This window comes from Brevibacterium jeotgali, assembly GCF_900169175.1.
Lineage (GTDB): Bacteria > Actinomycetota > Actinomycetes > Actinomycetales > Brevibacteriaceae > Brevibacterium > Brevibacterium jeotgali.
The window spans coordinates 172,184-229,194 of sequence record NZ_FXZM01000003.1 but is presented as its reverse complement, the minus strand read 5'-3'; the positions used below and the strand labels follow the sequence as shown (position 1 = coordinate 229,194).

Below are 57,011 nucleotides of genomic sequence, written 5' to 3'. Positions count from 1 at the left end.
TGAGCCCGGGAATCGACCTGGTCGACGGTCATGACGAACATGCTCCCAGTGAAGCGCAGATCACAGCTCGTGTCAATCTTTTTCGGTTGCATCGTAAAATGCAACTACATTAAGTTGCTTCCAGCCTCAGCGGGCGGCGTACTCAGGCAGGGAAGACGACTCTGGACTTGAACGAATCGTCGCGCCGATCGAGCACGGCCACCAGTTCGCCATGCTCCCCTCTCTCTGCACCGCTGATCGCGGCGTACGGCTCCGGAGCCGCGGGAGCGCTGAGCGCGGACTGTGCGAGGAAGCGACCCTGCCGCAGCTGCACGGCCTGCTCGGCGGACACCTCGATGGTCGGCAGCAGTGCGGCCGCGGCGGCGGCCGGCGTGATGAGCTCCGGAACCGGAGCATGCGCGTCGAAGTCGGGGACGGTGAGCGCCTCGTCGATCGGGAAGTCGCCGACGCGCGTGCGACGGAGCGCAGTGAGGTGGCCGAAGGCGCCGAGCGCATCGCCGAGGTCCCGCGCCAGCGCGCGGACATAGGTCCCGGATGAGCAGTCGACGACGACGTCGACGTCCACGACACCGTGCTCAGCCCCGTCCTCGGCAACGGCAGTCGAGCTGCGGAGAGCGGAGACGACGTCGAAACGGGAGACCGTCACGGGGCGGGCGTCGAGCTCGACGTCTTCGCCGGCCCGCACACGGGCGTAGGCCCTGCGGCCGTCCACCTTGATGGCCGACACGGCGCTGGGCCGCTGCAGGATGTCTCCGCGCAGGGACCCGAGGGCGCCCTCGATCCGCTCCAGATCCAGTGCTGCCAGGCGGTCGGCCTGGGCGAAGCGGTCCGGGGCGGAATCGGCGTCGTCGGTGGGCGTCGACGCGCCCAGCCGGATGGTGGCGGTGTAGGTCTTGCCGAGGCCCACGGCGAATGTGAGAAGCCGGGTGGAGGGCCCGACCCCGACGACCAGGACGCCCGTGGCCATCGGGTCGAGCGTGCCCGCATGCCCGACCTTGCGCGTCCCCAGCCACTTCCTGACGCGGGAGACGACACGGTGGCTCGACCATCCGGCGGGCTTGTCGAGCAGCAGGAACCCGTTCGGCGCAGCGGCCACGGCAGGCCGGATCAGTTCACCGAGACGTGGACGTGGTCGTAGTGGTTGGCGGTGACCGAACCGCGGTCCTCCATCGCACGACCGGACCAGCCCGTGTAGGAGGCGTAGATCTTCTGCTCCCAGATCACGTACTTGACGTTGAGCTTGTCCTTGTTCTGGATCAGGTAGTCCTTGATGGAGTCGCCCGTCGAACCGGAGATCATGATGTCGACGGCGTTGCCGCTGTTGTGATCCGAGCCCGGATCGGCACGGCGCCCGCCGTACGAAGAGACCTCGGGGAATTCGGCGCATACCGCGCGGTACGCCGCGGTGCCGCCAGGAGTGAGACCGGATTCGATCTCCGACGATACGGAGCAGGGCGCCTCGGACACTCCGCCCCCGGAGCCTCCGGACCCGGAGGAATCAGACTCGGAGGATTCGGACCCAGAACCCGATTCTGCGTCTTCACCGGCACTGCCGGCCGCCGAGCTCACGCTGCGGTCAGCCGACGGCGAGCTCGGGGTCGGCGTGGGTGTCGGGACGGCGGTCATGCTCGAATCGCCGCCACCGCCGTACCGGTCGTCGTCCTTGAGGGACTCGGCGTAGTCCTCGCGCTCGCGATCGAGCTCCTCCTGCTGCTCCTCCTCAGAGGGAGCCGAGGCCTCCGCGTCGGCCGACTGCGTGTCGACGTCGCTCACCTGCGCGGTGTCCTCAGCAGTGACGGTCCCGCCGGACTCCGCCTGACCCATGGCGAAGGTCGAGGCGACGATGCCGACGGTCGCGGCGGCGGGAAGGGCGATCGCGGCGACCATGGGACGCTGGCGAACCGTGTGGAGGACACCCGTTGCGGTCATCTCCCGGTCCTGTGCGGGGCCGCCGTGCCTGCCCTGGGGCTTGCGGTGCAGCGTTGCCACCGCGCCCGCGAAATCGCGTGCGGTCGTGACCCAGGACTGCTGAGGTGTCGAGTGCTTACCCAATCGGATGTTCCTTCACAGATTCGTGATCGTTCCGTTACCTCGAGCAAGTGTACTCATCTCACGGGCGAGCACAAGTCTTCCCGTGATACGCCTGGTCACACGCGTGGAGGGCGGCCTCTGCGGCCGCCCTCCACGGGTGTGATCTTCTGTAACGTGACCGTGACAGTCACGGTCGAACCATCAGTTCGAGTCAGTCATGAGACCGATCCTGCGCACCGGAGTCGGCACCGGACTCCGCGTCCGATGCCTCCTCGTCCGGACCGCGACGATACGGGTCGGGGTCCCCCACGGGGTCAGCATCACGCGCCAGTTCCGCGATCTCCGCGTCACGGGCCTTCGCCCGTGCCAGGAGCTCATCGAGCTCTGCCGCAGCGGCGGGGACCGCGTCAGCCACAAACTCGATCGTCGGAGTCAGACGGATCGTCAGGCCCTTGCCGACCTCAGAGCGGATGAGCCCGCGGGCCGATTCGAGTGCGGCGCGGGTCGCCTCGAGGTCCGTGTCCGTCCCGAACACCGTGTAGAAGACGGTGGCGTTCTGGAGATCACCCGTCAGTCGGACGTCGGTCACCGTCACGAAGCCGAGCCGCGGGTCCTTGACCCGCTTCTCGAGCGTACTGGCAACGATCACCTTGATCCGGTCGGCGACCTTCCGTGCTCGTGTCGAATCTGCCATGGGGGCTCCCTGTCATGGATGGATGTGTGCGAGGACGCCCGCGGGCGGCTGCGATGACGCGGTCTGCGCCACCGCAGCCGCCCCCGGACGGTCATGCGAGTCAGTCGCGCGGCTTCTCGCGCATCTCGAATGTCTCGATGAGGTCGCCCTCGCGGACGTTGTTGAAGCTGCCCAGGCCGATACCGCATTCGAAGCCCTCGCGGACCTCGGTGGCATCGTCCTTGAACCGTCGCAGCGATTCGATCGTGAGGTTGTCGCCCACGACCACGCCATCGCGCGTGAGACGCGCCTTGGCGTTCCGCTTGATGGTCCCGTCCCTGACGATGGAACCGGCGATATTGCCCCACTTGGACGAGCGGAAGACCTCGCGGATCTCCGCGGAGCCCGTGTGGGCCTCCTCGAACTCCGGCTTGAGCATGCCCTTGAGCGAGCCCTCGATGTCGTCGATCGCGTCGTAGATCACCGAGTAGTACCGGACGTCGACGCCCTCGGCCTCTGCCAGGTCGCGCGCCTTCGCCTCCGGGCGGACGTTGAAGCCGACGACGATCGCGTTGTCGACCGTCGCGAGGTTGATGTCGTTCTCCGTGATCGCACCGACACCGCGGTGGATGATCCGGATGTCGACATCGTCGCCCACGTCGATCTTGAGGAGCGAGTCCTCGAGTGCTTCGACCGCACCGGACACATCGCCCTTGAGGATGAGGTTGAGCATGTCGACCTTGCCCTCTTCGAGCGCCTGCGTGAACGATTCGAGGCTGATCCGATTCCGGCTGCGTGCCTGCTGAGCGTTCCGCTCGATCGCATCGCGCTTCTCCGCGATCTGTCGAGCAGTCCGGTCATCGCCAGTCGCGAGGAACGTATCGCCGGCGCGCGGCACGGACGACAGGCCGAGCACCTGCACGGGGCGGGAGGGACCCGCCTCCTCGACCAGGTTGCCGTTCTCGTCGAACATCGCACGGACGCGTCCGTGCGCGGTGCCGCAGACGATGGCATCGCCCTGACGCAGAGTGCCGGAGTCGACGAGCACGGTCGCGACGGCGCCGCGGCCCTTATCCAGCTTGGCCTCGATCGCGATGCCGCGGGCCGAACGATTCGGGTTCGCCTCCAGCACGAGCGCGGCATCCGTCGTGAGGAGCACGGATTCGAGCAGCTTGTCGATGCCCTCGCGCTTGAGTGCGGAGATCGGGACGAACATCGTCTCGCCGCCGTACTCCTCCGCCACGAGGTTGTACTCGGTCAGCTGCTGCATGACCTTCTGCGGATTGGCGCCTTCCTTGTCGACCTTGTTCACTGCGACCACGATCGGCACATTCGCCGCCTGCGCATGGTTCAGCGCCTCAATCGTCTGCGGCATGACGCCGTCGTCCGCAGCCACCACGAGGATCGCGACGTCGGTCGACTTCGCACCACGGGCGCGCATCGCGGTGAACGCTTCGTGACCGGGGGTGTCGAGGAACGTGATCGCACGTTCCGTGCCATCATGCTCGACGTTCACCTGGTACGCACCGATGTGCTGCGTGATGCCGCCGGCTTCTCCACCTGCCACGTTGGCAGACCGCACCGCGTCGAGCGTCTTGGTCTTGCCGTGGTCGACGTGACCCATGACCGTGACCACTGGCGGGCGCGGACGCATGTCCTCCGCGTCACCGCCGTCCGTCAGGTCGATGTCGAAGGTCTCGAGCAGCTCTCGGTCCTCGTCCTCAGGGGACACCATCTCGATCTTGTAGCCGAGTTCGTCGGCGAGCACGCCGAACGTCGCCTCGTCGAGCGATGCGGTGATCGTCGCCATCTCACCGAGGTGGAAGAGGATCGTGACGAGGTTCGTCGGATCGGTGTTGATCTTGTCCGCGAAGTCCGCGAGCGATGCACCGCGACGCAGACGCAGCGGCGTGGTGCCGTCCCCGCGAGGGACCGAGACACCGCCGACGGACGGAGCCTGCATCTGTTCGAGCTCTGCGCGCTTCGCCCGCTTCGACTTGCGCCCGCGTGCCGGACGACCGCCGCCGCGACCGAATGCGCCCTGTGTGTTGCCACGACCGCGGCCGGAACCGCGACCGGGAGGACCGCCGCCGGGACGGCCGCGACCTGCCGGTGCTCCGGGAGCACCGCCGGGGGCGCCGGGAGCACCTCCGGGACGTCCCCGACCTCCGGTGCCCGGCTTGGCGAGCGCAGAGTTCTTGAGCATCCCGGGATTGGGACGCGGAACACCGGGGCGGGCCCCACCGCCGGCCGCGGGCTTCGGCGCTGCACCGGGACGAGGTCCCGCGGCACCGGCGCCGGGCTTGGGACCCGGCTTCGCACCGGGCTTGGGCATGCCCTGTGCCGAAGCGAACGGATTGTTGCCGGGACGGCCACCGCCACCGCCCCGCGGAGCACGAGGTCCCGGCTTGGGCCCCGGCTTCGCGCCGGACTTGGGCATGCCCTGCGCCGGAGCGAACGGATTATTGCCGGGACGGCCGCTGCCCTGCGTCGGCGACGCGGCGTCCGGCTTGGCCGCCGGTGCCTCGGGCGCGGGCTTGGGACCCGGCTTCACAGCGGGACCCGGCTTCGCGGCGGGAGCAGGATCGGCGGCCGGAGCCGACGTCTCTGCAGGAGCCGCGGGCTCGTCGGCCGGTGCGGGCTTCTCAGCAGGCGCGGGCTTGGCTGCCGGCGCAGATTTGGCGGCCGGTGCAGGCTTGGCGGCGCCGGGCTTCGGAGCAGCGCCGGGCTTCGGAGCCGGGGGCTGGGGGCCGGGCTTCGCGGCACCGGGCTTCGGAGCTGCACCCGGCTTGGGGGCTGCGGCCTTGGCCTCCGGCTTCGCGGAATCGGTGGTCTTGCCCCGCGCTTCGTACGCCTCCGTCAGGCGGCGGACGATCGGGGCTTCGACGGTGGAGGATGCGGAGCGGACGTATTCGCCCATCTCCTGAAGTGTACTGAGCACTTCCTTGCTTGTTGTGCCGAGCTGCTTTGCCAGCTCGTGGACACGGGGCTTTGCCACTTTTCTCCTGTCCGGGTCCTCCCGGGCAGGAAGGACCTCATCAGGGCCGTGCAGTCCTCATCTCACTGCTCACGACCATAGTTTCGAGTCATCATCGGGCGACACTCATCTACACGGAATCCATTCGAGATACCTGCTTCCTGTGGTCCCATCCCTCGTCACACGGCAGGTCCGGACCGGATGCACCGGGTGACCTGAGCGCCGCGGTAAAGGCTCTCTTCGCGCGTGCTCGCTTCCAGCACGCGGCCGAATCGTGGATCCATGCGCCCCGTCCGGGGAGCATACGATCTGGGTCGACGACGATTCGGGGTTCGTCCGTCCTGCGCACGACCATCCGCAGAAGGTGCGTCTGGGGGGCACGACGGCGGCAGGCGATACACATCCGGGTCGGTACCCGGTGGGACTGCACTGCCATCGACACCGGACCAGTCTACAGCACCCGCGCTGAGGCCTCCGCGCCGCTCTCGCACGTGTGTCGTGTCCACGGGCGGCTGCGCCGGATGGCGCTGTGCGTCAGTCCGCGACGATGTCGATCTTCCAGTTGGTCAGGCGAGCGGCCAGTCGAGCGTTCTGGCCCTCCTTGCCGATCGCGAGTGACAGCTGGTCCGCAGGGACCGTCGCCCGAGCGGACCGCATCGCGGCGTCGAGCACCTCGACGCTCTTCACCTTCGCCGGCGAGAGCGCCTGGGCGATGAATGCCCCGGGATCCTGAGACCAGTCGACGATGTCGATCTTCTCCTGGCCGAGCTCGGCCATGACCGAGCGGACGCGCGATCCGAGTTCGCCGATGCACGCGCCCTTGGCGTTGACGCCGGCCGCGGTGGCGTGGACTGCCATCTTCGTGCGGTGCCCGGCCTCCCGTGCGAGCGCTGTGATCTCCACAGTCCCGTCCGCGATCTCCGGCGCCTCGTGGGCGAAGAGCCGACGGACGAGGTCGGGGTGGGTGCGCGATACGGTGATCGCCGGGCCCCGTGTCCCCTTCCGCACGTCGGTGATGAGCACACGGATGCGCTCCCCGTGCTCGTAGGCCTCTCCCGGCACCTGCTCATGGGGCGGCAGGACGCCCTCGACGTCGCCCAGATCCACCTGCACCATCTGAGGGTCGCGTCCCTGCTGGATGCGACCGGAGACGAGCTGCCCCTCGCGATCCTTGAAGGATCCGAGCACCGAATCATCCGCGACATCGCGCAGACGCTGGTGGATGACGTTGCGCGCGGTCATCGCCGCGATGCGACCGAAGTCCTCAGGAGTGTCGTCGAACTCGCCGACCGGGATGTCGTCGTTGTCGAACTCCACCGCCCAGATGGTCGCTGAGCCGGTCTTCGGATCGATCTGGGCACGGGCGTCCTGCCAAGCTCCCGGCGTGCGCTGATATGCCAGCAGCAGCGCCTGTTCGATGAGCTCGACGAGGGTATCGAACGGGATCTCCTTGTCCGTTTCGATCATCCTCAGGGCGCTGAGGTCGATGTCCATCTCTTCCCGTCCTTCTCGGTGGTGCGCTCAGTGGTGCTGCGCGGCGCGGCGTGTCCCGGGATGCCGGCCCGCACTGATGGGGGCCGTCCCGGGCTCACTACTATAGGCGAACGTTCGCCCCGGTCAGCGCAGGGAGACGACGACCTGCGCCGTGGCGACCTCGGAGAAGAGGATCCGGTCGCCGTCCCGCACTCCTTCCAGCACGATCCCCTCATCGTCCACATCCGTGAGGACGCCCTCGACGGTCCCACCGTCGCTCGGCGCACCCTCGTCGGCCCCGAGTTCCGCACGGACGCGCCGTCCACGGGCACGGCGGAAGTGACGCGGCTCCGTCAGGGGGCGCTCTGCTCCCGGGGTGGTGACCTCGAGTGTGTACGGATGCTCGCCCCACACCTCGATCCCATCGAGGACCTCGGAGACCATGCGGCTCGCCTCCGTGACCGTGTCGAAGGGCACGGGATCCGAGTGATCCGCATCGAGGTCGATGACGACGGTGAGCGTCCGATGCCGACCGGCGGCATGGGCGCGGATCTCCTCGACGGTCAGCCCGGCCTCGGCGAGTGGACCTGCGAGTTCGTCGCGGATCCTGTCTGTGTGAAGTGCCATGTATCCCTTTCGCGTGCGGTCGGGCGGCCCGTCGGACGCCTCCACGGAAGCCTAACGACCTGCGGCTACGATTGTCCCCATGCGCAGGCAAGGGAGTGTACGAGGACCCGTTCGCCGGACGGTGCTCGCCGCGGCCTTCGGCCTCGTCACCGCCGGAGCCGCCGGCTGCGGGATCCGCCTCGACCGGGACCCGCAGATGCCCGACCTCTCCCCGGTGGACACGCTCCGTGACGCGGTGGCGCGCACGCTCGCGGCCACGACGGCAGACGAGGGGACCGCGGACGCGATCTCTGCATTCGCCGCGGCGGTCGGTCCCCCGTGGAACCCGCCGGAAGGCCTCGCCGAGCCGGTCGCGCCGCCCAACCCGGATCCCGCACCGTTCGCTGCGGCCGAAGGGCTCGCAGACGCAGCTCGACGGTTCGTCGCCGCCGCCCCCGCCCTGGGCCGCCGCACCGGCCTCACCGCCGTCGTCCTCGCAGACGTGGCTGCCGGTGCTCTGCTGCACCTCAGTGACCTGGACCCCGAAGCCGCGGGATCGATCCGCGGTGAGCTCGCCGATGCGGTGCGGACCGCGCTCGACGTGGGCCTCACCGACCAGGCCGGATCCGGTGCACCAGTCGACCCCGGCGCGCACCCGTCCCCTGCCGAGCGCGACGAAGCACACCCGCTCGCCGCCCTCATCACCGCGTCGCACATCGCTGAGTACGTGTATGAGCGGGCGTCGGTGCACCTGGCCGCAGACTCTCCTGCTCGGCGGGAGTCTCACGCCAGGATCGCCGGACTCAGGGGGATCATGGCGATCGCTCCGACGCTCGCTGACGACGTGACGGTTCCCTCCAGCGCTCCCGCGTGGAAGCTCGGGGAACGGCCCGACGACGGCCCGACCGCCCTCGCGGCGATCCGCGGCGCGGAAGATGCCCTGGTCGAGCGGCTCTGGAGTGCCCGCAGCGCCGTTCCTCCCGCAGTCTTCCTGTCGTGGCTGGACGACAGCGCCCGCGCTCGCCGTCGCGCCGACGGCTTCCAGGACCTCCGCTTCGAGGTCGCCCAGCGGAGTCCGGAGGAGGACGGATGAGAGTGCCGAACGTGCTGTACGAGACGGCGCGGGAGATCAACGGCGAGCACCACACCCATGCGTGGACCCGAGCGCTCGACTTCATGGCCGTCGAACTCATCGATCGCTGGAGTCTCACCCTCGATCCACAGCCCACGAGCCCGTGGGCCGGGTGCGAATCGCTCGTCCTCCCCGTCCTCACCCAGGAGCGTCGCCCTGCGATCATCCGCTTCGCGGCGCCGAATGTGGACAATCCCCGCGTCCATGCGCAGATCCTCGACGCGCTGCGCGCCTGGAACGGCCGCGGTGCTGTGCAGGTGCTGGCGGATGACGCGAGCTTCAGGGCGACGCTCCAGGAGCGGCTGCGGACGGAGACGAACCTCTCAGCCCTCCCCCTCGACCAGGTGCCGGCGACGTGGGGGCAGCTCGCCCAGGCGCTGCGCGTCCCGGGGGTGCCCGGTCTGGTCCGCGTCCAGGACATCGCCTCCGGGTGGCTCGACCGATTCGAGACCGACTCCGCCCTGCTCCGCGAGTTCCCCGACTTCACCCCGGCGGACTGGTCGGTCGTGAACGCCGCACGGATGTGGATCGAACGCCTCGCCCGCTCAGAGGACTCGTGGCTGCTCCACGCGGACCTCCACTACTACAACATCCTCGCCGGACACCCCGACGCCTCCGGCATCGCGACGTGGAAGGCCATCGATCCCCAGCCCCTCAACGGACCCGCCGAATACATGATCGCGCCGCTCCTCTGGAACCGGATGACGGAGATCCCCGCGGTCGACCCCGAAGGGCAGGCCGCCTGGCTGCGCGAGTTCGCGTCGGAACTGTGCAGGTGCGCCGCCGTCGACCCCGCTCTGGGGGTGGGTGCGGCCGTCGCACGCGAGGTGGAGAACATGTTCTGGTACCTGCGTTCAGCTCTGGGCGGCACGCCGAAGGCATGGGGCGACGCGGCCCGATCGCTGTGGGTCGCCCGGGCACTCTCGCGCGTCAGCGTGCACGGCATGAACGCCCACCGTCTCAAGCTGCTCGGCTGATCCTCAGCGTCCGAGGGCGCCGGCGAGCATGGACCACCCCATGCTCAGCACCATCGCTCCCACGACCACGATGAAGACGATGCGGACGAATCCGCTGCCCAGCCGGATCGCAGTCCGCGCTCCGATGTAGCCGCCCGTCAGGTTGCCCAGGGCCATTGCGAGCCCCAGGGACCACACGACATGGCCCGCGGGGACGAAGAACAGCAGCGCACCGAGGTTGGTGGCCCAGTTGACGACCTTGCTCGAGGCGGACGCCTGCAGGAAGCTGAAGCCGATCAGTGCGACGAATCCGATGACGAGGAATGAGCCGGTCCCGGGTCCGAGCGCACCGTCGTAGACGCCGACGACGAAGCCCAGCGCCCATGCCGTGGTGTGGTGTGCCGCCGAATCGGGCGGGAACCGCAGGCGAGCCTCGGCACCCAGGCTGGGCTTCATGAGTGTGAAGACCGCCACCGCGACGAGCACGGCGAGGATCGCCGGACGCAGGACCCCTTCGGGCATGAGCGCGGCGAGCATCGCGCCCACCACCGCACCGACGAGTGCGAGGCCCGCGGCGGGGAACGTCGCGGACCGGTCAGGGGTGACGCGTCGCAGATACGTCAGCGACGAGACCGTCGTCCCTGCGATCGACCCCACCTTGTTGGTCGCGAGCGCCTGGACGGCGGTGATCCCGGGCACCAGCAGCAGTGCCGGGAGCTGGACGAGCCCGCCTCCGCCCACCACCGCATCGATCCACCCGGCGAACACACCGACGGCGAACAGGAGCAGGATGAGCCCCAGCGTCACCTCGATGGCGGAGCCTGCCGCGGGGGTCACACGAGGTAGGTGGTGCGGGAGTCGCCGACGAGTGCGTACCCCGCGTCGACCTGGTCCACGACGGCTTCGGCCGCAGCCGCGACAGGGACATCCGCAGACGTGCCGTCCGTGCGGTTGCGCAGTTCGACGTTCCCGTCCTTGAGCCCACGACCCACCACGAGGACCGTGGGGATCCCGAGGAGCTCCGCATCGCCGAACTTCACGCCCGGGCTCGTCTTGGGCCTGTCGTCGAACAGCACGCGGACTCCGCGGGACTCGAGGTCCGCGGTCAGCGCCTCTGCCGTGTCGAAGACCGCAGCGTCCTTGCCGGTGGCGACGATGTGGACATCCGCGGGTGCGAGGTGCTGCGGCCAGATGAGACCCCGGTCGTCGTGGTACTCCTCCGCGATGCACGCCATCACGCGGGACACGCCCACGCCGTAGGAGCCCATCGTCACGACGCGGGACTTGCCGTTCTCATCGAGCACCGTCAGCCCCAGGGCCTCTGCGTACTTGCGGCCCAGCTTGAAGACCTGACCGATCTCCACACCGCGCGCGAGCTCGAGCGGGCCGGAACCGTCCGGAGCCTCATCGCCCGGACGGACCTCGGATGCCTCGATCGTGCCGTCCGCGACGAAGTCACGGCCGTAGACGAGGTCGTAGACGTGGTGGCCGTGCTGGTTCGCGCCGGTGATCCAACGGCTGCCGTCCGCGATCCGCGGATCGACGAGGTAGCGCAGGCCGGACGCGCCCTCGAGTCCGAGGAAGGGGTCCGTCAGGGAGACGCCGGGGCCGATGTAGCCCTTGACCAGCTGGGGCAGCCCCGCGAGGTCGGCCTCCGTCGCCGCCTCCACGGCGATCTCGCCCTCGCCCAGCCGGCCGGTGCCCTCGGCGCGGTCCAGGTCGACGTCGCGGTCGCCGGGCAGCCCGATGACCACGATCTCGCGCTCACCGTTCGCGTGGGTGACCGCGACGACGACGTTCTTCAGCGTGTCTGCGGCCGTCCATTCCCGGTCCTGGCGCGGCTGCTGTGCGTTGGAGGCATCGACGAGCGTCGCGATCGTCGGCGTATCCGGGGTCGGCTCGATGTGCGCCTGCGGACTGTCGGCCCATTCGACCGGCTCCGGAGCGACTGTCGTCACGGCTTCGACGTTCGCCGCATATCCGCCCGCGGTGCGCACGTAGGTGTCCTCGCCGACGACCGACGGGTAGAGGAACTCCTCTGTACCGGCACCGCCCATGGCCCCCGGGGTCGCCTCGACGATCACGTAGGGCAGACGCAGCCGGTCGTAGATGCGGACGTAGGCGTCGCGCATCGCCTGGTAGGACGCGTCGAGGCCCTCATCATCGAGGTCGAACGAGTATGCGTCCTTCATGATGAACTCGCGACCGCGCAGCAGGCCGGCACGCGGGCGGGCCTCGTCACGGTACTTCGTCTGGATCTGGTAGAGACTGAGCGGCAGATCCTTGTAGGAGCCGTAGAGGTCCTTGACGAGGAGGGTGAACACCTCTTCGTGAGTGGGCGCGAGCAGGTAGTCGCCGTCCCGGCGGTCCTTGAGTTCGAAGAGGAGGTCGCCGAACGCCTCCCAGCGGCCGGATGCCTTGTACGGCTCTGCCGGCAGCAGCGCGGGGAAGTGCACCTCCTGCGAGCCCGCCCGTTCGATCTCCTGCCGCACGACCGTCTCGATGCGCCGCAGCACGGCGAGGCCCAGCGGCAGCCACGTGTAGATGCCCGGGGCGGAGCGGCGGATGTATCCCGCGCGGTGGAGGAGCTTGTGGCTCGCGACCTCGGCGTCGACCGGGTCCTCCTTGAGAGAACGCACAAACAGACTGGACATGCGCAGTGGCACGGGCACTCCTCGGAGAACGGTCGACGACGGGACGGACGCTGGAACTCTATCACCGGGGCGCCGCCCCGATCCGCTGACCGAGGACCGGATGCGCGGACCGGGCCCGTGGTCCGCTCCGACGTCTGATCGCATCACAGGACGCCCAGCTCCTCGGGCGACACCGGCACCTCTGCGTCTCGGCGCGCGCACGCCCGGCACCCTGCGCAGGGTGCCGGGCGTGCGCGCGTCGCGTGGACGGTGCCGAGGAGACTGCTCCGTCAGCGGCTCACCTTGCCGAACATGTTGGCGACGGGGGTGAGGAAGACCGGCCGCGCCAGGAACCAGGCCGCGACCATGACCACGATCGAGATCGCGAACATGATGAAGGCGAACCACGGCGCATCCGGGGATGCCGCGTACATGTGCTGCAGGTTGCCGAAGATCCCGTGGCCGCCGACGACCGCACCGACGAACACGAGGAACACGTGGATCGCGATGAAGACGAGGAAGAACACCATCGTCGGGAAGTGCAGAGCGCGCGCGACGGGGGCCGGGAAGACCTTGTTGATCCCCGAGTCCTCGGGCCAGACGTTCGACATCCGCAGACCGGTGACGAGCGAGATCGGCGCGGCGATGAAGATGACCGTGAAGTATGCGATCAGCTGGAGCGCGTTGTAGTTCGTCCAGCCCATCTCCGCCGGCCAGTCCATGGACGCGTACTGCAGCGCCGAGGAGATCGCATGCGGGAAGATGTCCCAGCTGAGCGGGACCACGCGCTTCCACTGATCCGTCGCGAAGAGCAGCACGAAGAACACGACGCCGTTGAGGGCCCAGAGCGCGTCGAACATGTAGTGGATCCACAGGTTCATCGTGATCTTCTCGGGAGCCTTCTTCGTCTTGATCAGGCCCTTGTTGTTGCGGGTCCAGTGGCCCTTGGGCCGCTCTGTGATCCGCACCAGGATGCCGGTGCGGATGATGAGGAGCATGAAGAAGGCGTTGAGGAAGTGCTGCCAGCCGAGCCAGGCGGGCAGACCGGACTCGACCTCATTCACCGGGTCCTGCCCGGGGTACTTGTCGATGAAGGCCTCAACAGACGGGATCGTGCGCAGCCAGATCGCGAGGAGGACGATGACCCCGAGCGCGACGATCGAGCCGCCGGCGATGAGGGCGGGCTTGATGAAGGGCTGGACGTCGAAGCCGCCCTTCTTCTTGTTCTTGGAGGACGTGTTCACGCGCGCCTTCCTGGTCCAGCGGCGGGAGCACGGACGCCCGCCGAGGGCGGTTCCCGACTCCACACCGGAAATGGGATGCAGATGTTCGTGACTGAGCATAGCGTGAGAGTTCTAACGACCGTTAAGTGGCTCGCTGTAGTCTGCACGCATGCCGGAACCGGATGTCACTCCAGGAGCCTCGATGCGGGTCGATGTGTGGCTGTGGGCCGTGCGCATGTTCCGCGCCCGCTCCGCCGCCACCGCCGCGGCGAAGGGCGGTCACGTCCACGTGGACGGCGCCCGCGCCAAGCCCGCCCAGAAGATCACGGCCGGGCAGACGATCCGCGTGCGCACTCCGGGCGGAGAGCGCATCCTCGTCGTGCGGGCGATGCTGTCCACGCGTGCAGGAGCCCCGATCGCACAGCAGTGCTATGAGGACCGCACGCCTCCCCCGGATCCGGCACTGCGCGCCCCGGTGCCCCGCCGCGACAAGGGGATGGGACGTCCCACGAAGAAGGACAGGCGGGACCTCGATCGGCTGCGGGGACGATCGTCCCGGTGACCGGGTCGGCGGCCGCTCCCCGCGACCAGGGCCGACGCTGCACCCTGACCACGCAGCAGTCGCTCGTCAGGACATGCGCATCAAGACACGCGCGTCAGTACATGACGGTGGCGAAGGTGCCGCGCTGGACGTAGCCGGCCTTCTCATACGCGCGCAGCGCAGGAGCGTTGTAGGAGTTCGCGTAGAGGCTCGCCGTCGGCGCGACGTGCTGCATGGCATGTGCGGAGACGGCCACCATCGCTGCACTCGCGATCCCGCGCCCGCGGAAGTCCGGGTGGGTCCACACCCCCTGCACCTGGACTGCGGACGCGGATCGGATCCCCAGATCCGCTTTGAAGATCACCTGCTGCCAGCTGCCCGGCGCGGGCCATTCGCGGATCGGCCCGCCATCGGGGCCTCGCTCCGACATGACGAGCAGGGTGCTGCGGTGATCGAGCAGACTGCGCACACGGGCGCGGTACTCGCGCTGCCCCTCCTCGATCGGAGAGAAGCCGACCTCTTCCGTGAACATCTCCACCGACGCGGCGAAGACCGGCCCGAAGTCCGCGGCGACGCCCAGTCGCACGCCGGGGTGCGCGAACACCTCCGGCTCCTGCTCGCAGACGAGGAGCGGCTGCGCGGGCCGCACGCCACGCGGGTCGCCCCAGTTCAGCTGATCCGTGAGGTCGAGGACCCACGAGGAATCGCCGATGAATGACGTCGACCATCGTCCTCTCGCGTTGAGCAGAGTGGCGATCGGCCTGTTGGTCTCCGGCGTCGCGTCGACGGCGACGACGCTCCCGCCCAGCCAGTAGGCGGCGATCGGGCCGAAATCGTCGAACACTCCGTAGAGCGTGCCGGTGGGACCGGAGATGTCCGCCGACCCCCGCGCGTTCACGAGCGCCAGCAGATAGCAGTTCCGCGCCGGGTCCGCCTGCAGGACGTGCATGAGCCACTCGGTGTACCGGTGCGTGAGCGGGAGGATCCTCACCGGACGTGCGGGGTCATCCGACGACGACCTCGGCATCGCCCTGTGCCAGGCCGTTCTCGTCTGCGATCCGCATGGCCTCTTCGATGAGCGTCTCGACGATCGCGGATTCCGGGACCGTCTTGATGACCTCGCCCTTCACGAAGATCTGTCCCTTGCCGTTGCCGCTCGCGACTCCCAGGTCGGCTTCCCGCGCTTCGCCGGGTCCGTTGACGATGCAGCCCATCACGGCGACGCGCAGCGGCACCTCGAGTCCTTCGAGCCCGGCAGTCACTCGGTCCGCGAGCGAGTACACGTCGACCTGGGCACGGCCGCAGGACGGGCAGGACACGATCTCCAGCTTGCGCGGACGCAGATTCAGCGACTCGAGGATCTGATTGCCGACCTTGATCTCCTCGACCGGGGGTGCGGACAGGGACACCCGGATGGTGTCACCGATCCCCTGGCTGAGCAGCGTGCCGAAAGCGGTGGCGGACTTGATGGTGCCCTGGAAAGCAGGCCCTGCCTCCGTCACTCCCAGGTGCAGCGGCCAGTCGCCGCGCTCCGCGAGCAGTTCGTACGCGCGGACCATGATGACGGGGTCGTTGTGCTTCACGGAGATCTTGAAGTCGTTGAAGCCGTGCTCCTCGAAGAGGGAGGCCTCCCAGACTGCGGATTCGACGAGCGCCTCCGGCGTCGCCTTGCCGTACTTGTCCATGATGCGCTTGTCGAGCGAACCGGCATTCACACCGATGCGGATGGAGACGCCGGCGTCAGCCGCCTCCTTCGAGATCTGCTTGACCTGATCGTCGAACTTGCGGATGTTGCCCGGGTTCACGCGGACAGCCGCACAGCCGGCCTCGATCGCCTTGTAGACGTACTTGGGCTGGAAGTGGATGTCCGCGATGACGGGGATCTGCGACTTACTAGCGATCGCCGGAAGCGATTCAGCGTCCTCGGTCGCGGGACAGGCCACACGCACGATGTCGCAGCCGGCCGCAGTGAGCTCTGCGATCTGCTGCAGGGTGCCGTTGATGTCCGTGGTCTTCGTCGTCGTCATGGACTGGACGGAGACCTGGTGGTCGGACCCGACGCCCACCGTGCCGACCTGGATCTGCCGCGTCTTCCTGCGCGGTGAGAGGACGGGAGGAGGAGGCGCGGGCATACCCAGGTTCACTGCGGTCACAGAGGTGGTTCCCTTCGAACAGGTCGGGTCCGGACGTTGTCAGCCATCGTACTCCGCGGCCCCGGGAACACTCTGGACGCCCGGGGTGAGGCGGCGCACGCTCCTAGGAGCCGAACAGTCGCACGGGTTTGACGATGTCGACGTAGAGGAGGAGCACCGTCATCATCAGGAAGCACGCGACGACGACGTACGTCAGCGGCAGCAGCCGCGCGGTGTCGAACGGGCCGACGACCCCCCGCCCCCGCCACCTGCTGATCCTCCTGCGGGCACCTTCATAGAGCGCGACGGCGATGTGCCCGCCGTCCAGGGGCAGGAGCGGCACCATGTTGAAGGCGAAGAGGAAGAGGTTGAGGGAGGCGAAGAGGCCGACCCCCGTCTGCGCCTTGTCGACCATGTCGAGCGTGATGACCTCGCCGCTGGCGGTCTCCACCTCGTCCGTCGACGCGATCTCGCCGGCGACACGGCCCACGCCCACCATGCCCATCGGGCCTTCGGGGTCACGCGGCTCATCCGAGAAGGCGACGTGCGCGATCTCCACGAGCTTCTGCGGCAGGGTGGCGAGCGCGTGGAAGGTGCCGCCGATCGCGCTGCCCGCCTCCGCGGGGAACTCGGCCACCGGGATCGGCTGGTACTCCTGTGTGGGCCCCACGCCCAGGAATCCCGCGGGCACCGTCCTCGTGGTGCCGTCGTCGTCCTCGACCGGCTCACCGTCGTCGTCGAGCACCGGACGCTCCGTCTCGATGATCGGCACGTCGAGGGTCCGCTCCTCGTCCGCTCGTTCGATCGTGACGGGCACGGTCCGCCCGGCCGCGTCGCGGATGAGGCCGGTCATCGTGCTCCAGTCCGTCGCGGGCTCGCCGTCGACGGCCAGGATCGTGTCGCCCGGATCGATGCCGAGCTCCCATGCGGGAGTGAGCTGGTCGCCCGGCTGGCACTCCGCCTGTTCCTCCGCGGTCCGCTCTGCTGCGACCTCGGCGGGCACGGCGCATTCGACGACGGTCTGCACCGTGGTCGTGGGTGCGGGCATCCCGATGCCCAGGAGGCTCACGGCGAGCGCGAGGATCCCCAGGACCAGGTTGACGAACGGTCCGCCGAACATGACGGCGAGCCGCTTCGGCACGCTCAGCGCGTAGAACGCACGGTGCTCCTCCCCCGGTTCCAGTTCTTCGTTCGAGAACGCGCGTGCATCCTCCACCGCCCCGGCGAACAGTCGGGGCCTCCTGCGGCGGGCGCGGCGACGACTGCCGCCCAGGCGTGTGTTCGACTCGTCCTCCGGCGGGTACATGCCTGGCATCGCGATGAAGCCGCCCAGCGGCAGCGCCTTGACGCCGTAGACGGTCTCGCCGCGGCGCTTCGCCCACAAGGTGGGTCCGAACCCGATCATGTACCGGGTGACCTTCACCCCGAACCGCTTGGCCGGAACGAGGTGTCCGAGTTCGTGCAGCGCGATGGAGGCGGAGATGCCGACGAGGAAGAGGACGACGCCGATCGTGTAGAGCAGCGCGGTCATGCGGTGGCGGCTCCTTCGCCTGCGTGCCGGGCGACCCAGCTGTGGGCGAACGAGCGCGCGCTGCCGTCCGCCGCGAGCACCGCGTCACGGGTGAGCGGCGCGACTGCACCGGCCGCGCTGCCGGTCTGGACGGCCGCGGGTCCGTCCGCCGCCCCACGGCTGCTGTGGTCGGCGAGTGCTGCGGCGATCCCGTCGGCGATCCCGGTGAAGGGGATGCGGCGGTCGTGGAAGGCGTCGACGAACACTTCGTTCGCCGCGTTGTACACCGCGGGGAAGGTGCCGCCCCGACGTCCTGCTTCCACTGCCAGTCCCAGCGCGGGGAACGCCTCGTCGTCGACGGGTTCGAACGTCCACGTCGAGGCCCGCGTCCAGTCGTTGGCGGGGGCACCGGAGCCGATCCGCTCCCCCGCTCCCAGTGCGTACGCGATGGGCAGCCGCATGTCCGGGGGCGACACCTGCGCGATGGTCGACCCGTCCGCGAACTCGACCATCGAGTGCACCTGCGACTGCGGGTGGACGACGACGTCGATCCTGTCGTACGGGATGCCGAACAGCAGATGGGCCTCGATGACCTCGAGGCCCTTGTTCACGAGGCCGGCGGAATTGGTCGTGACGACGCGTCCCATGTCCCAGGTGGGGTGGGCGAGGGCCTGCTCCGGGGTGACCGTCTCCAGCTGCTCGCGGTCGAACCCGCGGAAGGGGCCGCCGGATGCGGTGACGATGAGCTTCGACACCTCCTCCGCCCGGCCCGCCCGCAGCGCCTGTGCGATCGCCGAGTGCTCGCTGTCGACCGGGATGAGCTCCGCTCCCGAGGCCGCGGCGGCACCCAGCACCACGTCACCGCCGATGATGAGGGACTCCTTGTTCGCGAGCGCGACATCGGTGCCGGCCTCCAGCGCCGCAAGAGTCGCGTCGAGGCCCGCAGCACCGGTCACGGCGTTGAGCACGACGTCGGTGGCCAGCGCGGCGATCCTGGCGGGGGCCTCGGGACCGGTCTCGATGACCTCGACGGGGTCCGGCAGATGCTGGCGGGCGGCTTCGGAGGCGAGCGCGGAGCGGATGGCGGCCCGGGCATCGGCGGCGGGAGGGTGCGCCAGGCCGATCGCGGGGACGGAGAACTCCACGGCCTGGGCCGCGAGCTCCGTCAGGTTCCCACCGGCTGCGAGCCCCGTCACGCGGAAGCGCTCCCGGTGCAGGCGGAGCACGTCACGGGTCTGGGTGCCGATCGAGCCCGTGGCTCCGATTACACTGAGTCGTCGTACAGTCACAGTCCCTGATCATCGCATCGTTCCTGAAGAATTCGCTGATCGAGGGGGACCTCACTGCGGCGCCGCGAGGTCCCGCAGTGATCGAGAGGAAGGACGCCCACATGGCCGTCACCAAGGGGAAGACCAAGACACCGGACGAGATCCTGCAGGTCGATGAGATCTTCGAGAAGGAGGATCTGGAGTGGGCGGGGGTGGTCCGCAGCTGGCTGAACGAGCACGTCCGGGACAACATCGGTGACTGGTACCTCGACGGCACCATCCCCGCACGGGAACTGGCAGAGGGCCTCGGCGAGCTGGGTGTGCTCGGCATGCACCTCGAGGGGTACGAGTGCGCCGGCTCCACCGCGACGCAGTACGGTCTGGCCTGCCGTGAGCTCGAAGCCGTGGACTCCGGCCTGCGCTCGCTCGTCAGCGTCCAGGGCTCGCTCGCGATGTTCTCGATCCATCACTGGGGGTCGGAGGAGCAGAAGCAGGAATGGCTGCCGCAGATGGCCGCCGGCCGGGCGATCGGCTGCTTCGGCCTCACGGAGCCGGACGTCGGATCCGATCCTGCGGGCATGAAGACCCGCGCGACGAAGGACGGCTCCGACTGGATCCTCAACGGCGCGAAGATGTGGATCACGAACTCGCCCGTCTCCGACGTCATGGTCGTCTGGGCCAAGACGGACGAGGTCGATGAGAAGACGGGCGAGAAGGGCGTGGTCCGCGGATTCGTCGTGCCCACCGACACCCCCGGTGTGGAGACGCCGGAGGTGCAGCGGAAGCTGTCGCTGCGCGCGTCGATCACCGGAGAGATCGTGCTCGACAACGTGCGCCTGCCGGAATCCGCCATGCTGCCGAAGGCGTCCGGCCTCAAGGGGCCGCTGTCGGCACTGTCCGAGGCGCGCTACGGCATCGTCTTCGGCGTGACCGGCGCCGCGCGCGACTCCCTGGAGGAGGCACTGCGCTACACCGACACGCGCATCCAGTTCGACCGCCCGCTGTCGTCCTTCCAGATCTCGCAGCAGAAGCTCGCCAAGGCGTTCGGGGAGTACTCGGCGATCACGCTCACGGCCGCACACATCGGGCGGCTCAAGGACTCCGCCGCCGGCGTGCGTCCCGAGCAGATCAGCCTGGGCAAGATGGTCAACGTCGACACCGCCATGAACATCGCCCGCGACCTGCGCGCACTGTTCGGCGGGTCGGGCATCACCAGCGAGTACTCGCCGCTGCGGCACGCGATCAACCTCGAGACCGTCCTCACCTACGAGGGCACCCACGAGGTCCACCAGCTCACGCTGGGTCGTGCGATGACCGGTATCAACGCCTTCGCGAACTGACGCGGACTCCCCTCCCGCCCCACTCAGCGCGTGGGTGCGGACCGGCCCTGAACCATATGGTTCGGGGCCGGTCCGCACCCATGCGGCTCTGTTCAGTGGGAACCGTTCAGCTGGAACCGTTCAGCTGGAACGGAGGGCGTCTCCCCGGCCGTGGTGAGAACGTCCGGTCGCCCTCGACGGTGGGAGTCCTGGCGGTGAGGACCCGCGCATCGTGAAGGCCCGGGCGAGCGCGAGGCGAGCGGGTGTGCCGAGCATGCCTCGGAGCAGGACTTCCCGCGCGGCTGCGGCCGGCATGCCCATCGGCCGACCGAGCATCGTGTTGAGCTCGGCCTGTCGCGCCGCCCTCCGTGCGCTGCGCAGGCGGTCCTGCTCGAACTCCTCGATTCCCCGGGACCGGTCGAGAGGCCCCCCGTGGGTGAGTGCCCTCAGGATCAGCGGGGCCAGCTGGGCCGTGTCCAACCAGCCCAGCGTCATCCCCTGTCCCCCGATCGGACTGAGCTCGTGGGCGGCGTCGCCGATGAGGACACTCCTGCCGCGGACCATGCGCTCGGCGATCCTCCGTCGCACCGAGAACGCGCTGGCCATGGTCGCCGAGGCCGGATCCAGGTGCTCACCCGTCCGGTCGCCGACGATGCGGGAGAGGAGCGCAGCTGACGGCTCCACCAGTCGCGTTCCCGTGTGGGCGACCCACCGACGGCTGCCGCCGGGGAGGGGGAACGCTTCGACCACCCCACCCGGCTCCAGATGCACGACGGCCGTGCTGGAGGCTGCGGCATCCGAGGGCGGAGAGGGGCCCGTGAGGGCGGGGAAGTCACCCATGAGGTACGTATCGGGCATCTCCCGTGTCCGTGTGCCGATCCCCCCGTGCCGGCGGACCGTGCTGCGCGGCCCGTCGGCACCCACGAGGACGCGGGCCCGCCAGGCTCGTGACGGCTTCGGTCCCGGTGCCGGGTGCCGATCGGGGGATGCGATGGCGGCGGCCGTCACCCCGTCGTCCTCTTCGGTGAGGTCGGTAATCTCCCACCCGAGCCGGAGGGCTTCCGGCGCCACCTGCGCCAACCGCCCCCTCAGCAGGGCTTCCGTGCGGTTCTGCGGCAGTGTGAGCACGAAGGGCCTCTCCGGCCACGCCTTCTCGAAGCTGAGACTGCCCAGCGTGCGACCACGACTGCGGGCGACGCCCGAGCGGACGTGCAGTCCTTCTGCTCGGACGGCTCCCTCGAGTCCGATCAGCTCCAGCACGGCCAGCGCCGGCGGATGCAGGCCGATGGCCCGTGAGTACCCCCGCGGCTGGCTGCGCCTGTCGACGACGGCCACGTCCACTCCCTCCTGCGCCAGCAGGCAGGCGAGCACCAGCCCCGACGGGCCCGCCCCGACGATGAGCACCTCGCAGTCCGTCACATCGCTCACACTCCGACGGCATCCGCTGCATCGTGGATCAGCAGGTTCCGCCAGGGAGCCTGGCGCTGGACACGCCAGCCGGGAGGAGCCGCTGCCCGCAGCTCACGCGCGGTATGGCTGCGCCGGATCGAGACCAGGCCGTCGGCGCGGATGAACGACCGGCGGAAGACGGGACGGGTCCCGTTCGAGAAGACGACGTAGGCGGCACGGCTGCGGTGGATGTCACTGTGGACGGCACGGAGTCGGGCGAGCTTCTCCGAGTCGTCGAGTACCGATCTGAACTGCTCGTCATCGAGATGGTGCAGCAGATGGTTCGAGATCACCAGGTCGAAGGTCCGCCCCTCTGCGACGAGGTCGGAGCTGAACGCCTGGCGGAACTCCAGACCGGGCGACGGCTGACGTCCGAGCGCCCAGGCATGGGCACGCTCATCAGGATCCGCCGCCGTGACGTCGAGAGCGAGGCCGTCGCGTCGAGCCCAGCCGGCGATCGAGCGTGCGACGTCTCCCCCGCCGGATCCGATGTCGAGCAGGGTATTCACCCGGCCTCGGCTGAGGAGAGGCCGCAGGTGCTGACGGTAGGACCGCTTCCAGCCCGCGACGAGTGCGTTCACGACACCGAACTGCGCGTACGTGCGATCGAGCATCGCCGGGTCGCAGTGAGGGTCGTCCATCGACTCGCGCACGGCAGTGTCACGGGTGCGAAGATCCGGCAGGATCACTGCAGCTCGCCGACGGCCGTGGTCTCGCCGATGGTCGTGAACAGCGCCGATTCCACAGTCAGCCCCGGACCGAAGGCCATCCCGCAGATGCGTTCGCCCGCCGACGCAGCCGGATCATCCAGAATCTCCTTGAGCACGAACATCACGGTCGCGCTGCTCATGTTCCCGTAGTCGCGCAGCACGCGCCGGGACGGCGAGAGCTGCTCGGGCCGCAGTCGGAGCCTCTTCTCCACCCGGTCGAGGATGCTGCGCCCGCCGGGGTGTATCGCCCAGTGCTCGATCTCGCTGCAGTCCCGACCGGCCACGAGCGCATCGTGGGCCAGGAGCGGTGCCAGGGCGTCGACGATGTGGGCGTCGATGATCTTCGGCACGTACGTCCCCAGCACCATCTCGAAGCCGTTGTCGCCGATGTTCCAGGCCATCGCCTCTTCTCCGACGGGTGTGAGCACCGTCTCGAAGTGGTCGAGCTGCAGGGCCCGGCCCGGCCCCGGCCCCCGGCCGGTGACGACTGCCGCAGCCGCGCCGTCGCCGAACAGCGACGACCCGAGGATGGTGTCCGGGTCGTCGGAGACCCGGACGTGGATGCTGCACAGCTCTGCGCTCACGACGAGGACGACGGCATCCGGGTCCGCTTCGCAGATGGTCGTCGCCTGGCGCAGAGCGGGGAAGGCCGCGTAGCAGCCCATGAAGCCCAGGTGGCATCGCTTCACCGCGGGATCCAGGCCGACCTCCCTCACGATGCGGTAGTCCGGGCCCGGTGAGAAGAATCCTGTGCAGGAGACCGTGATGACGTGAGTGACGTCGGAGCGTTCCAGGCCGTCGCACGCGTCGACGGCTGCGGTCGCCGCCTCGACGAAGAGCTCTGTGGCCCCGCGGACGTAGACCTCGTTGCGGGCTCCGGTCGAAGGATTCAGGATGCGACCCGTGTCCCGTTCGAAGAACTGCGGCGAGTCGACGGGCGTGGAGAAGTCCATCTCCGTCACCGCGCTGCGGCGGCGCTCGATCCCCGAGGAGTTGAATGCCGCACTCACCAGACGCTTGGCAAGGTCGCTCACGTCCGGCTGCGACGCGAACACGTCACGCACCTCGTCCTGGATCAGGACGGTGTCGGGGACTGCTGTCTCCAGAGATCTCAGCACGACTGCCATGGCTCATTCTCTCGACAAGGCATATTGATCCGCAAGGCTGCTGCGGCAGCGGGAGGGTCACGCGACTCCCGCGCAGACCGGCTCGTGCAGGCGGAGACACGGAGCGACCCCGCACCACGCAGACGGATTAGGATGCCTGCGAGGATGCAGCACGATGCCGCGGTCGCGCGGCACCCCCGACGAGAGGACGCCATGGAGACCTGGAAGACCGAACTGACTCCGCTCACCTTCCTTGCGAGGTCGGCAGCCGTGTACCCGGACAAGCAGGCCGTGGCGTACGGCGACGACACCTGGACCTTCGCCCAGCTGCACGAAGCCGTCGAGCAGCGCGCACGTGCGCTGCGCGCCGCCGGGATCCAGCCCGGCGACCGGGTCGCCTACATGATGCCGAACCTGCCGGAGATGCTCATCGCACAGTTCGCGGTGCCGCTCATCGACGCGGTGCTGGTATCGATCAATACGCGCCTCGCCCCCGAAGAGGTCCGCTATATCTGCGACCACTCCGGCGCGAAGGCGCTCGTCCTGGACACCGTCTACTGGCCGGATATCACGCAGGTCGCCCCCGAGCTCGAGTCGGTCCTCTCCATCGTCCTGGCCGAGGACACTCAGCACGCGGATCAGCCTCTGAACCGTGCGAACCCCGCGGGCACCCGCGTCCTGGCGCTCGACGACTTCCTGGCGGGTGCCGATCAGGACGAGACCGACCTCGTCTGGACCGTCGCGGATGAGGACCAGACCCTCTCGATCAACTACACCTCGGGCACCACCGGTCGGCCCAAGGGCGTCATGTACTCCCACCGCGGTGCGTACCTCAACGCCCTGTCCGAGATCATCCATTCCGGCTTCGGCAAGGACTCCGTCTACCTGTGGACGCTGCCGATGTTCCACTGCAGCGGCTGGTGCACAGGATGGGCGCTCGCAGCCGCCGGCGGTCTCCAGGTCTGCCTGCGCGACGTCCGCGGACCCGTCATCTGGGACCTCATCGACACCCACGGGATCACCCACCTCAACGGCGCCCCCACCGTCGTGTCCACGATCATGGACGCGGACGAGGCCCACGACCTCGACCACCGCCTCGTCATCACGACGGCTGCGGCACCGCCCAGCCCGTCCATGCTGTCCCGCATGGCAGACATGGGCTTCGAGATCGTCCACGTCTACGGACTCACGGAGACCTACGGGCCCTATACGGTGTGCGAGTGGCAGGAATCGTGGAGGGAACTGGACGGCGAGACCCGCTCCGCGAAGCTCGCACGCCAGGGTGTCGGCATGCTCACCGCGGACCGCGTGCGTGTGATCCGGACCGACGTCGACGGCGACGAACTGATCGACGTGCCTGCTGATGCCACGACGATGGGCGAGGTCGTCATGCGCGGCAACAACGTCATGAAGGGCTACTACGACGACGAGGCCGCCACGGCCGCCGCGTTCGCCGGCGGCTGGTTCCACTCCGGCGATCTGGGCGTCATGCACGCTGACGGCTACGTCGAGCTGCGCGACCGGGCCAAGGACGTCGTCGTGTCCGGTGGCGAGAACATCTCCACCATCGAGGTCGAGCAGGCGATCGCCGCGCACCCGGACGTCGAGGACGTCGCGGTCGTGGGCATCCCCGACGACAGGTGGGGAGAGCGCCCCAAGGCCTTCGTCGTCCTCAGGGAGGGCTCCGCCGCCACGGACGAGGTCATGTCCGACTTCCTCCGTGACCGCCTGGCACGCTACAAGACGCCCAGGGTGTTCGAGTTCCTCCCGGCTCTGCCCAAGACGTCCACGGGCAAGATCCAGAAGTACACGCTGCGTGAGAAGGAGTGGGAGGGGCACGGGTCCCGCATCAAGGGCTGAGACGCCGTCTGGTGCGGACGATGCCGGAGTAGGGTGAGCGGCATGCCCACCGACCTCGCCTACGACCTCCCCGGACTCCGCGTCCGCGAGGTCGCGCTCGACCTCCCCCTCGACCGCTCACGCCCGCAGCGCGGCACGATCGAGGTGTTCGCCCGCGTCGTCACCGCCCACGGCGGCGAGGACCGGCCCTTCGCGGTCTATCTGCAGGGCGGGCCCGGAGTCGAGGCGCCGCGTCCCTCGCTCGAGCCCGCGTCGCCCTCCTGGCTGCCGCGGGTCCTCGAGGACTACCGCCTCATCCTGCTCGACCAGCGCGGCACCGGGCGCTCCACGCCGCTGGGCCTCGACACGCCCGCCCCGGGACTGCAGCCGGAGGCCACCGGATCCGCCGCCGAGCTGCGGGCCGGGTCCACGCCGGCCGGCATCGCGGCGGCGGGATCGTCACACGCGACCCTGCGCACAGCCGATCCCGCGGCGGCGGCGGAGTACCTCACGCATTTCCGCGCGGACGCCATCGTCGAAGACTCGCTCGACGTGCTCGCTCATCTGGGCGGTGGGACCGTCACGCCCATCGGGCAGTCGTTCGGCGGCTTCACGACGCTGCACTGGATGTCCACCCGACCCGAGACGCTCTCCGGCGCGATCATCACCGGCGGCCTGCCTGCGGTGGGACGGACTCCCGATGAGGTGTATTCGACGACGTGGGAGATCATGCGCCGCAAATCGCTCGCGTTCTACCGCCGCTTCCCCGGCGACCGGGAACGCATGGAGCAGCTTGCGGACCTCGCCGATGACGGGGCGATCCGCCTGCCGAACGGCGACGCGGTGTCCCCCGCACGACTGCGCTCCGTGGGCCATCGACTGGGTGCGACCGGCGGTGCGGAGCAGCTGCACTGGCTGCTGGGGCTGGACCACCGCGGCCCCGCCTTCCGGCACGACCTCGCCGCGGCACTGCCGTACGGAGGCCGCAATCCGCTCTATGCCGTGATCCACGAATCGTCGATGGCCGACGGCCACGCCACCCGGTGGGCCGCCGAACGGACCATGCCCGACGACATCCGAGCGGATCCGACGCTGCTGGGCGGGGAGCACGTCCATCCGGGTCTCTTCGACGAGGACACGGAGCTCGCCGGATGGAAGGACATCGCCCACTGCGTCGCCGAGCACACGTGGCCGTCGCTGTACGACCCGCAGAGCCTCGCCGAGGTCCGGGTCCCGTCCGCCGCGATCGTCTACTTCGACGATGCGTACGTGCCCACCCGGTTCTCGCTGGAGACCGCGGCGCTCGTCCCGGCTCTCACCCCCTGGGTGACGAACGAGTGGGAGCACAACGGGATCCGCGCGTCCGGCACGGAGGTCATCGACCGGCTGATCGGCCTGGTGCGGGGCACGCGTCTGCCCTGATCCTCGTGTGACGCCTCCTGTGACTCCTCGTGTGACGCTGCCGGTCCCCGTGCGGCGTCGCGTGTCGCATCGCGTCGTTCTGTGAGCCCATCGCCTCGTGCTGCGCTGCAGTCCTCGTACCGTCCAGGACATCACCTCGACGACAGGGAGCTCATCATGACAGCCGCACAGGCCACCTCACGGACCACCGACCAGCCAGAGCCCGCGCCGGCCGCAGACGCGAGCCGCGGTCTGGACTCGCACGGACCCGGCACCACGACGACTGCGCGCCTGCTCGCGCACTTCGCCGAGGCGTTCGCACGGATCCGCGAGGACGCTGTCAGCCGCGACCGCACGCGCTCGCTGCCCCGCTCCCACGTCGCGGACCTCGCACGACTGGGCTTCGGACGGCTGCGTCTGCCGCAGGCGGCCGGCGGCTTCGGCGCCGACCTACCGCAGACGGCAGCGGTGCTCACGGAGCTCGCGGCGGCCGACTCCAACCTCGCCCAGATCTGGCGGGGACACATCGCCTTCGTCGAGGACGTTCTCACCACGGTCGACCCCGTGTTCCGGAACAGGTGGACCCGCCGCCTCGCGGACGGGGCGGTGATCGGCAATGCGTGGTCCGAGATCGGCGACGTCACGAGGGGCGTGACCGCCACGACGATCAGCAGCGACGACGGTTCGCCCGACGCGATCGTCGACGGGCGGAAGTTCTACACGACGGGGTCGATCTTCGCCGACTACTCCGACACCACCGCCGCGGGGCCCGACGGCACGCTGCGCATCGCCCTCGTGCCGCTCGCGCAGGACGGCGTGCGTGTCTCCGACGACTGGGACGGATTCGGACAGCGCACCACGGGGACGGGCACCGCTGTCTTCTCCAGCGCCCGCGTGCCGCGCGAGGACGTGAGGCCCTTCTCCGATCGGTTCAGCTACCAGACGGCGCTGTACCAGGTCGTCCTCCTCGCCACGCACGCCGGCATCGCGCGGGCGGTGGCCCGGGAGACAGCATCGTCCGTGCGTGACCGGGCACGCACGTACTCCCATGGCAATGCCGACCGGCCGCAGGATGATCCCCAGCTCCTCGAGGTCGTGGGTCACCTCGCCGCGACCGCGCAGGCCGCCGAGGCCCTCACCCAGGATGCGGCCCGCGCCCTGCAGCGCGCCCACGACGTCGAGCGGGGCGATGCGGGGATCCGAGCGGAGGTGGGCGCCGATGCGGAGCTCACCTCCGCCCGCGCCCAGGTAGTCCTGTCCCAGCTGGTACCCGCGGCGGCCACCCGGGCGTTCGACGCGCTGGGCGCTTCAGCGGTGCGGGAGTCCGCCGCGCTGGACCGCCATTGGCGGAACGCGCGCACTGTCGCGAGCCACAATCCCTGGGTCTACAAGGCACGGCTCGCCGGCGCCCACCTGGTGAGCGGATACGCCCCAGACGAGCTGCAGTGGACGATCGGAGTCGCGCCGCGCACGTGAGCCGCAGCGAACGGGCACGCGGTCGACGTGATCGTTCCCCGTGGAGGGCAGGCGGAGTGCCCGCTAGAGTCCGTCTGCTCCGTTCGTCCGCAGAAGCCCCTGCAGGTGCTGCGCGACATCGGCGAGCAGCACGTCCTCGCCGTCGATGACCAGCGCCCGACGAGACCCGTCGCGCCGTCGGGAGGGTGCGGGCACGATCCGCGAGTCGCGCGCCAGGCGGTCCAGGTCGCGTGCCTGTCCCCCGCCTTCGACGGCCACGCCCTCGAAGTGCGAACGCACGGTGCGGACAGCGGTCTTGAACGCGTGAGGGCTCTCCTCCGCGGTCTCCTCACCGTCGCGGTGCGCACGGATCGTGAGCGTCTCGGCGTCGACGACGGGCCTCGTCACCGACGATGCGCCGTCGGCGGCTGCGACCGGGAGCTCGACGACCAGACCGATGCGCACCCCCGCCAGCACCGCGAAGGTACGGGCCGGCTCCGGCACGTCCGAGGAGACGAGGAGCTTCGACGCGCCGTCACCGCCCAGCACACGGAGCACTCCGCCGAGCTTCGCCACCCGGTCCAGCACGTCCGCACGGGTGAACTCCTGCGGGACGGACAGCGCCTCGATCAGCCGTGGATCCTCGACCCGACGGCCGTCGACCGTGGGGGTGTCCGGTGCGGGGGCGGAGAGGATGATGTCGTCGGCACCCTCCAGCGCCACAGGGCGATCGAGCAGATCGAAGGTCGGATCGACCTGCGCGGCGGGCGTCTCCGCACCCGCGGATGTCTCTTGCACGTCACTCACGCTCAGTCCACACTCGCCATCACTTCGACGACCCGGTCGATGAATGCATCGACCTGGTCCTCACTGTATGCAGCCTCGCCCTTGCGCGTGCGGAACAGCACGCGCCGCACCTCGTCGACGCTCATCGGCCTGCCCTGGGTGAAGTAGGCGTGGATGCGATCGCACAGGTCGTCGACTTCGCCGACGTCATACCCGACCTCACCCTTCTCCGTCCGGTTGAACCGTTCGCCCGTCGCCCGCTCGAGCCGTCCCCGGAGGGAACCCGCAGCGCGCGTGAGCTCCTGGATCCAGGCATCATGACCGGCCTGCGAGACCATGCGGTCGCGCGCCTGCTTCGCGAAGGCGTCCTCGAGCCGATCGAGCGCTGCGTCGACGACCCCCACGTGGTAGCCCTTGCGCACCAGGTCGAAGCCGACGGTGCGCACAGCGCGTGCATCCAGGTCGCCCGGCTGCGGGGCGTCCCTGTTGTAGGACTCCCGCGCGCGGCGGAAGAAGCTGTCGACCTGGGCCGGATCGTAGCCGGACTTCCAGCCCGTCATGCGGGGAAAGTTGGTGTCCATCCCTCTCCTCAGTCTCCTCAGTCCGCCGTGCCAGCGTCGTCGTCCTGCTGCGAGGTGGCGAGCTGCCCGCACGCACCGTCGATGTCCTTGCCGCGGGTGTCGCGGATCGTCGTGGGCACGCCCGCATCGCGGAGGACCCGGACGAACTCCGCTGCGACGTCCGGCTCGCTCGCAGTCCACACCGACCCCGGCGTCGGGTTGAGCGGAATGGGGTTCACATGGACCCAGCCGCGACCACGTGCGTTGAGCTTCTTCGCGAGCAGTCCCGCACGCCACGCGTGGTCGTTCATGTCCTTGATGAGCGCGTACTCGATGCTCACCCGCCTGCCCGACGTCTTGTAGTACGCGTACGCCGCGTCGATCGCCTCATCCGCATTCCAGCGAGTGTTCACGGGGATCATCTCGTTGCGCAGCCCGTCGTCCGGAGCATGCAGCGACAGTGCGAACGTCACCGGGATCTCCTCCATCGCGAGCTTGTTGATGCCGGGCACCAGCCCCACGGTCGAGATCGTGATCCGGCGAGCGGACATGCCCAGTCCCGACGGTCCCGGCTCCACGAAGCGGCGCACCGCGTTCATGACCCGCTTGTAGTTGGCCAGCGGCTCGCCCATCCCCATGAAGACGATGTTCGTGACCCGCTCCGCCGAACCGCCGGAGGCGGTCGGGCTCGCGCCTGCCGCAGTGCCGGTCGGCGACGTCGACGAGGCACCCTCGCCGCCGGACTCGTCTCCGACGCCGGCCGCGGTCTCCCCGAGGAGATTGCGGTCCTCGTCAGAGGTGTCGGCGAGTTCACCCGCGGCGATCACCTGGTTCGCGCGCACCACCTGGTCGACGATCTCCGCGGCAGACATGTTGCGGGTGAGTCCCTGCTGACCCGTCGCGCAGAACGGGCAGTTCATCCCGCAGCCGCACTGCGAGGACACGCACAGGGTGATCCTGCTGCGGTACCGCATGAGGACCGATTCGACGAGGGAGCCGTCGAACAGCCGCCAGAGGAACTTGATCGTGTCGCCATTGCCCGTCTTCAGACGGTGGACCTCCGTGAGCAGGGGCGGGAAGAACTTCTCGCCCAGCTCTGCACGACTGTCCTTCGGCAGGTCGGTCATCTGCTCGACATCCGAGGAATGGTGGACGAAGTAGTGGGTGGAGAGCTGCTTCGCGCGGAAGGCGGGCAGTCCCATCTCCTGCACCGCGGCGATGCGCTCGTCCATCGACAGGTCCGCAAGGTGCTGAGGCGGCTGCGAGACGCGGGGGCCGCGGAAGTCGAGGAGGGGTCGTCCACTGCGGGTCGGCGTGCTCGACGTCGTCCCGTCTTCGTGTTCGACGATGGGACGGACCTGCTTCCGGGAGGAGGTCCGCCTGGGCACCGAGGAGGGAGTGGTCTCAGACATATGCACCCATCATCGCATGTTCGTGGGATTCTGACAGGGGACGTCGTCCGGCACGCACCTGGGAGATACCCGTCAGTCCACGAAGCCGGGCAGGAAGCTGAAGAGGACGAGCGCGATCGGTGCGGTCGGCAGGATCGAGTCGAGACGGTCCATGACCCCGCCGTGCCCCGGCAGGAGCGAGCCCATGTCCTTGAGCTCCAGATCCCGTTTGATCATCGATTCGGAGAAGTCGCCCAGGGTGGCGAAGGCGGGTACCAGCACGCCGAGGGCGATCCCCGTCCACATCGGAGCGCCGAAGGTCCAGATCGCCATCCCGACGCCCACCGCAGTGGACAGCAGAGCCGACCCGGCGTAGCCCTCCCACGACTTCTTGGGGGAGATCGACGGAGCGATCGGGTGCTTGCCGAAGAGGACCCCCGCGATGTAGCCGCCGATGTCACTCGCGACCACGACCGCCAGGAAGCAGATGACCAGCAGGTTCCCGTCCGGCAGCGTGAGCAGGTAGACGATGAGGCTGGCCATGAGGCCCACGTAGGTGAGTGCGAAGAGGCTCAGGCACACGTCCTTGACCGCGTTCCCGGTGCGCCTCTCCAGCAGCGCGAAGAGCAGGACAGCACCTGCCCCGGCCGTGAAGGCGACCCACAGGGCCTCGCGACCTCCGACATACGTCGCCAGGACCATGCACGCGCTCGCGACGATCACCGGGATGCGCGACACGTGGGCGCCGGAGCGCGACAGCGCCTCCGCGAGTTCCCACATGGCCAGGCACACCCCGACCAGCACGATGATGAGGAACGAGGGGGGATAGAAGATGAGCGACGCGAGGACGGACCCGCCCAGCACCACGCCGACGCCGATCGCGGCGGGCAGGTTGCGGCCGGCCTTCCCGTAGTCCTTGGGCTCGCCGTCGTCGGTGGGCTCGGTCTGCTGCGGAGTCTCCTCCGCAGGTGCCCCGCTCCGGGAGGGAGGGGTCACGAATCCGTGGCCGATCGGGATCCCTGCGGTCGTCGGCCCTGCGACACCGGTCGCGCTCTGAGCACCGACCGGGCCTCCCGCAGCATCCGCGCCTACCGGTGCCGGAGCCGTATCCGCGCCTACCGGTGCCGAAGCGGCGTGCGCACCCTGACGGGCCCCGTCCTCCGGGGATCCGCCCGTCGCTGACGCGCCCGCTGGGGCGTCACGGGACGCGACGGCGCGCCGCAGGAGCTCCTCCTGCGGCAGCGGCCCCTCGCCGCGTGCATCCGCTTCTTCCGCGATCCGTCGCAGCTCGCGCCGTGACGGGAGCGGAGGGTCATCGGCATGCGCGGCATCCTGAGTCTCTGCCACGTGTCGTCAGACCTCGAGGAGTTCGGCTTCCTTGGCATCGAGCAGACGATCGACCTCGTCTGCCCTCGACTTCGTGATCTCGTCGAGCTCCTTGATCCCGCGGTCCGCCTCGTCCTCGCCCACGTCGCCGTCCTTGGACATGCGCTCGAGGGCCTCCTTCGCCTTGCGGCGGATATTGCGGATGGACACCTTGCCGTCCTCGGCCTTCGTCTTCACAAGCTTGACGTACTCCTTGCGGCGCTCCTCTGTGAGCTGCGGAAGCACCACGCGGATGACGTTGCCGTCATTGGCCGGGTTCGCACCCAGGTCGGAGTTGCGCAGCGCGTTCTCGATGTCACCCATCGCACTGCGGTCGTACGGTGTGATGACGACGGTGCGGGCCTCCGGCACCTGGAACGATGCGAGCTGCTGCATCGGGGTGGGCGAACCGTAGTACTCGACGGTCAGGTTCGCGAAGAGCGCCGGGTTCGCCCGGCCGGTGCGCACAGCGCCGAACTCCTCCTGCGTCACCTCGATCGCCTTGTCCATCTTCTGACGGGCCTCGGTGAGAGTCTCTTTGATCACGGTGTCCTCGATTCCTCGATCATGCCGGGACCCCGGTCGCTTCTCGTGCTGTTCCGGCCGGCAGGGATAACGGTCTGTCTGTGCTGGTGTCGATTCTACGGTCTCGGGGCCGTCCGCAGGCTCAGGCGGTGACGAGCGTTCCGATCGGTTCGCCTGAGATGGCACTGCCCAGGGACCCGTCGCCCTCCATACCGAACACGCGCATCGGCAGCGCATTGTCCATGCAGAGGGAGAACGCGGTCGCGTCGACGACCTTGAGTCCGCGCACCAGGGCATCCTGGTAGGTGAGGGTGTCGAGCTTGACCGCGTCGGGATTGCTTCTGGGGTCGTCGTCGTAGACGCCGTCGACCCCGTTCTTCGCGATCAGGACCTCGTCCGCACTGATCTCCAGCGCACGCTGCGCGGCGACGGTGTCCGTCGAGAAGAACGGCATCCCCGCGCCCGCACCGAAGATGACGATCCGGTTCTTCTCCATGTGTCGGATCGCCCGCCGCGGAATGTAGGTCTCCGCGACCTGCGACATCGGGATCGCGGTCTGCACGCGCGTATCCACTCCCGCCTGCTCGAGGAAGTCCTGCAGGGCGAGGCAGTTCATCACCGTGCCGAGCATCCCCATGTAGTCCGCACGCGTGCGGTCCATACCGCGCTGCGACAGCTCTGCGCCCCGGAAGAAATTGCCTCCGCCCACGACGATGCTCACCTCGACATCAGGGATGGTCGTCGCGATCTGACGCGCCACCTGCGACACGACATCGGGATTCACACCGACGGAGCCGCCGCCGAACACCTCGCCGGACAGCTTGAGCAGGACGCGCCTCTTGTGAGTCCGCAGCGACGGGGCGTCATCGCGGGATGAGGTGTGGACCGGCGTGTGGTTCATTGTCGTATCTCCTGCGAGCTCGGGGGGCCACCATTCCGCTGGCGGTCCACTCGAACGGGCCATCGCCCAGCGGACCGCGGCCGATTCTACCGGTCACCGACCGGGTGCGCGCACCGGCCGTCGGCGGGCGCCGGAGAACCGATCCGGAATGCCGACAGGGCGGCACCCGTGGGGGTGCCGCCCTGTCGTGGCGGAGGGACTCCGCCGAGGCTCCCTCAGTGAGGGAACAGGATCCTGATCAGGAGCCCACGCGGAAGCGCACGAAGCCTGTGGCCTTGACGCCGGCCTCCTCCAGGACGGAGGCGACGGACTTCTTCGGCTCCTTGGCGAAGCCCTGGTCCAGCAGGACGTTCTCCTTGAAGAAGCCGTTCACGCGACCTTCGATGATCTTCGGCACGGCCTGCTCGGGCTTGCCCTCGTTGCGGGCAGTCTCCTCAGCGATCGCACGCTCCTTGTCGACCAGTTCGGCCGGCACCTCTTCGCGTGAGAAGTAGGTGGGCGTGAGTGCGGCGATGTGGACGGCCACGTCATGCGCGGCAGTCGCGTCGTCGCCCTCGTACGCCAGGAGCACGCCGACCTGCGGGGGCAGGTCCTTGTTCGTGCGGTGCAGGTAGGACTCGACCTTCGCACCCTCGACACGGACGACGCGCTTGAGCTCGACCTTCTCACCCAGCGACGCACCGCCTTCGGTGATGATCTGCGAGACGGGCTTGCCGTCGATCTCCAGCGCGGAGAAGGACTCCGCGTCCGTTGCGCCGTGCTCGACCGCGAGGGCGAGGATGCTGTCCGCGAGCTCGATGAACTTGTCCGACTTCGCGACGAAGTCCGTCTCGGAGTTGAACTCGATCATCGTGCCGACGCCGCCTTCGACGTGCGTCGCGACGAGCCCGTCGGAGGTGGAGCGGCCTTCACGCTTGGTCGCGCCCTTGAGGCCCTTCACACGGAGGACCTCGATCGCCTTCGCGTGGTCGCCGTCGGCCTCGTCGAGAGCCTTCTTGACGTCCATCATGCCCGCGCCGGTCTTCTCGCGGAGCTCCTTGATGTCAGCTGCGGTGTAGTTGGCCATACGCACTCCTTCTTCTGGGAGGTCTGTGCCGGCAGCCGGCCGGTGGGCCGGCTGCCGGCGGGAACGATCAGGCTTCGGTCGCCTCGGCGTCGGCTGCCGCGGCTTCAGTGGATGCCTCGGCTGCGGGTGCTTCTGCTGCGGGTGCCTCTGCAGCGGGTGCCTCTGCAGCGGGCGACTCATCGGTCGATCCCTCGAGGATCTCGCGCTCCCACTCCGGCATCGGCTCGACGGCGGAGACGTTCTTCTCGCCGCCCTCTTCCACACCGTGGCGGGTGATGAGGCCCTCCGCGACTGCATCCGCGATGACACGGGTCAGCAGACCGACGGAGCGGATCGAGTCGTCATTGCCCGGGACCGGGTAGTTGACGTGGTCCGGGTCGCAGTTCGTGTCGAGGATCGCGATGATCGGGATGCCGAGCTTGCGCGCCTCGTCGACCGCGAGGTGCTCCTTGTTCGTGTCGACGATCCACACGGCGGACGGGGTCCGCTGCATGTCGCGGATGCCGCCGAGCGTGCGCTCGAGCTTGTCCTTCTCGCGACGAAGGATGAGGAGCTCCTTCTTCGTGTACATCGACGATGCGACGTCATCGAAGTCGATCTCCTCGAGCTCCTTCAGACGCGCGAGGCGTCCGGAGATCGTCTGGAAGTTCGTGAGCATCCCGCCCAGCCAGCGCTGGTTGACGTAGGGCTGGCCAACGCGCTTGGCCTGCTCGGCGATGGATTCCTGGCCCTGCTTCTTCGTACCGACGAAGAGGATGGATCCGCCGTGGGCGACGGTCTCCCGCACGAAGTCGTACGCGGAATCGATGTACCCCAGCGTCTGCTGGAGATCGACGATGTAGATGCCGTTGCGCTCGGTGAAGATGAAGCGCTTCATCTTCGGGTTCCAACGGCGGGTCTGGTGTCCGAAGTGGACGCCGCTGTCGAGCAGCTGGCGCATGGTGACGACGGCCATGCCGACGACTCCTTCCACGTGCGCCCCGCTTCCGCGGCTGCGCACGTCTGTCAGGCTGAAGTGACGGACGCCCGCGCGCACACCTGGATGTGGAGGCCACATCGGGGGATGAGCGCGGAAGGATCCGTTTCAGCGTTTCCGGTTCGTGCCTGGCACCCGCGATCCCCACCGGCGAGCAGATGCTCGCACCGTCGGCCGGGAACGTATGGATCGGATGCGCGAAGTCAGTCCGCGACCGCGCTCCCGGGAGCATGCGGCACGACCGGGGTCGCACGGCTGGATCCTGAGAGCAGTCGGACACAGTACTGCTGTCCGTATCGTACTGTGCTCCGCACCGCGGACCAAACGGCGAGGTGGGGCACGGACTCCGATGCGAGGGCCGCGCTCCGTCATGCGCTGACCGCCGTGCGCACTGCGGCTGCGGGCCGCACCGCCGTCCGTGCGCACGCGGTCCTGTGCAGGACTGCCCCACCGTCCACAGTCGTCGTCGCACTCTTGGCGCGGCGCTGTGTGTGAGCTTCCCTCTGCACATGGACACACGCCGACGGCCCTCTCCGGTATCACGCACTCCCCTGCCGCTGCGATCCTCCCTCCTGGGGCGTCCTGCCCCGCTGGAGCACCTCGCGCGACGGCTCCTCGCCGTCGCGGCGTGCTTCCTCCTGACGGTGTCGCCGGGTCTGACCGTTCAGGCCGAACCCGGACTCGCCGCCGGTCCTCCCACTCCGGCTGCCGGCCTGACGGCGCCGCATCCGGCAGCGCACCCCACCGGCTGGATCGCCCTGGTCCCGTCGCCGTCCGTACTGCGCGGCTTCGATCCCCCGGGCGATGATTGGCACGCCGGTCACCGAGGCGTCGATCTCGCGGCGCTTCCGGGGGAGACGATCCGTGCGCCCGCCGCCGGCACGGTGCGCTTCGCCGGCGTCGTCGCGGGAAAGCCGGTCGTGAGCGTGACGGTGGGTGCATGGGTCCTGAGCGTCGAGAACGTCGATGCCACGGTCACCACCGGCGACGAGGTGCATCCCGGTCATCCGATCGGCACGGTCGCCTCTCCCCCGCACTGCACCGAGGGGTGCGTGCATGTAGGGGTGTGGCCGCAGGGGCGGAAGACCGAATACGTCGATCCCATGCCGTTCTTCGGCCGGGGCGACGTCATCCTGCTGCCTGAGGCTCAGGCGCCCGAAGAGCTCCCGGAGGTCCCGCACGATTCCGGACGCTCCGGCGCAGGACCGTGGGGCGGGCACCGCAACGGACGGATCCCCGCCGTCGCACTCTGCGCGGTGCAGACTGCACCAGGACACCTCCTGCGCTGCGACGCCGCACGCGCCTTCGACGAGATGAGCCACGCGTACGCGCAGCGGTTCGGCACACCGATCTCTGTCACCGACTCGTATCGCGACTACGACACGCAGGTGATCCTGAAGCGGAGGAAGGGGCGCATGGCGGCCGCGCCGGGGACCTCGAACCACGGGTGGGGGCTGGCGATGGATCTGGGCGGTGGCATCAACCGCTTCGGCACGGAGGCTCACACCTGGATGCAGTCGAACGGCCCTCGCCACGGGTGGATCCACCCGTCGTGGGCCCGCCAGGGCGGATCGCTGCCGGAGGCGTGGCACTGGGAGTTCGCGGGCGCCTGACCTGTCAGGCGCGGGGGTGCGCCCGGTCGTACACCGCGGCGAGACGGCCCAGGGACACGTGGGTGTAGATCTGGGTCGAGCTGAGTGCTGCGTGCCCCAGGTACTCCTGGACCTGACGGATGTCAGCGCCGTTCTCGACCATGTGCGTCGCAGCCGAATGACGCAGGCCGTGGGGAGACAGATGAGGTGTGCCGGCCACCGCGTCAGTCGCAGTGTTCACGACCCGACGCACCTGTCGCACGTCGAGGCGGGCACCGCGCACACCGAGGAACAGTGCCGCCCCGGAATCCTCGCGGGCGAGCGCGGGACGCCCTGCCGAGCACCATGCGTCGACGGCTCGGGCCGCGGGGGCGCCGAACGGCACCCGCCTCACCTTTCCGCCCTTGCCCAGCACTGTGACGAGGCTCGCCGTCCCATCGACGTCGTCGAGGTCGAGGCCCACGAGCTCCGACACCCGCAGTCCGGTCGCGTACAGCAGCTCGAGCACCGCGGTATCGCGGAGTCCCACGGCGCGCGTCGTCGGATCCGGCGACTCAGCGGGCCCACCGCGATCGGACGGCACAGACGGCCCGCCTGCACGCGCGGGGTCGATCCGTCCATCAGCTCCGTCCAGGACCCGCGCCGCGTGCTCCTGCTGGAGCACAGTGGGAAGACGGGACGGCTTCTTGGGAGTGCGGAGGCGGGTCGAGGGATCCTGGTCGATCCTGCCGGACCGGAGGCACTGGCCGAAGAACCTCCGCACGGACGCGATCCTCCGTGCCGTCGTCGCCGGCGATGCCCCGGAGCGCGACATCGTCAGCACCCACTCCCGCAGATTCCCGGGTTCGATGTCGGAGAGCGGCAGTCCTTCGCCGTCCGGGTCCTCGAACGCGGCGAGCAGCCGGCAGACGTCCCCGACATACGCGCGGCGGGTGTGCTCGGATGCTCCGCGCTCCAGCCGCAGGTGCGCGTCGAAGGCCTCCACCGCGTCGATATACGCGGGATCATGGAGGGAGCGGCCGATGAGATCGCCCGTGGGGGAAGCAGGCATGCTCCCAGGGTAGCTCTCGTCGCCCGGGACCGCTGGGAGGACGGCTCGGCCGCCTCACCACGCGTCATCCGGCGGGCGAGTCACCCGGCCGACGCAACACTTGGCCAGCGAGTCACCCGGCCGACCCGGCGCCCTTCACCCACCCGGTGTCCGTCCGCCGCGCATGACCGGCTACTTCGAGCATCCCGAGCGCGGCCATGGCCGTCCCGACGCCGAGCCCCGCACGCGCGGCCAGAGTCGGCACGTCCACGCCCCTGCGCACGGGCAGAGCCGAGTACATCTGGAGTTCGTGCGGATGCATCGAATCGGTGAGCCGCAGTGCGGTCTGCACGTCGGCCGGTTCATCTCGCGTCTCCGTCAGCGGCGCCGCGAGTGCGACGACGTCCTGCGCATCCGCCACGAGCACTGCGGCGCCGTCCCGTATGAGTCGGTGGCAGCCGGCGGACTGGTCGCTCATGACGGACCCGGGGACGGCGCCGACGGGACGGAGGAGCTCGGCAGCGCGATACGCGGTGTTGAGGGCACCGGACCGGTGGCCCGCAGCGGTCACGACCGTCGTGCGCGACGCGGCTGCGATGAGCCGGTTCCTCAGCAGGAACCGGTGTCGCATCGCGGTCTGGCCGGGTGCGGCCTCGGAGACGATCGCGCCCGATCTCAGGACGCCGGTGAGCAGCTGATCGTTGCCGCGGGGATAGAGGGTGTCGGCACCTCCCGCCATGAAGGCCACCGTCGGCGCATCCGCAGCGAGCGCCGTGCGGTGCGCAGCGGCATCGACACCGTAGGCGCCACCGGAGACGATCGTCCATCCGTCCCCCGCCAGATCCCATGTGAGCATCTTCGTGACCGTCAGCCCGTAGGAGTCCGCCGCACGGGCTCCCACGATCGCCGCCGAACGCTGGAGCACGGCGTTCAGGCGAGACGGTCCGCGCACCCAGAGTGCGAGCGGGGCGTGTGTCCCCAGATCGTCGAGGCCGATCGGCCATTCGCCGTCCGCGGGGATCACGAGCCGCCCGTCGAGCCGCTGCATGATCCGCAGATCGCGGGCACCGTCCAGCTCGTCGACCCGCACGGCCCACCGTGCGAACGCGTCCGCCATCCGCGCCCCGAGGGCCGAGGCGTCTGCTCCTCCCCCGCGTCCGCCCAGCTCCTCCACGACCGCTTCGACGGCACGTCGGCGGTCACCGCCGTCGTCGCTCGCTGCCAGACCGCGTGCTTCGACGAAGCCGACCGCACGGACGAGCGCGGCCAGCAGCACATCCCCGGGCTCCGCCATCCGCACGAGGTCTGCGGCCGCCGCCCGTTCGCGCTGCGCCCCCAGGTCGCACGGTGGTTCCGAGGCTCCCGTGCTCGTCACGTCCGAATCGTCCATGCGTGCCTCCACGTCTCAGGCCTCCTGTGTGCGCATGAGCAGGGCGGCCGCCAGCTCGTCGGGGCCGGGGCGCTCCCGGCCGGCAAGATCTGCGATGGTCGTCGCGACGCGCAGGACCCGGTCATATCCCCGCATCGTGAGGACGCCCGTCTCCAGCGCGCGGTCGAGCAGACGGGTCTCACGTGCGGCGAACCGGAACGTCCCCCGCAGCCACCCGCCGGGCGCCTGGCCGTTCGTCGACCATCCCATCCCCGCGTATCGATCCGCCTGCACTGTGCGTGCGGCGATCACTCGACGTCTGACGTCGACGGATGCCTCGCGGGGTTCCGGTGCGTGCACATCGGCCGCTGCGACGGGGAGCATCTCGAGTCGCATGTCGATGCGGTCCAGCAGAGGACCCGACAGCCGGCCCCGATATCGCATCCGGTCACGCGGCGTGCAGCGGCAGCCCGAGGGACCCGCGGTGCTCATCCCGCACGGACAGGGGTTCGCCGCCATCACGAGCTGGAACCGGCTGGGAAGGTCGACGGAGCCCCAGCTGCGGGACACCCGGCACCACCCTGACTCGAGGGGTTCGCGCAGTGCTTCGAGCACATCGCGCGAGAATTCGGGTGCCTCGTCCATGAACAGCACCCCGTGGTGCGCACGGGAGAAGACTCCGACGCTGTTCGGCCGCGAGCTGCCGAGCATCGCGGCGGTCGTCGTGCGATGGTGCGGCGTCTCGAACGGGGGCAGTGGCGGCATATCCCGGGTGGAGAGCGTCCCCGCCAACGATGCCAGGGCGAGAACTTCGACGGCCGCGTCCTCATCCAGGGACGGCAGGATGCCCGGGAGACATCCGGCCAGAAGTGTCTTGCCAGCGCCCGGCGCTCCGGTCATCAGCAGATGGTGCCGCCCCGCTGCTGCGATCTCCAGGGCACGGCGGGCATCGTCCTGGCCCTGCACCTCGGCCAGGTCATGGACCTCTGGCCGCTGCGCGTGGGTCGTGCCGCGGTCGCGAGCGACCTCGACCGCGTTCGGGACCATGTCCGCGCCGAACCATGCGGCGCATTCGGCCAGACTCGCGACCGGGACGGTCTGTGCTCCGGGGACCACATGGGCCTCCTCCGCACAGCCGGCGGGGACGACGAAGTGCGTGAAGCCGGACCGCAGGCCCGACACGATGGTCGGCAGCACTCCCGGCACGGGGAGGATCCTGCCGTCCAGTCCCAGTTCTCCGCAGAACACGACTCCTCGTGTCCGGGCCGGGTCCACGACGCGTTCGGCTCCGAGGACGGCGGTCGCGATCGCGAGGTCGAATCCGCTTCCGATCTTCCGGACGCTGCCGGGAGACAGCGAGACCGTGTACCGCATCGCCTTGAGCCGCACCCCCAGATTGCTGAGTGCTGCGCGGATCCGCTTGCGGGATTCGCTCACGGAGGCGTCCGGGAGACCCACGACATCGATGCCGGGGATCCCGGGGTTCACACTCGCTTCCACCACGACGGGGGTGCCGTCCAGGCCGGACAGCGCGATCGCATCGGTCTGTCCCAGTGTCACCGACGGGGCCGCGGTGCGCGGTCGTCCCGATCCGCCGCGACTCATGCGAGCCCCTCGAGGTGGATGAGCTCCGGCGGTGCGTCGTCCCAGAGGAGCCCGATCACGTCGATCCGGAACTGCGGGATGAACTCAGCCTGCGCGGACAGCCAGGCTCCGGCGGTGCGACGCATCCTCGCGGCCTTGCGCACTCCGATCGTCTCGAGGGGGTGCCCGGCGTTCACCGACGAGCGTGTGCGCACCTCGATGAAGACGACGGTCGTCCCGTCAGGAGTGATCGCGACGATGTCGATCTCGCCGTGGCGACACCGCCAGTTCCGCTGGTGGATGGTCCACCCGTGCGCTTCGAGGTGGTGGACCGCGAAGTCCTCGCCGCGTCTTCCCAAAGTCTGTCTGGACATGCCTCCATGACACGTGCACGACACCACGGGAGGAAGACCAGACCGGAGCCTGTGGACGGACGAGCGGCCGTCAACAGTCCGCTGTGCGCGCCGCAGCCGCGCAGCGCGCTCCGGCCGTGACCGGCAGTCACACGCTCGCGCGGATCACCGCTGCAGCGACGAGGGCGGTTCCAGGTCGGACTTCGCGAGCTCTTCGATGTTCACGTCCTTGAAGGTCAGCACGTGGACGTGCTTGACGAAGCGTGCGGAGCGGAAGGTGTCCCACACCCATGCGTCCTTGAGGGTCAGCTCGAAGTAGACGTCCGTGCCCGCCTCATGAGCCTTGAGATCCACCGAGTTCGCCAGATAGAAGCGTCGATCGGTCTCCACCACGTAGGAGAAGAGACCCACCACATCCCGGTACTCCCGGTAGAGCTGGAGCTCCTGGTCCGCTTCGTAGTTCTCAAGGTCCTCGGCGCTCATAGGGGCCATCCTAGCCATCCGGTGCTCACAGGGCCCAGGACCTCCGGTGGTGGTGTGTGACGCCCCACGAGGCGATCGCCCGGCGATGGGCCGCCGAACCGTACCCCGCGTTCGACTCCCATCCGTAGGACGGCATCTCTCGATGGAGGTCCCGCATCGTCGCATCGCGTTCGACCTTCGCGAGCACGCTCGCGGCAGCGATCGTCGCCACGGACCCATCACCCTTCACGATCGTGCGGACGCGCGGGATCTCGATGTCGACGGCGTCTCCGAAGACGAGTGCCGCGTCGAGGGTGAGCGGTGAGGACAGCCAGTCATGGCTGCCGTCCAGCAGAACGAGGTCCGCAGGGCCGAACTGCACGAGCGCAGACAGGGCGCGCCGGCCGGCCAGGCACAGCGCCAGGGTGATCCCCACCGCGTCGATCTCCGCCGCGCTCGCGTAGGCGACCGCGTGCTCGGGGCGCCACGCTCCGACCGCCTCCGCAAGAGCAGCGCGACGGGACGGCGGCACCTGCTTCGAATCCCTCAGCCCCTCCGGGATCCTGCACACGTCCTCATCGACGCCTGCGGCCAGGGCTCGGACGTCCACGCGGACGGCTCCGACACCCACGGGCCCCGCGAGCGCCCCGCGGCCCACCTCGTCCATGCCGATGACGAAGCGTGCGCCCTCGCTGTGGGCTGCGATCTCCACCGCATGCTCGGTGATCGCCGGTCCGCGCACTCAGCTCGCCTCTGCGTCGGGCACGCTGTCGTACGCCCCTTCGTCGCCGCCCATCCACCGCAGGCGGTCCATCGGCCAGTTGATGACGAACACCTCGCCCACGAGGTCCTCATCGGCGACGAAGGGGCCTCCCTCCGCATCCGCGTTGTAGCGCGAGTCCAGCGAATTGCTGCGGTTGTCGCCCATGACCCAGACGTGGTCCTCGGGGACGTGGACGGAGAACGGCACGTCAGAGGGGGAGACTCCGGGCTGCAGGTATGCGGATTCATCGATCGGCTCGCCGTTGACCATCAGCCTGCCCGCGTCGTCGCAGCATTCGACGGTGTCACCGCCGAGCCCGATCACCCGCTTGATGAGCTGAGTCCCCGCGTCCGCCGGCTGCAGTCCCACGAACACGAGCGCGGGGTTCGGTTCGTACTGTGCGGCGATGCCCGACCCCAGCCAGCCGCCCGGATCGTCGAAGACCACCACATCGCCGCGTTCGACATCGTTGAAGAACAGCTGGTTGACCATCACCCGGTCCCCGATCTGGAGTGTCTGCTCCATCGAGGCGGAGGGGATGTGGAAGCTGCGCACGACGAAGGTCTTCAGCACCCAGGACACGACGAGGGCGATGATGATGATGATCGCGAATTCGCGGAGGGTGCCCCACAGGGACTTCTTGCCACCTGGCACGCGGTCTCTTCCACTCACGATCGCCCAGTCTAGCCGCGCGCACCCCTGAAGCCGTCACCTGGCGCGCGTGACCGTCCCGATGACCCGATCCTCACGGATCATGCCGCCGCCCGGGCGGCCCAGCAGATCCCGCGAATCGGTCGAGTCGTAGCGGTTGTCACCCATGACCCAGAAGCTGTCGGCCGGCACTTCGACGGCGAACTCCACGCCCGAGGCCGCCTGAGACCGATCGTTCACGTACGGTTCGTCGACGGGCTGGTCGTTGACCGTCAGTCGACCGTCGTCGCCGCAGCACTGCACCGTGTCGCCGCCGACGCCGATGACCCTCTTCACGTAGTAGACGTCACGTGGACCGATCCCGAACCAGGCCGCCATCTGCCCGAACATGTCCGGGGGGAGGCTTCCGACGAAGGAGCCTCGACCGTCGAAGACGATGACGTCGCCGCGCTCGATGGTTCCGAGGAGCGCCGGCGCTCGCAGCGCGACGATCCGGTCACCGGGCTGGAGCGTCGGCGACATCGACGCGCTGGGGACGGTGAACGTCTGGACGCCCACGCCCCGGATGAGGCCCGCAGCCACGACTGCGACCAGGACGATGATCCCTCCGACCCTCAGCCATGCGTGCAGCCCGCCGGGCGACGCACGAGGGCGCGAACCGGTCGACCGGTTCGCGCCCTCGTGCGCATCGTGCGATGGGTGCACTGCGGCGGAGTCCGCCGCGTCAGCGCTTCTCGCGGATGCGTGCGGCCTTGCCGCGGAGCTTGCGCAGGTAGTACAGCTTCGCGCGACGGACGTCGCCGCGGATGTTCACGTCGATCTTCTCGATGACGGGCGAGTGCACCGGGAAGGTGCGCTCGACGCCCACATTGAAGCTGATCTTGCGAACGGTGAAGGTCTCGCCGATGCCGTGTCCCTGGCGACCGATGACGACGCCCTTGAAGACCTGGATACGCGAACGGCTGCCCTCGATGACGCGGACGTCAACGGAGACGGTGTCGCCGGCGCGGAACTCCGGCACCTCTGTCTTCATCGACTTCTGGTCGACGAAATCAAGCTTCTGCATGATGTCACTCCTGATCGCGCGCCTCGGGTCGTGTGATCGTGGTTCAGCCCCCGGCCAAGCCGTGGGGGTGGTGGATTCGTCCGCCCGGTGCGGGCCCCGTGAAGGGCGACCAGTGCACCGCGAGCGCCGTCTCCCCCGAGGCAGAGCGGTCGCAGCGAACGCAATCGCCTATTCTGCCAGATCCGCACCGCCGCGTTCAACACGGACCTCGCCCAGGACCTCGCGGTCACGGCCGTCGAGAGAATCCTGCGGCAGCGCGGCGAGCAGGTCGGGACGGGTCTGGGCTGTGCGCCGCAGTCGCTGGTCGCGCCTCCAGCGAGCGACCCTCCCGTGGTCACCCGAGAGAAGGACGGCGGGCACCTCGTGCCCCCGCCAGACCGCCGGCTTCGTATAGACGGGGTATTCGAGGAGCCCGTCCTCGTGGCTCTCCTCGTCGAGCGACTCCGGATTGCCGATGACGCCGGGGAGCAGTCGTGCGATCGCCTCGACCATGACGAGCACTGCGACCTCTCCCCCGTTGAGCACGTAGTCGCCGATGCTCATGGGACGGACTTCCATCCGTTCCGCCGCCCAGTCGACGACCCGCTGGTCGATGCCCTCGTAGCGGCCGCACGCGAACACCAGGTGCTCGTGAGCCGCCAGCTCTCGAGCGGTCTGCTGCGTGAAGACCTCCCCGGCAGGACTCGGCACGATGAGGACAGGCCTGCTCGTGGGATCGGTGACGGATGAGTCCGCTGCGCCGAGGGCCGCGTCCAGGGCTTCACCCCACGGCTCAGGCTTCATGACCATTCCGGCACCGCCGCCGTAGGGGGTGTCGTCGACCGTCCGGTGGCGGTCATGGGTCCAGTCGCGCAGGTCGTGGACCGTGAGCCCCAGCAGCCCCTTGTCCTGTGCGCGGCCGATCAGGCTGAGCTCCAACGGCGCGAGGTACTCCGGGAAGATGCTCAGGACGTCCAGCCGCATCACGAGTCCGGGTCCTCCGCCGTCTCGTCGTCCTCCGCGTCCACCGCATCGATCAGCCCGCGCGGCGGGGTCAGCAGGACTCGCCCCTCCTCGAGGTCGACCTCCGGCACGATCTCCTCGACGAAGGGGACGAGCACGTCGTCCCCGGCAGCCGTCCGGACGTGGAGGAGGTCCTGCATGGCGCCGACGGTGAGGTCCGTGACCGTCCCGACGCGCGTGCCGTCCTCCAGGTGCACCGCGAGGTCCACGAGCTCCTCGACTCGCCATGCGTCGTCTTCGACCACGTCATCGACGCCGTCGATCAGGATCTCCGTGTTGCGGACCTCTTCCGCGCGTGAGCGATCCCCGACCTCCTCGAACGTGAGCAGGAGCCGGTCGCGATGCCACCGTGCGCGCTCGAGCGTGAGCACACCGATATCCGGCACCGTCGTGAAGACGGCGCCCGGCACGAACCGCGACTCCGGATCGTCGGTGCGGACCTGGACTGTGACCTCCCCGCGGATGCCGTGCGGTTTGCCCAGACGGGCGACGACCTGGCTCATGCTCCTCCTGGGTTCGCGCATGTGCGTGTGCTGCGTGCTGTGTTCTTCGTGCTGCGTGCTGTGCACTGCCTGCTGTGTGCTGCACGGATGTGCGGCATGGCCTTCATCGTGCCACAGGCGCACCGACGGCCCCTCCCGACGAGCGCATTCGCACCCTGCAGACAGAAGAAGGGCGGGCACGGGGTGATCCCGTGCCCGCCCTTCTTCTGCACCGCGCCCGTCCGGAGTCGTGCTCCGACGAGCACGGATGCTCAGATGCCGGTGGTGTCAGTCGTCGACGAGGTCGACACGCACACGTTCGCGTCCGGCCAGCGAACCGATGACGGTCCGCAGCGCCTTCGCGGTGCGTCCGGCACGCCCGATCACACGACCGAGGTCGTCGGGATGGACCCGGACCTCGAGCGTCGTCCCACGGCCGCCTCCGCGCGTACGCACGGACACGTCGTCGGGATGATCCACGATTCCGCGGACCAGGTGGTCGAGTGCTTCAGAGAGCATGATCAGGCCTCGGCCTGGTCGGTGCCCTCAGCCGGGGTCTCTGCGGGAGCTTCCGCACCTGCATCGGCCGGCTTCTCAGCCTCTGTCGGCTTCTCGACGATGACCGACTTCGCTGCGGGTGCTTCGAAGGACTCCTTCGCAGCGCGGCCGCGGACGGTGTTGACTGCTTCGCCCTCACCGGTGAACTTCTGCCAGTCGCCGGTGAGCTTGAGGAGAGCCTTCACCTGATCCGTGGGCTGTGCGCCCACGGAGAGCCAGTACTGTGCGCGCTCCGAATTGATCTCGACGAACGAGGGCTCTTCGAGGGGGTGGTACAGGCCGATCTGCTCGATCGCAGGGCCGTCCCGGCGAGTGCGGGAATCGGCGACGACGACACGGTAGGACGGTGCATGGACCTTGCCCAGGCGGGTGAGGCGGATCTTGACTGCCACGAGAGTGGTGTCTCCTTCTGATGAGGTGTGAGGGTCCGTGCCCGTCCGTGGGGACAGACGGTATGCGGACTCTGCATGTAGTCGGGCGCTCACGGTTGAGAGGGTCCGTGCACGCTCGGGTACAGCGACTGATTATGCCAGAGAATGCGCGGGGATCGGAAACCGGAGTGTCAGAAGCCTCCGAAGCCCTTCGGCAGCTTCGAGAGGTCGATGTCGTCATCGCCCATCTCGATCCCGCCGAATGCGGCGCCCTTCTGCTCGGGAGCCTTGCCCTGACGCCGCAGTTCGGCCGCCTGGGCCTCCTGCGCGCGCTTAGCCGGATTGCCGGACTTGCCTGCGGGCTTCTTCTTGCCCTTCTTCCGCTTCGACGCACCGCCACCGCCACCGTGGCCGCCCGTGCCGGGCATCCCCGGCATCGCAGGCATGCCCGGTGCCGCCTGGGGGCCTCGGGAGCGGCCTCCGCCGCCCATCCCCGGCATACCGCCCCCGTTGCGCATCTGACGCATCATCTTCTGCGCCTGCCCGAACCGCTCCATCAACTGGTTCACCTGGGTGACGGTCGTGCCGGCACCGCGCGCGATGCGCTGTCGGCGGGAACCGTTCAGCAGCTTGGGGTTCGCACGCTCCTGCGGGGTCATCGACCGCACGATCGCCTCGATGCGGTCGACCTCGCGCTCGTCGAATGATTCGAGCTGCTCCTTGTGCTGGCTCATCCCCGGCATCATGCCGAGCATCTTCTTGAGCGAGCCCATCTTCTTCAGCGACGCCATCTGCGTCAGGAAGTCGTTGAGATCGAAGTCCTCGCCGGATTCGACCTTCTTCGTGAGCCGTTCGGTCTCCTTCTCATCGAAGGTCCGCTCCGCCTGCTCGATGAGGGTGAGGATGTCGCCCATGTCGAGGATCCGGTCCGCCATGCGGTCCGGGTGGAACAGCTCGAAGTCCGTCATCGACTCGCCGGTCGACGCGAACATGATCGGTTTGCCCGTCACCTGCGCGACGGACAGCGCCGCGCCGCCGCGCGAATCGCCGTCGAGCTTGGAGAGCACGACGCCGGAGAAGTCGACGCCCTCGTTGAAGGCGTTGGCCGTCGCGACGGCGTCCTGACCGATCATCGCATCGATGACGAAGAGGATCTCGTCCGGCTGGACGGCGTCGCGGATGTCCCGCGCCTGCTGCATGAGCTCTTCGTCGATGCCGAGGCGACCTGCGGTATCGACGATGACGATGTCGTGCAGCTTGGACTTCGCGACATCCATCGCGTCGGTCGCGACCCGGACAGGGTCGCCCACACCGTTGCCGGGCTCTGGGGCGTACACGTGGGCGCCGGCGCGCTCACCGACGATCTGGAGCTGATTCACCGCGTTCGGACGCTGGAGGTCCGCCGCGACGAGCATGGGGCGGTGCCCCTCCTGCTTGAGCCAGTGGGCGAGCTTCCCCGCCAGCGTCGTCTTGCCCGCACCCTGCAGGCCCGCGAGCATGATCACGGTGGGCGGTCGCTTCGCGAAGGCGATGCGGCGGGTCTGCCCGCCGAGGATGTCCACGAGCTCCGCATTGACGATCTTGACGATCTGCTGGCCGGGATTGAGCGCCTGCGACACCTCTTCGGACAGCGCGCGCTCCCGCACGCTGCCGGTGAAGGCGCGCACGACAGGCAGTGCGACGTCCGCGTCCAGCAGGGCACGACGGATCTCGCGGATGGTCTGGTCGACATCGGCTTCAGTCAGGCGGCCCTTGCCGCGCAGATTCTTGAAGGTCGTTGTCAGCCTGTCGGACAGTGAGTTGAACACAGCACTCCTCGCAGGAATCGGTCATGAGCTCCCCCGCAGGGTCAGCACTCCAGCGTACCAAGCGTCCATGCGGACGCCGACACATCATCCGTCGACGATCGCGTCCACGAACTCGTGCGCGTCGAAGGGGGCCAGGTCGTCGGCCCCCTCACCCAGACCGATGAGCTTGACGGGCACGCCCAGCGTCCGCTGGACGGCGACGACGATACCGCCCTTGGCGGTGCCGTCGAGCTTCGTGAGGACGATCCCCGTGATGTTCACCGCTTCGGAGAACACCTTCGCCTGCTGCAGCCCGTTCTGCCCGGTCGTGGCGTCGAGCACGAGCAGGACCTCGTCGATCTCGCGATCGTCGCCCAGCGGACGGGCGGCGACGCGCTTGACCTTGCCGAGCTCGTCCATGAGCCCCTTCTTGTTCTGCAGCCGGCCTGCGGTGTCGATCATGACGACGTCGAGGTCCTCAGCGATCCCGCGCTCCACGGCGGAGAACGCGACGGAGGCGGGGTCCGCCCCCTCCTCCTTGCGGACGGTCTCCACGCCCACGCGGGAGCCCCAGGTGCTCAGCTGTTCGGCAGCCGCCGCACGGAACGTGTCCGCCGCTCCCAGGAGCACCGACCGATCCTGCGCGACGAGGACGCGTGCGATCTTGCCGACAGTGGTCGTCTTGCCCGAACCATTGACGCCGACCACGAGCACGACGCGGGGAGAGCCGTCGATCGGGTCGACCGCGAGTGTCCGGTCCATCGTCGGGTCGACGGCCCGCACCATCTCCTCCCGGAGCAGCTCCGTGAGTGCCTGCGGATCGCGCGTGCCGAGCACGCGCACCCGTTCGCGCAGCGCGTCGACGATCTCCGTCGTCGGGTCGACGCCGATGTCCGCCATGATGAGGAGGTCCTCGATCTCTTCCCACGTCTGCTCGTCGAGCGTCTCGCGCGACAGGAGGGTGAGGAGTCCGCGACCCAGCGTCGTGTTCGACTTGGACAGGCGGTCCCGCAGGCGCGCCAGGCGCGACGTCGGTTCCGTCGGCGTCTCGAGGACCGGCGCCGAGGCTCCGGCGGGCTCATCGTCCGCGTCGCCCGGGGCCGCCTCCCCCGGTCCGGTGTCGGGACCCGGGGCTCCGGTCACCGTGGCGGGTGCCGACGAGTCCCTGCGACGACGCCTCGACGGCGCCAGCAGGAACGCACCGACGATGAGGACGAGCAGCACGAGCACGCCGATGCCTGCATAGATCACGGATTCCATGACTCAACTCCTGGAAGACGGTGTGGTTCCTGGAAGACGATGTGGTGGGGCGGGGCGCACGCCCGCTCAGCCCGAGCCCCGGCCGAACAGCAGGCCCATCGAGGTGCGGAGGCCGGTGCCGGACTCCGGCTCCTTCCAGTGTCGCGTCCGAGGACGCAGAGAGCTCCAGGGAGGCGCGGCGTGGCGTGCGGGCTGGGGCCGCAGTGCGTAGGAATGCTCGCGCATCGCGGTGACCGCGGCCTGTTCGCGTGTGGCGAGTGAGGCCGTCTCGTCATCGCCGAAGTAGCCGTGGACCTCGGATTCGTACCCGGTCCAGGCCTGCGGCAGGCGGAAGCGATCGTGCTCGCGCGCGCCGAACCGGCCGTCCCGGCGCAGGCCGGGCAGCGCGACGAGCAGGACGATCATGAGGCCGATCATGAACGAGACGGCGAGCCCGATGATCACGACGAGGAAGCCGCCTGTATCCATCAGGCGGCTTCCGTCATCATGAGTGCGGGCATGGGGAAGAGCTCCTCGCGGTCATCACGGTCGTTCGACCCGGATCCGCAGCGCAGCGGATCCGATCGATCATCGTGCGACAGTCTATACGGGCTGTCCGTGCGACCGGGCGATCGCACGACGGTGTCGCACAGATCTCAGTCTCCTCAGAGGATGTGCTCCCGCCGCGCGGATCTCTCACGCATCGCTCGCCGCGGAAGTCGTCGCGGGTCCTGCGCTCTCCTCGTCACCGGCGATCTCCGCATCACGCGCACGTGCCCCCAACCGCTGGGAGATCACACGAGAGATGCCGTCGCCGTGCATCGTGACGCCGTAGAGCGCGTCAGCGATCTCCATCGTCCGCTTCTGGTGCGTGATGACGATGAGCTGGCTGGACTCCTGCAGCTCGCTGAAGATCGTCAGCAGGCGGGACAGGTTCACGTCGTCGAGCGCCGCCTCGACCTCATCCATGACGTAGAACGGGCTGGGCCTCGCCTTGAAGATGGCGACGAGCATCGCCACCGCGACGAGCGACCTCTCGCCGCCGGAGAGCAGGGACAGTCGCTTCACCCGCTTGCCCGCGGGCCGGGCGCTCACTTCGACGCCGGTCGTGAGCATGTCGTCGGGGTCCGTGAGGCCGAGTGAGCCCTCGCCTCCGGGGAACACCCGGGAGAAGATGTCCGCGAACTCCCGCTGGGTGTCGTAGAAGGCGGATTCGAAGACCTCCTGCACGTGGCGGTCGACGTCCTCGACGAGGCTCATCAGCTCCTCGCGGGTCCGCTCCACGTCCGTGATCTGCTTCTCGAGGTAGTCGTGCCTCTCCTGCAGTGCCGCGAACTCCTCGAGCGCCAGCGGGTTGACCTGCCCGATCGAGGTGCGCTCCTTCTTCGCCTTCGCCAGGGCCCTCTCCACGTCGGCACGCACATATGGCAGTGCGGAGACCTCGTCTGCCGCATCCGCGTCAGCCTCGTCCGCGTCAGTCTCATCCGCCGTGCCCACGGACGTGCCGCCGCCCCCGGCGGGCCGGGGATCGAGGACCGGCACCGGGAGGTGGGGGCCGAACTGCTCGATGAGGTTCTCCGCAGACAGGCCGACGTCGTCGACGGCGCGGCGCTCGAGCTCCTCGAGGTGCAGGAGGTGCCTCTCGCGGGCGAGCCGCGCCTCGTGCTCCGCGTCCGCCGCCTTCGCGAGGTCTCCGGCAGCCTCCTCACGACGGGTGCGGAGGCCTGCGACGACCTCTTCGAGCCGCTGGCGTTCGCCGGAGCGGTCCGCGAGAGCGGTCTCCGCCTCCTGCTGCCAGACGCCCACCCGTTCGGCCACTGCCGCCGCGATCGTCGCGATCTCCGCTGCCGAATCGGCCTGACGCCTGCGCGCCTCGGCAGCGCGTGCGGCCTGTGCGCGGGCAGCCTCCTCCTGGTCTGCCTGTCGGCGCAGCGAGCGGATGCGGTCCGCCAGGAACGTCACCCGGTCCTCGGCGCTCCGCAGCCCGACCCGGGCGTCGACGGTCCGCTCCCCCATCGCAGCACGCGTGTCCGCCAGCTCGTCCCGCACGGATGTGTCCGGCTCGTCCTGATCATCGCCGTCGGCCTCGGCGTCCGCGACCGCTCTGCGGGCGCCTGCGAGTTCCGCGACCGCGGCCTCCCTGCGCTCCGTCGCCCGGGTGAGCGAGTCCGCCGTCGCCGAGGCCCGGGTCCCGAGCCGTTCGAGCTCACCGGTCGCGCGGGCGAGCTCCTCGCCGGCGGCCATGATCGCGGCATCGGACTCATGGAGCGCGGCCATCGCGGTCTTCTCGTGCCCGCGAGCCGTCGCGAGCGGTTCGTCGTATGCGGCGATCCGCGCGTCCAGGTCGCCGATGCGCTGCTCGGCCTCCTCCATCGCGGCGAGGGTCTGCTCGAGGGCGGCGCGGGCGGCGATCTGACCTGCCTCCGGGGACCCTGCGCGCGCAGCACGGCCGTCGGCGTACACGGTGCCGTCGAGCGCGATGACGGTCTCCTGGGGATGCGCTTCGAGCCGTGCGAGCGCCGCATGGCGGGAACCGGCGAGCGTGACATCGGTGAGGAGCACGGCGAGGGCCTCTGCGAGATCCGGTGCGGAGGCCGTTGCGACCGCCTCCGCGGGCAGCGTCGCGTCGGTCGCCGGCGCCGCAGCGGCGGAGGGTGCGGGGGCCGAGGACGGGGCAGGTGCAGGGTGGGCCGGCGCAGACTGGGCACACGCGGGCTGAGCGGACTCAGGCTGAGCGGGTGCAGGATGGGCAGGCGCAGAGTGGGGATGGGCGGCTGTGGACTGCGGTGCGCCGGCCCGAGGATGGAGGACGTCGACGAGGCCGTCGTCCCCGACGTGGTCGAGCAGGGCCAGCGCCGATCCGCGGTCCTCCGTGAGCACGGCGCTGGAGAGCGTGCCGATCGCCGCGGTGATCGCCACCTCGCAGCCGGGGACGATCTTCAGGTGCTGCGCGACTGCGCCTCGGAGTCCCGGCAGTCCCGCGTCCACGAGGTCGGTCAGTCCGGCGGTGAGACGACTGCTGGCGCGCTGCCCGTCGGCCTGCGCGCGCAGGCCGACAAGTTCAGCCGCGGAGGCGGACCGGTCCTCGAGGAGCGCCGTCCGCTCCTCCTCGAGTCGGGCCACCGCCTCGGCTGCGGCGGTGTGGTCCTCGTCCAGCGAGGATTCGCCCGCTTCCGTCGCCGCGAGCCGATCCCGTGCGGCGGCGACAGCGGCCTCGGCTCGCTCGATCTGCTCGTCCGATCCGGACGACTCCGCTTCCAGCGAGCTGATCGCAGACTCTGCGTGCGCAAGCGTGCGCTGCGCGACCGCGACAGCGGAGGCGAGTTCGGCCCGGTGCTTCATGCGCGCGGCGATCCGAGCGCGTTCGGCTGCGAGTTCGCGCTCAGCCGCTGCCAGTCGCGCGTCGACGTCCTCCTTCTCCGCGGTGAGGTCGGTGAGATTCGAGCGACGCTGCTCGGCGTCCGACTCCGCCTCGCCGTGCTCCGCCTCGAAGCGCTCCGCACGGTCGCGCAGGGAGTCGGGCGATTCTCCCGCAGACCGCTGCTGCTCTGCGGCGGACCGCAGCATGCTGACGCGATCGCCCGCGCGCTGGGCGAGGGCCGCCGCCCTGGTGTGCTGCGCCGCGATCGTCGTGCGCCGTTCGTGCACCGCATCCGTCTGGGCGTCGAACGAGCGACGAGCGGCCTCCGCCTCCCCGATCTCCTCGTCGAGCAGGCGGACGCTCTCCTCCAGAGCGCGTCGCCGTGCCGCGGGATCGTGGTCCGGCGTCGTCGCGACGATCCTCGCCTGGGTCTGCACCAGGTCATCCGCGAGGAGTCGCGCCGTCGCGTCACGCAGCACGGCCTGCACGATCTGAGCCCGCTGAGCGGCCTTCGCCTGCCGGCCCAGCGGACCCAGCTGACGTGCGAGCTCGGAGCGGAGATCGGAGAGGCGATCGAGGTTGGTCTGCAGCCCCGAGAGCTTCCGGAGCGCCTTCTCCTTCCGCTTGCGGTGCTTGAGCACTCCCGCGGCCTCTTCGATGAAGCCGCGGCGCTCGAACGGGTCTGCGTGGAGGATCGCGTCGAGCCGCCCCTGGCCGACGATGACGTGCATCTCCTTGCCCAGCCCGGAATCGCTCAGCAGCTCCTGGATGTCCAGCAGCCGCGCGGGCTCGCCGTTCACCCTGTACTCGCTCCCGCCGGACCGGAAGAGGGTCCGGGAGATCGTGACCTCGGTGTAGTCGATCGGCAGCGCGCCGTCCGTGTTGTCGATCGTGAGTGCGACCTCCGCGCGCCCCAGCGCCTGCTTCTTCACGGTGCCGGCGAAGATGACGTCCTCCATCTTGCCGCCGCGCAGGTTCTTCGCGCCCTGCTCGCCCATCACCCACGCGAGCGCATCGACGACGTTCGACTTGCCCGAACCGTTCGGGCCCACCACACAGGTGATCCCGGGCTCGAACTCGAGCTTCGTGGACGACGCGAACGATTTGAATCCGCGCAGGGTGAGGGTCTTCAGATGCATGGTGGCTCGAGTCTAGCGAGGCAGGCGCTGGGCCCGCTGGCACTGCGGGCAGAAGTGCGTTCCGCGCGCCCCCACCACGATGCGCCGCACATGCTCGCCGCAGACTCCGCAGGGGCGTCCCGCACGTCCGTACACGCGCAGCGATCTCTCGAAGTAGCCGGAGTCGCCATTCACGTGGACGTAGAGCGCGTCGAAGCTGGTCCCGCCCTGCGCCAGCGCCTCGAGCATCACGATGCGGGACTCGTCGAGGACGCGGCGGATGCGGGAGATCCGCAGGCGCGACGGCACCGCCTGCGGATGCACTCCCGCACGGTGGAGTGCTTCGTCCGCGTAGATGTTGCCGACCCCGCTCACCACGGTCTGGTCCATCAGCACGGATTTGAGGGCGGCGCGGGATCGCTGCACGACGCGTGCCGTCGCCTCGGCGTCCCAATGGGGGTCGAGGGGGTCGCGCGCGATGTGGGAGCTGTGGCGGGGCAGGGAGTCCGGTCCGTCCGGCACGAGGTCGTCGACCCCGATGTGGCCGAAGATCCGCTGGTCGAGGAATCGCAGCTCGAGCCGCCCCTCGCCGCGGGCCGCGGGAGGGCCGGAGGGGGATCCGGACGCGGGTGCGGAGGCATGGCCCGGCTCCAGGGTGAGCACGGCGCGGGTATGGCGGTGGAGCTCCTCATGGGCTGTGTGGACCCGCAGCTGTCCGCTCATGCCCAGATGGAGGGCCAGCGCCGATGACGGGGGCTGCGGCTGTGCGCCGGAACCGCAGGGTCGGTCGAACGGCACCCAGAGGAACTTGCCCCGGCGCTGCGGTGCGCGCAGCGAGATGCCGGCGACCGCCTCGGCGAACGCATCGACCGCCTCGGGAGGGATGCGGCGCTGTGAGGTGGTGCCGAGGATCCGCGGATCCAGCACGCGGGCCTCCGTCACGCGCGCCCCGGTGATCCAGTGCCGCAGTCCGCGGCGGACGGATTCGACCTCGGGGAGCTCAGGCACGTCGGGAGTAGCGGGGGTGGGCCGCAGAGATCGCATGCATCGCGGCTTCCGCGGCAACGGCCTCCGCGGCCTTCTTCGAGGAGCCGTCACCGGTTCCCCACACGGTATCGCCGGTGCTGGCGACAGCTGTGAAGACGCGGGCGTGTGCGGGGCCCTCTCCTGTCACCTCGTAGTGGACGGCGCCCAGGGACAGGTCGGCCGAAGCCTCCTGGAGGGTCGTCTTGTAATCCATGCCGGCGCCCAGGGTGACAGCATCGGTGAGCATGGAGTCGATCAGGCGGTGCACCAGCGCGAAGGCGGGCTGCGGACCGCAGCTGACATAGCAGGCGCCGATGAGCGCCTCGACGGTGTCAGCGAGGATCGAGTCCTTGTCGCGCCCACCGGTCGCATCCTCACCCTTGCCCAGCAGCAGCACCGAGCCCACGTCGTAGCGGCGGGCGATGGACGCCAGCGCACGGGTGTTGACGACCGCTGCACGCATCTTCGCGAGTCGGCCCTCGGGCAGGTCCGGGTTGTCCAGGTACAGCGACTCGGTGGCGACGAGCTGCAGCACGGAGTCCCCCAGGAACTCGAGTCGTTCATTCGTGGGGATACCGCCCTGCTCGAACGCGAACGAGCGGTGCGTGAGGGCAAGACGAAGCGTCTCGGGGTCGATGTCGACCCCGAGACGCTCGGTGAGACCCGTGAGTCTCTCGTCAGTCATGCTGAATCAGACGTCAGCGACCTTGCGACCCTTGTACTCGAGGAACAGCGGCGTACCGGCCGAATCCTCGACCACCTTGGCCTGGTGGGGGCGCGAGTACACGACGCGGCCGTTCTCGACGGTCTTGACCAGCGCCGGAGCCTTGGCCTTCCATGCCGAGCGACGGTGGCGCGTGTTGCTGCGCGACAGCTTGCGCTTTGGAACAGCCATGATCAGCTCTCCTTCTCTTCGTTCAGAACACTCTTGAGTGCCGCCCACCGAGGATCCTCCTCGGGTTCGTCCTCGGTGATGTCCTCACCCAGCGTGTAGTGGAACTCTCCGTCGTCCCCATCCTTGAGCGGACGGAACGGCAGAGACATCACCACAGCGTCTCGGACGGCGGGCTCGAGGTCCAGCAGACCGGCTTGCACCGGCCGCGATTCCTCGTCCTGCGGATCCGCTTCGTAGACGAAGAGCTCCTCGATGGCGGCATCGAGGGGCATCTCCAAGTCGTCGAGTGTCCGGGCGT

At 69.2% G+C, this 57,011-nt stretch carries 55 protein-coding genes (2 of these 55 running past the window's edge); 8 read left to right on the top strand and 47 right to left on the bottom strand.

Translation table 11 applies throughout. The annotated features are described in order from the left end of the window. The 8 genes from BJEO58_RS04500 to rimP all read right to left on the bottom strand — a co-directional run. Positions 1-41, bottom strand: the beginning of a protein-coding gene (locus tag BJEO58_RS04500; protein ID WP_219617068.1) for a MarR family transcriptional regulator. It extends 667 nt beyond the left edge of the window; the window shows 41 of its 708 coding nt (coding positions 1-41); it begins with the start codon at positions 39-41; the stop codon falls past the left edge of the window. 101 nt (positions 42-142) lie between these two features. Next, on the bottom strand, positions 143-1,096 hold the full coding sequence (gene truB / locus BJEO58_RS04495) for a tRNA pseudouridine(55) synthase TruB (protein ID WP_219617067.1): 954 nt from the start codon (positions 1,094-1,096) through the stop codon (positions 143-145). 11 nt (positions 1,097-1,107) lie between these two features. Next, positions 1,108-2,052: a VldE C-terminal domain-containing protein gene (locus tag BJEO58_RS15130; RefSeq protein WP_246075969.1), complete on the bottom strand. Its 945-nt coding sequence runs from the start codon at positions 2,050-2,052 to the stop codon at positions 1,108-1,110. 190 nt (positions 2,053-2,242) lie between these two features. Continuing rightward, positions 2,243-2,725 (bottom strand): 30S ribosome-binding factor RbfA, encoded by a 483-nt coding sequence (gene rbfA, locus BJEO58_RS04485; protein WP_087008232.1) that lies wholly within the window; start codon positions 2,723-2,725, stop codon positions 2,243-2,245. 100 nt (positions 2,726-2,825) lie between these two features. After that, positions 2,826-5,702, bottom strand: a complete 2,877-nt coding sequence (gene infB, locus BJEO58_RS04480; protein WP_101588087.1) for a translation initiation factor IF-2 — start codon at positions 5,700-5,702, stop codon at positions 2,826-2,828. A 109-nt stretch (positions 5,703-5,811) separates the two neighbouring features. Continuing rightward, a complete protein-coding gene (locus tag BJEO58_RS15360; RefSeq protein ID WP_101588228.1) occupies positions 5,812-6,084 on the bottom strand; it encodes a YlxR family protein in 273 nt (90 codons plus the stop codon). Positions 6,085-6,215: 131 nt separating this feature from the next. Continuing rightward, on the bottom strand, positions 6,216-7,175 hold the full coding sequence (gene nusA, locus BJEO58_RS04470; protein ID WP_101588086.1) for a transcription termination factor NusA: 960 nt from the start codon (positions 7,173-7,175) through the stop codon (positions 6,216-6,218). Positions 7,176-7,298: 123 nt separating this feature from the next. Beyond that, positions 7,299-7,781, bottom strand: coding sequence for a ribosome maturation factor RimP (gene rimP, locus BJEO58_RS04465; RefSeq protein WP_101588084.1), 483 nt, complete (start codon positions 7,779-7,781; stop codon positions 7,299-7,301). A 79-nt stretch (positions 7,782-7,860) separates the two neighbouring features. On the opposite strand from rimP, the gene BJEO58_RS04460 reads away from it, so the two are divergent. Both BJEO58_RS04460 and BJEO58_RS04455 read left to right on the top strand, forming a co-directional pair. Then, complete coding sequence (locus BJEO58_RS04460; protein WP_144573815.1) at positions 7,861-8,853, top strand: hypothetical protein; 993 nt, start codon at positions 7,861-7,863, stop codon at positions 8,851-8,853. Beyond that, complete coding sequence (locus tag BJEO58_RS04455) at positions 8,850-9,869, top strand: aminoglycoside phosphotransferase family protein (protein WP_101588081.1); 1,020 nt, start codon at positions 8,850-8,852, stop codon at positions 9,867-9,869. The genes BJEO58_RS04460 and BJEO58_RS04455 overlap by 4 nt, the downstream gene beginning before the upstream one ends. A gap of 3 nt (positions 9,870-9,872) precedes the next feature. Here BJEO58_RS04455 and BJEO58_RS04450 read toward each other — a convergent pair whose 3' ends face one another. The 3 genes from BJEO58_RS04450 to BJEO58_RS04440 all read right to left on the bottom strand — a co-directional run bounded on the left by BJEO58_RS04450 (position 9,873) and on the right by BJEO58_RS04440 (position 13,725). Further along, entirely contained in the window at positions 9,873-10,685 is an 813-nt protein-coding gene (locus BJEO58_RS04450; protein ID WP_101588080.1) for a TSUP family transporter, read from the bottom strand. Then, positions 10,682-12,514, bottom strand: coding sequence for a proline--tRNA ligase (locus BJEO58_RS04445; protein ID WP_101588078.1), 1,833 nt, complete (start codon positions 12,512-12,514; stop codon positions 10,682-10,684). The genes BJEO58_RS04450 and BJEO58_RS04445 overlap by 4 nt, the downstream gene beginning before the upstream one ends. Before the next feature lie 257 nt (positions 12,515-12,771). Beyond that, positions 12,772-13,725, bottom strand: a complete 954-nt coding sequence (locus BJEO58_RS04440) for a cytochrome b/b6 domain-containing protein (RefSeq protein ID WP_101588076.1) — start codon at positions 13,723-13,725, stop codon at positions 12,772-12,774. Positions 13,726-13,873: 148 nt separating this feature from the next. Between BJEO58_RS04440 and BJEO58_RS04435 the strand changes: the two genes are divergently transcribed. Next, positions 13,874-14,266, top strand: a complete 393-nt coding sequence (locus tag BJEO58_RS04435; protein WP_101588075.1) for an RNA-binding S4 domain-containing protein — start codon at positions 13,874-13,876, stop codon at positions 14,264-14,266. Positions 14,267-14,360: 94 nt separating this feature from the next. Here the strand turns inward: BJEO58_RS04435 and BJEO58_RS04430 are convergent, their stop codons facing one another. The 4 genes from BJEO58_RS04430 to dxr form a co-directional block, all read right to left on the bottom strand. Continuing rightward, on the bottom strand, positions 14,361-15,236 hold the full coding sequence (locus BJEO58_RS04430; protein WP_246075968.1) for a GNAT family N-acetyltransferase: 876 nt from the start codon (positions 15,234-15,236) through the stop codon (positions 14,361-14,363). A 13-nt stretch (positions 15,237-15,249) separates the two neighbouring features. After that, on the bottom strand, positions 15,250-16,398 hold the full coding sequence (gene ispG / locus BJEO58_RS04425) for a flavodoxin-dependent (E)-4-hydroxy-3-methylbut-2-enyl-diphosphate synthase (RefSeq protein ID WP_101588071.1): 1,149 nt from the start codon (positions 16,396-16,398) through the stop codon (positions 15,250-15,252). 103 nt (positions 16,399-16,501) lie between these two features. Continuing rightward, positions 16,502-17,908, bottom strand: coding sequence for a M50 family metallopeptidase (locus BJEO58_RS04420; RefSeq protein ID WP_101588070.1), 1,407 nt, complete (start codon positions 17,906-17,908; stop codon positions 16,502-16,504). Further along, on the bottom strand, positions 17,905-19,176 hold the full coding sequence (gene dxr, locus BJEO58_RS04415) for a 1-deoxy-D-xylulose-5-phosphate reductoisomerase (RefSeq protein ID WP_101588068.1): 1,272 nt from the start codon (positions 19,174-19,176) through the stop codon (positions 17,905-17,907). The genes BJEO58_RS04420 and dxr overlap by 4 nt, the downstream gene beginning before the upstream one ends. 101 nt (positions 19,177-19,277) lie before the next feature. Here dxr and BJEO58_RS04410 point away from each other — a divergent pair, with 101 nt between their 5' ends. Continuing rightward, the gene (locus BJEO58_RS04410; RefSeq protein WP_101588067.1) at positions 19,278-20,495 is read left to right on the top strand and encodes an acyl-CoA dehydrogenase family protein; all 1,218 of its coding nucleotides are present in this window, start codon (positions 19,278-19,280) and stop codon (positions 20,493-20,495) included. 120 nt (positions 20,496-20,615) lie between these two features. Here BJEO58_RS04410 and BJEO58_RS04405 read toward each other — a convergent pair whose 3' ends face one another. The 3 genes from BJEO58_RS04405 to BJEO58_RS04395 are packed head-to-tail and all read right to left on the bottom strand — an operon-like array spanning position 20,616 to position 23,760. Beyond that, positions 20,616-21,902, bottom strand: coding sequence for an FAD-dependent oxidoreductase (locus BJEO58_RS04405; RefSeq protein ID WP_219617065.1), 1,287 nt, complete (start codon positions 21,900-21,902; stop codon positions 20,616-20,618). Continuing rightward, complete coding sequence (locus BJEO58_RS04400) at positions 21,899-22,576, bottom strand: class I SAM-dependent methyltransferase (protein ID WP_246075967.1); 678 nt, start codon at positions 22,574-22,576, stop codon at positions 21,899-21,901. Before BJEO58_RS04400 ends, BJEO58_RS04405 begins: the two co-directional genes overlap by 4 nt. 32 nt (positions 22,577-22,608) lie before the next feature. Further along, positions 22,609-23,760 carry a type III polyketide synthase gene (locus tag BJEO58_RS04395; protein WP_101588064.1) on the bottom strand — a complete coding sequence of 384 codons (1,152 nt, stop codon included), beginning with the start codon at positions 23,758-23,760 and terminating at the stop codon, positions 22,609-22,611. A gap of 192 nt (positions 23,761-23,952) precedes the next feature. Between BJEO58_RS04395 and BJEO58_RS04390 the strand changes: the two genes are divergently transcribed. The 3 genes from BJEO58_RS04390 (at position 23,953) to BJEO58_RS04380 (ending at position 28,455) form a co-directional block, all read left to right on the top strand. Then, positions 23,953-25,599, top strand: a complete 1,647-nt coding sequence (locus tag BJEO58_RS04390; protein WP_101588225.1) for a long-chain-fatty-acid--CoA ligase — start codon at positions 23,953-23,955, stop codon at positions 25,597-25,599. Positions 25,600-25,641: 42 nt separating this feature from the next. After that, complete coding sequence (locus tag BJEO58_RS04385) at positions 25,642-27,000, top strand: alpha/beta fold hydrolase (protein ID WP_101588223.1); 1,359 nt, start codon at positions 25,642-25,644, stop codon at positions 26,998-27,000. 156 nt (positions 27,001-27,156) lie between these two features. Next, complete coding sequence (locus tag BJEO58_RS04380; protein ID WP_101588062.1) at positions 27,157-28,455, top strand: acyl-CoA dehydrogenase family protein; 1,299 nt, start codon at positions 27,157-27,159, stop codon at positions 28,453-28,455. A 63-nt stretch (positions 28,456-28,518) separates the two neighbouring features. Here BJEO58_RS04380 and BJEO58_RS04375 read toward each other — a convergent pair whose 3' ends face one another. The 8 genes from BJEO58_RS04375 to rpsB form a co-directional block, all read right to left on the bottom strand. Further along, complete coding sequence (locus BJEO58_RS04375; protein ID WP_101588060.1) at positions 28,519-29,241, bottom strand: hypothetical protein; 723 nt, start codon at positions 29,239-29,241, stop codon at positions 28,519-28,521. A 2-nt stretch (positions 29,242-29,243) separates the two neighbouring features. Beyond that, positions 29,244-29,801, bottom strand: a complete 558-nt coding sequence (locus tag BJEO58_RS04370; protein WP_101588059.1) for a DivIVA domain-containing protein — start codon at positions 29,799-29,801, stop codon at positions 29,244-29,246. 17 nt (positions 29,802-29,818) lie between these two features. Further along, positions 29,819-31,192: a 23S rRNA (adenine(2503)-C(2))-methyltransferase RlmN gene (gene rlmN / locus BJEO58_RS04365; RefSeq protein WP_101588057.1), complete on the bottom strand. Its 1,374-nt coding sequence runs from the start codon at positions 31,190-31,192 to the stop codon at positions 29,819-29,821. 72 nt (positions 31,193-31,264) lie between these two features. Continuing rightward, complete coding sequence (locus BJEO58_RS15310) at positions 31,265-32,518, bottom strand: phosphatidate cytidylyltransferase (RefSeq protein ID WP_308297854.1); 1,254 nt, start codon at positions 32,516-32,518, stop codon at positions 31,265-31,267. Positions 32,519-32,524: 6 nt separating this feature from the next. Further along, a complete protein-coding gene (frr, locus tag BJEO58_RS04355; protein ID WP_101588056.1) occupies positions 32,525-33,082 on the bottom strand; it encodes a ribosome recycling factor in 558 nt (185 codons plus the stop codon). A gap of 121 nt (positions 33,083-33,203) precedes the next feature. Beyond that, positions 33,204-33,962 (bottom strand): UMP kinase, encoded by a 759-nt coding sequence (gene pyrH / locus BJEO58_RS04350; RefSeq protein WP_101588054.1) that lies wholly within the window; start codon positions 33,960-33,962, stop codon positions 33,204-33,206. 238 nt (positions 33,963-34,200) lie between these two features. Then, on the bottom strand, positions 34,201-35,028 hold the full coding sequence (tsf, locus tag BJEO58_RS04345) for a translation elongation factor Ts (RefSeq protein ID WP_101588053.1): 828 nt from the start codon (positions 35,026-35,028) through the stop codon (positions 34,201-34,203). Positions 35,029-35,095: 67 nt separating this feature from the next. Next, positions 35,096-35,983 (bottom strand): 30S ribosomal protein S2, encoded by an 888-nt coding sequence (rpsB, locus tag BJEO58_RS04340; RefSeq protein ID WP_101588051.1) that lies wholly within the window; start codon positions 35,981-35,983, stop codon positions 35,096-35,098. A 530-nt stretch (positions 35,984-36,513) separates the two neighbouring features. On the opposite strand from rpsB, the gene BJEO58_RS04335 reads away from it, so the two are divergent. Further along, complete coding sequence (locus tag BJEO58_RS04335; protein WP_101588050.1) at positions 36,514-37,617, top strand: D-alanyl-D-alanine carboxypeptidase family protein; 1,104 nt, start codon at positions 36,514-36,516, stop codon at positions 37,615-37,617. Positions 37,618-37,621: 4 nt separating this feature from the next. Here the strand turns inward: BJEO58_RS04335 and BJEO58_RS04330 are convergent, their stop codons facing one another. The 21 genes from BJEO58_RS04330 to BJEO58_RS04230 all read right to left on the bottom strand — a co-directional run. Beyond that, on the bottom strand, positions 37,622-38,647 hold the full coding sequence (locus BJEO58_RS04330) for a tyrosine-type recombinase/integrase (RefSeq protein ID WP_101588048.1): 1,026 nt from the start codon (positions 38,645-38,647) through the stop codon (positions 37,622-37,624). 112 nt (positions 38,648-38,759) lie between these two features. Continuing rightward, positions 38,760-40,016 (bottom strand): DNA-processing protein DprA, encoded by a 1,257-nt coding sequence (dprA, locus tag BJEO58_RS04325; protein WP_101588220.1) that lies wholly within the window; start codon positions 40,014-40,016, stop codon positions 38,760-38,762. A gap of 15 nt (positions 40,017-40,031) precedes the next feature. After that, complete coding sequence (locus BJEO58_RS04320) at positions 40,032-41,600, bottom strand: YifB family Mg chelatase-like AAA ATPase (RefSeq protein WP_101588047.1); 1,569 nt, start codon at positions 41,598-41,600, stop codon at positions 40,032-40,034. Continuing rightward, positions 41,597-41,953: a YraN family protein gene (locus tag BJEO58_RS04315; protein ID WP_101588045.1), complete on the bottom strand. Its 357-nt coding sequence runs from the start codon at positions 41,951-41,953 to the stop codon at positions 41,597-41,599. Before BJEO58_RS04315 ends, BJEO58_RS04320 begins: the two co-directional genes overlap by 4 nt. Before the next feature lie 144 nt (positions 41,954-42,097). Then, complete coding sequence (locus BJEO58_RS04310; RefSeq protein ID WP_101588043.1) at positions 42,098-42,415, bottom strand: DUF2469 domain-containing protein; 318 nt, start codon at positions 42,413-42,415, stop codon at positions 42,098-42,100. Between the two features lie 25 nt (positions 42,416-42,440). Continuing rightward, entirely contained in the window at positions 42,441-43,136 is a 696-nt protein-coding gene (gene rnhB, locus BJEO58_RS04305) for a ribonuclease HII (RefSeq protein WP_246075966.1), read from the bottom strand. Continuing rightward, on the bottom strand, positions 43,137-43,829 hold the full coding sequence (lepB, locus tag BJEO58_RS04300) for a signal peptidase I (protein WP_246075965.1): 693 nt from the start codon (positions 43,827-43,829) through the stop codon (positions 43,137-43,139). 36 nt (positions 43,830-43,865) lie between these two features. Continuing rightward, a complete protein-coding gene (gene lepB, locus BJEO58_RS04295) occupies positions 43,866-44,513 on the bottom strand; it encodes a signal peptidase I (protein WP_101588038.1) in 648 nt (215 codons plus the stop codon). 19 nt (positions 44,514-44,532) lie between these two features. Beyond that, positions 44,533-44,874, bottom strand: a complete 342-nt coding sequence (rplS, locus tag BJEO58_RS04290; RefSeq protein WP_101588037.1) for a 50S ribosomal protein L19 — start codon at positions 44,872-44,874, stop codon at positions 44,533-44,535. Between the two features lie 168 nt (positions 44,875-45,042). Next, positions 45,043-45,837 carry a tRNA (guanosine(37)-N1)-methyltransferase TrmD gene (trmD, locus tag BJEO58_RS04285; RefSeq protein WP_101588035.1) on the bottom strand — a complete coding sequence of 265 codons (795 nt, stop codon included), beginning with the start codon at positions 45,835-45,837 and terminating at the stop codon, positions 45,043-45,045. Continuing rightward, positions 45,837-46,379, bottom strand: coding sequence for a ribosome maturation factor RimM (gene rimM, locus BJEO58_RS04280; RefSeq protein WP_101588034.1), 543 nt, complete (start codon positions 46,377-46,379; stop codon positions 45,837-45,839). The genes trmD and rimM overlap by 1 nt, the downstream gene beginning before the upstream one ends. Positions 46,380-46,646: 267 nt before the next feature. Further along, a complete protein-coding gene (locus tag BJEO58_RS04275) occupies positions 46,647-46,877 on the bottom strand; it encodes an RNA-binding protein (protein ID WP_101588032.1) in 231 nt (76 codons plus the stop codon). Between the two features lie 2 nt (positions 46,878-46,879). Then, positions 46,880-47,308, bottom strand: a complete 429-nt coding sequence (rpsP, locus tag BJEO58_RS04270; RefSeq protein ID WP_101588030.1) for a 30S ribosomal protein S16 — start codon at positions 47,306-47,308, stop codon at positions 46,880-46,882. A gap of 170 nt (positions 47,309-47,478) precedes the next feature. Beyond that, positions 47,479-49,095, bottom strand: a complete 1,617-nt coding sequence (gene ffh / locus BJEO58_RS04265; protein ID WP_101588028.1) for a signal recognition particle protein — start codon at positions 49,093-49,095, stop codon at positions 47,479-47,481. Between the two features lie 84 nt (positions 49,096-49,179). Next, positions 49,180-50,334: a signal recognition particle-docking protein FtsY gene (gene ftsY / locus BJEO58_RS04260; RefSeq protein ID WP_101588026.1), complete on the bottom strand. Its 1,155-nt coding sequence runs from the start codon at positions 50,332-50,334 to the stop codon at positions 49,180-49,182. Positions 50,335-50,400: 66 nt separating this feature from the next. Then, on the bottom strand, positions 50,401-50,802 hold the full coding sequence (locus BJEO58_RS04255; RefSeq protein ID WP_101588024.1) for a hypothetical protein: 402 nt from the start codon (positions 50,800-50,802) through the stop codon (positions 50,401-50,403). A gap of 207 nt (positions 50,803-51,009) precedes the next feature. Continuing rightward, positions 51,010-54,813, bottom strand: a complete 3,804-nt coding sequence (locus BJEO58_RS04250; RefSeq protein ID WP_101588022.1) for a chromosome segregation SMC family protein — start codon at positions 54,811-54,813, stop codon at positions 51,010-51,012. A 12-nt stretch (positions 54,814-54,825) separates the two neighbouring features. Next, positions 54,826-55,800 carry a bifunctional DNA-formamidopyrimidine glycosylase/DNA-(apurinic or apyrimidinic site) lyase gene (gene mutM / locus BJEO58_RS04245; protein ID WP_101588020.1) on the bottom strand — a complete coding sequence of 325 codons (975 nt, stop codon included), beginning with the start codon at positions 55,798-55,800 and terminating at the stop codon, positions 54,826-54,828. After that, the gene (gene rnc, locus BJEO58_RS04240) at positions 55,793-56,503 is read right to left on the bottom strand and encodes a ribonuclease III (protein WP_101588018.1); all 711 of its coding nucleotides are present in this window, start codon (positions 56,501-56,503) and stop codon (positions 55,793-55,795) included. Before rnc ends, mutM begins: the two co-directional genes overlap by 8 nt. Before the next feature lie 6 nt (positions 56,504-56,509). Next, positions 56,510-56,713, bottom strand: a complete 204-nt coding sequence (rpmF, locus tag BJEO58_RS04235; protein ID WP_087008160.1) for a 50S ribosomal protein L32 — start codon at positions 56,711-56,713, stop codon at positions 56,510-56,512. 2 nt (positions 56,714-56,715) lie between these two features. After that, positions 56,716-57,011, bottom strand: the 3' portion of a protein-coding gene (locus BJEO58_RS04230; RefSeq protein WP_101588017.1) for a YceD family protein. The gene runs 226 nt beyond the window's last position; only the last 296 of its 522 coding nucleotides appear in the window; the start codon falls outside the window, past its right edge; its stop codon occupies positions 56,716-56,718.

What these genes read in the sequence shown, in the direction of transcription:
- rbfA (WP_087008232.1), bottom strand. Translation starts at nt 2,725, where the DNA reads ATGGCAGATTCGACACGAGCACGGAAGGTCGCCGACCGGATCAAGGTG.
- BJEO58_RS15360 (WP_101588228.1), bottom strand. Translation starts at nt 6,084, where the DNA reads ATGTGTATCGCCTGCCGCCGTCGTGCCCCCCAGACGCACCTTCTGCGG.
- nusA (WP_101588086.1), bottom strand. Translation starts at nt 7,175, where the DNA reads ATGGACATCGACCTCAGCGCCCTGAGGATGATCGAAACGGACAAGGAG.
- rimP (WP_101588084.1), bottom strand. Translation starts at nt 7,781, where the DNA reads ATGGCACTTCACACAGACAGGATCCGCGACGAACTCGCAGGTCCACTC.
- BJEO58_RS04460 (WP_144573815.1), top strand. Translation starts at nt 7,861, where the DNA reads ATGCGCAGGCAAGGGAGTGTACGAGGACCCGTTCGCCGGACGGTGCTC.
- BJEO58_RS04455 (WP_101588081.1), top strand. Translation starts at nt 8,850, where the DNA reads ATGAGAGTGCCGAACGTGCTGTACGAGACGGCGCGGGAGATCAACGGC.
- BJEO58_RS04435 (WP_101588075.1), top strand. Translation starts at nt 13,874, where the DNA reads ATGCCGGAACCGGATGTCACTCCAGGAGCCTCGATGCGGGTCGATGTG.
- BJEO58_RS04420 (WP_101588070.1), bottom strand. Translation starts at nt 17,908, where the DNA reads ATGACCGCGCTGCTCTACACGATCGGCGTCGTCCTCTTCCTCGTCGGC.
- BJEO58_RS04410 (WP_101588067.1), top strand. Translation starts at nt 19,278, where the DNA reads ATGGCCGTCACCAAGGGGAAGACCAAGACACCGGACGAGATCCTGCAG.
- BJEO58_RS04395 (WP_101588064.1), bottom strand. Translation starts at nt 23,760, where the DNA reads ATGGCAGTCGTGCTGAGATCTCTGGAGACAGCAGTCCCCGACACCGTC.
- BJEO58_RS04390 (WP_101588225.1), top strand. Translation starts at nt 23,953, where the DNA reads ATGGAGACCTGGAAGACCGAACTGACTCCGCTCACCTTCCTTGCGAGG.
- BJEO58_RS04385 (WP_101588223.1), top strand. Translation starts at nt 25,642, where the DNA reads ATGCCCACCGACCTCGCCTACGACCTCCCCGGACTCCGCGTCCGCGAG.
- BJEO58_RS04380 (WP_101588062.1), top strand. Translation starts at nt 27,157, where the DNA reads ATGACAGCCGCACAGGCCACCTCACGGACCACCGACCAGCCAGAGCCC.
- BJEO58_RS04370 (WP_101588059.1), bottom strand. Translation starts at nt 29,801, where the DNA reads ATGGACACCAACTTTCCCCGCATGACGGGCTGGAAGTCCGGCTACGAT.
- rlmN (WP_101588057.1), bottom strand. Translation starts at nt 31,192, where the DNA reads ATGTCTGAGACCACTCCCTCCTCGGTGCCCAGGCGGACCTCCTCCCGG.
- pyrH (WP_101588054.1), bottom strand. Translation starts at nt 33,962, where the DNA reads ATGAACCACACGCCGGTCCACACCTCATCCCGCGATGACGCCCCGTCG.
- tsf (WP_101588053.1), bottom strand. Translation starts at nt 35,028, where the DNA reads ATGGCCAACTACACCGCAGCTGACATCAAGGAGCTCCGCGAGAAGACC.
- rpsB (WP_101588051.1), bottom strand. Translation starts at nt 35,983, where the DNA reads ATGGCCGTCGTCACCATGCGCCAGCTGCTCGACAGCGGCGTCCACTTC.
- BJEO58_RS04335 (WP_101588050.1), top strand. Translation starts at nt 36,514, where the DNA reads ATGGACACACGCCGACGGCCCTCTCCGGTATCACGCACTCCCCTGCCG.
- BJEO58_RS04330 (WP_101588048.1), bottom strand. Translation starts at nt 38,647, where the DNA reads ATGCCTGCTTCCCCCACGGGCGATCTCATCGGCCGCTCCCTCCATGAT.
- dprA (WP_101588220.1), bottom strand. Translation starts at nt 40,016, where the DNA reads ATGGACGATTCGGACGTGACGAGCACGGGAGCCTCGGAACCACCGTGC.
- BJEO58_RS04320 (WP_101588047.1), bottom strand. Translation starts at nt 41,600, where the DNA reads ATGAGTCGCGGCGGATCGGGACGACCGCGCACCGCGGCCCCGTCGGTG.
- BJEO58_RS04315 (WP_101588045.1), bottom strand. Translation starts at nt 41,953, where the DNA reads ATGTCCAGACAGACTTTGGGAAGACGCGGCGAGGACTTCGCGGTCCAC.
- BJEO58_RS04310 (WP_101588043.1), bottom strand. Translation starts at nt 42,415, where the DNA reads ATGAGCGCCGAGGACCTTGAGAACTACGAAGCGGACCAGGAGCTCCAG.
- rplS (WP_101588037.1), bottom strand. Translation starts at nt 44,874, where the DNA reads ATGCAGAAGCTTGATTTCGTCGACCAGAAGTCGATGAAGACAGAGGTG.
- trmD (WP_101588035.1), bottom strand. Translation starts at nt 45,837, where the DNA reads ATGCGGCTGGACGTCCTGAGCATCTTCCCGGAGTACCTCGCGCCGTTG.
- rimM (WP_101588034.1), bottom strand. Translation starts at nt 46,379, where the DNA reads ATGAGCCAGGTCGTCGCCCGTCTGGGCAAACCGCACGGCATCCGCGGG.
- BJEO58_RS04275 (WP_101588032.1), bottom strand. Translation starts at nt 46,877, where the DNA reads ATGCTCTCTGAAGCACTCGACCACCTGGTCCGCGGAATCGTGGATCAT.
- ftsY (WP_101588026.1), bottom strand. Translation starts at nt 50,334, where the DNA reads ATGGAATCCGTGATCTATGCAGGCATCGGCGTGCTCGTGCTGCTCGTC.
- BJEO58_RS04255 (WP_101588024.1), bottom strand. Translation starts at nt 50,802, where the DNA reads ATGGATACAGGCGGCTTCCTCGTCGTGATCATCGGGCTCGCCGTCTCG.
- BJEO58_RS04250 (WP_101588022.1), bottom strand. Translation starts at nt 54,813, where the DNA reads ATGCATCTGAAGACCCTCACCCTGCGCGGATTCAAATCGTTCGCGTCG.
- rnc (WP_101588018.1), bottom strand. Translation starts at nt 56,503, where the DNA reads ATGACTGACGAGAGACTCACGGGTCTCACCGAGCGTCTCGGGGTCGAC.
- rpmF (WP_087008160.1), bottom strand. Translation starts at nt 56,713, where the DNA reads ATGGCTGTTCCAAAGCGCAAGCTGTCGCGCAGCAACACGCGCCACCGT.